This is a genomic window from Fibrella forsythiae (assembly GCF_017353175.1).
Taxonomy (GTDB): Bacteria; Bacteroidota; Bacteroidia; order Cytophagales; family Spirosomataceae; genus Fibrella; species Fibrella forsythiae.
On sequence record NZ_JAFMYW010000013.1, the window covers coordinates 1 to 57,671 of the forward strand.

Sequence of the window (57,671 nt, forward strand, 5' to 3'; positions counted from 1 at the left end):
CTGGTATTGTGGTACAGCGAACGACCGACAGGGTGCACCATCACCCGAGTATTGTGGAATGGAAATGCGGTATGAGAGGCTATCGCCATCTGGGTCATAGGCCGCCGGGTTATGGCAGTATTTCTGGCCAATACGGGCCGAGTCGACCGGTGGGTTGAGCAGAATCGGATTGGTATTGAAGCCCAGCGCTGCGTTGGCCGAGATAGTGGTTGTGACGAAAAAGCTAACATTCTGCGACGCGCCATTCTGTATGTTTCGCGTGCCGTCATTCCGGTTTACAACCCTGGCCGAGATTGAATACACACCCGGACCCGGGTATGTATACGTTGTCCGGTATATGTTGATCGACGTACCCCTGTTCAAGGATCGAATGGGTAAAATACGCGGAACTTCCCGACTGGTTCCATCACCAAAACAAAACAAGGCGTTGTCGGCAGCCTGTGCTGCTCCCGCTCCACCTATAATATCGTAATAGGCAGTGAGGGTAATCTCATATGTAATGCCATTAGCACTCGGTATACGCCTCGTGGTAATCTCACCAGCCCGTACGTGGGTAGCCTGTACCACATTAGGCAGCAACAGGCCAATACCCAGCAACATGGCCAGCAGCCAGCCAGTATAACTCGATCTCATATATATGGGTAGTCGTTTTACTAATGAACGATTTTGACCGTCAAAAAGATATGACTCTAAAAGGGAGTTTACTGTTTGCCGTTTACCGTCTTCTGTTGCGCTGCTATATAACGATGCTGTAACTAAGCAAAGCAACAGAAGACAGTAAACAGCAAACAGTAAACTCCTTACAGCGGTATATTTCCGTGCTTTTTGCGCGGTAGCGTGGCCACTTTGTTTTCCAGCATTTGAAACGCCCGCATCAACTTTTGTCGGGTCTCTTCGGGGTAAATTACCTCGTCGACGTAGCCACGGTGGGCGGCCCGATACGGATTGGCGAACTTCTCAGTGTACTCCTGCACTTTCTCCTGAAGTTTAGCCTGTGGGTCAGCGGCTTCAGCAATTTCCCGCTTGAAAATAATTTCGGCCGCCCCACTGGCGCCCATTACGGCAATCTCAGCCGATGGCCAGGCGTAGTTCAGATCAGCCCCAATATGCTTTGAATTCATGACGTCGTAGGCTCCTCCGTAGGCTTTACGCGTAATGACTGTTACGCGTGGCACGGTGGCTTCGCAGAAGGCATACAATAGTTTAGCGCCGTTGGTAATGATGCCGTTCCACTCCTGATCGGTGCCGGGCAAAAAGCCAGGTACGTCTTCCAGCACAAGAATAGGTACGTTGAAGCAGTCGCAAAAGCGGACAAATCGAGCGGCTTTGGTGCTCGCCTGAATATCGAGTACCCCCGCCAGAACGGCTGGCTGGTTGCCCACCACCCCAATACTCCGCCCGCCGATACGGGCAAAACCTACCACAATATTTTCGGCGAAGTTCTTGTGCACCTCCATGAACGAATCAGCATCCACCAGCGCGTCAATCACTTCGCGCATGTCGTACGGCTGATTCGGGTTTTCGGGAATAATGGTGTTCAGCTCCGGCCGACTTTCGCTCTCCGAGGCCTCATACGGCAGCATGGGCGGCTGGTCTTCGCAGTTCTGTGGAATATAGCTCAGCAACTGCTTGATATGTTGAATACAGGCCAGTTCGTTGGCGCACGAAAAATGCGTTACGCCCGACTTGGTGCTGTGCGTACTGGCACCACCCAACTCTTCGGCCGTCACCTCTTCGTGGGTCACGGTTTTCACGACGTTGGGCCCGGTCACGAACATATAGCTTGTGTTCTCGACCATGAAAATAAAATCCGTGATTGCCGGGCTATACACGGCTCCACCCGCACACGGCCCCATAATGGCCGATAACTGCGGAATAACGCCCGATGCACGTGTATTCCGGTAGAAAATATCAGCATAGCCAGCCAGCGACAATACACCTTCCTGGATACGGGCCCCGCCTGAATCATTAAGCCCAATAACCGGTGCTCCATTTTGCAGGGCAAGGTCCATCAACTTACATATCTTCTCTGCATGCGTTTCCGAGAGGGCACCGCCAAACACGGTAAAATCCTGCGCAAACACGTAGACCAATCGGCCATTTACGGTGCCGTAGCCCGTGACCACACCATCGCCCAGATAGTATTCTTTATCGAGTCCAAAATCTTTGGTACGGTGCATTACAAACTTCCCGATCTCTTCAAATGAACCTTCGTCGACCAGGAGCGCAATGCGTTCGCGGGCGGTTAGCTTTCCTTTCGCGTGCTGAGCGTCGATACGTTTCTGGCCTCCCCCTAGCAGGGCTTCGGCATTTTTCCGGTCAAGGGTGTCCGTGTTTTTGGGCTTGGTTACTGAATTCATGTACGCGGCTTAGGTAAAGTATGTGCTGAAAGCAAAAGTAGAGTAGAAGCATAACAAAAAATAGACTCAGCCAGCCTGATTCAGGTACGTTAAGGTGCCGAACGAATGGCTTTTTTCAGGGCTTACTGCGATACTGAAGTGAATTTGCTGCTTTGGTCAGGTAAGGGAATGGCGTTTGCGCCTTTACTGATTGTGTTCACTAATTGATATCAACAACACGGATTCATGAGTCAGACCAACCAACCGAACGACGCGTCGCGCCGGAAGTTTCTACAAACCGGCGCCCTGGCCGCTGGTTCGTTCTTCATTGTACCCCGCCACGTATTGGGGAAAGGCTTCATTGCTCCTTCTGATAAACTAAACATTGCCAGCGTAGGCTTCGGCGGCAAGGGCGCCAGCGACCTCAACAACTCGTTTAATAACGGCGCCAATAACGTGGTTGCTCTTTGCGACGTAGACTGGGGGTTACAACGGGTGAAAGAGAATTTTACCAAATTCCCGAACGCCAAACGGTACAAGGATTTTCGCGAAATGCTCGATAAGGAAGGCAAAACCATTGATGCCGTAACGGTATCGACCGCCGACCATACGCACGCCGTTGTGGCCATGGCCGCCATGCAGCGCGGAAAGCACGTATATGTACAGAAACCCCTGACACACAACATCCATGAAGCCCGGATGCTGACCGAAGCTGCCCGTAAATACAAGGTTGTTACGCAGATGGGCAACCAGGGGTCGTCGAACCCGCAACAGAAGGAAATGGTTGACTGGTTTGATAAAGGGCTGGTTGGCAACGTGCATACGGTGTACCTCTGGACCAACCGCCCTGTGTGGCCCCAGGGCATTCCGGTACCACAGCCAGCGTCTGAAACACCCGTCGACCTCGACTGGGATCTCTGGCTCGGGCCAGCGCAGAAGGTGGGTTACACGCCTGCTTACCATCCGTTCAAATGGCGGGGCTGGTGGAACTTCGGTGCCGGCGCACTGGGCGACATCGGCTGTCACATCATGGACGTTCCATTCCGGGTATTAGGACTGGGTTACCCCACTCAGGTAGAAAGCAGCATTGGCTCGGTATTCCTGAAAGACTGGACCCCCGAATACATTCCGGAAGGATGCCCCCCCTCATCGCATGTCGAGTTGCAATTCCCCCAGTCGAGCAAGAACAAGTCGGCGGTGAAGATGGTCTGGCTCGACGGCGGGCTACGTCCATTCCGGCCAGAAATGTTGCCAGCCGGTGAGCCCTTCCCCGAAAACGGCGAGAACGGCGTTTTCCTGATTGGCGATAAAGGCATGATTGCCTGCGGTATGTACGGCGACAATCCAAAACTGTACACCAAAAGCGGCGATAAGCGGGAAGCGGCTCCCAAACCAAAAGCAGGAACGGCAGGCACGGTATCGCTCGCCGAAAATGGCCATCAGGTGTTCTGGACAGAAGCGTGCAAAGCGGGTTTCAACAGCAAAGAGCACAAGGCGCTTACCTCATCATTCGACTTTGCCGGTCCGCTGACCGAGTCGGTACTGATGGGCAATCTGGCTATTCGCAGCTACACACTCCGCACGCCCAAAGCCGATGGCAAAGGCTTTAATTACCCAGGCCGCAAGCAGTTGACCTGGGATGGTAAGAATATGAAAATCACCAACTTCGACGAAGCTAATCAGTTTGTCTCACGCGACTACCGCGACGGCTGGAAGCTGGTGTAGTGCAATCATTCCGTCAATACAAAGCCCCCTCTTGCCATGTACTGAGCTGAGGGGGCTTTTGTTAGTTACCCCGTCAGGTACGGTTGATGACAAACCGGCACAACTAACGAACCCCCAAAAGGCACGCTACACGCTGGTCGATTTCTGGTTTAGCCGCTGTGGTGCCTGTATCGATCAGTTTCCAACCCTTAAAACGCTGTTTAGCCAGTACCGACGAACTGATTTTAACGTCGTCCAAATCTCGATTGATAAGAAAGCGGAGGTGCCCTTGTGGAAAAAGACGATTCAGCAGCATGCACTTCCCTGGCTACAATACCTCGACGAGTCGGGCAAATTCACGTCCGGCACACTGGCAATCAATGCATTCCCCAGCAATTTTCTGCTCGATCAGCAAGGAAAAATAATTCGCCGGGATGTTCGGATGGACGAGTTGACGAAGTTCCTTGCTGGCAACGTACCCACGTCAGTGCGATAACGAGAGACTACTACGTTGGCTGAATTAGTTTGCGGTTTCTGATCTCTTATTTTCGGATTGATTAGACATAACTCGGTTAGCTCTACATTTATATAACCAACCAGTTTACCGATTAAGCAATGTACCTTGATAGTAATCTTCACGGTCTGTTTCATATCCAGCACATGCGATATTCCCTATTTCAATCACTCCTGCTTATTTCGTTGCTATCAACAGGCGCATATGCTCAGAAAATCTTCGCGCATAATGACTACGAAAAGCCGCAACCATTGACGAAGGCGATTGAAGCGCGTGCCGATTTCATTGAAGCCGACATTTATCTCCGCAATGGGCAGTTGATTGTGGCGCACATGCCCAAAGAGGCTGATACCGCCACCCGTACGCTGGAAAACTTGTACCTGAAGCCAATTATCGCCCTGTTCGAACAAAATAAGGGACGCATCAGCTCTGATCGAAAATATGCCCCTTCGCTGGTATTCGACGTAAAAGACAAAGTAGAAGACGTACTGCCCAAGTTACTGCCGCTCCTCGAAAATAACCTGGCTGCGTTCAGCCGGTCAGTTTCGCCGATGGCCGTTCGGATCGTTATCACCGGCAATCGCCCCCGCCCCGAATTCTACCTCGATCAGCCGACGTACCTGTTCTTCGACGGGCGGCCCAGCGAACTGTATGACGACGAAACAGCCAAACGCGTAGCATTGATCTCCGATAACTTCCGATCATATGCCCGCTGGGACGGTACCGGCGATGTACCTGAAGATGATAAGGCGAAGCTAAAGCGAATCATCAAACGCGCCCACGACACGGGTTGCCCCATCCGTTTCTGGAATGCCCCCGACACCCCCGACGCCTGGAAAAAACTTTATAAACTCGGCATTGACGTTATCAACACCGATAAAGTAGCCGAGTGCGCCCAGGTGATGAAATAGCTACAGCGAATACGCCACTGAGATATTTGAAAGTGTAGTGGCAGTTGCCTGCACATTGTAGTATGAATAGCCAGGATCAAGGACAGTATCAAGAGCCCAGAAATACTGACCAGCAAGAGAGCCCAACGTTGTTTGAATGATAAATCGGTCTCCAGCCATATACGCCAGGCCTGCGCTAATGCCTGCTCGAACGTTACGCTGATAAACAGGAGAATCACTCGTTTTATTAAAGCCGTAACCTACACTGCCCTGAATGAATGGCCGTAGACGCGACGTACCCATATAAGACCGTACAAATGCCTGGGCCGAGGGCGAATACTCGACATATTCGTTACCACTTTGTGGACGGTTGGCTGAATAGTCCAGCGCTATTCCTAACAGTAGATTGTTTTTGATGAATCGACCTACAGAAATACCCGCCGTTGCCACTTTTTGATTCTGCTCTGTACCACTACTGCTCTGGCGTGTTGAGGATACATTAGCCAAAGCACCCAGTAACCAACGCCCCGCCCGTGTTTGTGGTGCGTCGAAGCCACCGTCGGCAGGCTGCGACTGGTTTCCGTTGCCAGTTAGAATGGCAACACCAAAACTGGCATTACTCAAGGCTGTCGGGAAACTATTGCTGATGGAGGCTTCCACGGCAATCCGGTTTGATAGCGTGTACAGTGCCCCCACCTGACCTACAGCTGTTAATTGCCAGTTTAAACCAGAGGTTGAATACAAATTATTATAAAACGATTGATTGTTATACGCCTGACGGCCAGCACCCAGCCCACCACCCGCGTAAACAAAAAGCCGATCTAGAACAGGCCAGTAGCGGCGCAGGATCAAGCCTGCCGATAGATCCATCCCTTCCCCGATGAATGTGGTTAACTGTGTGGCCGTTTTACTATCCGTACGCTGGTAATTCGCGCCTACACTGTAGCCCAGCAGCCAATTATCCTTAACAAATACCCCTCTATTTAGCTGGAGGCCAGCTGAATAACTGGTGTATTTAGAGTCATCAAACGAAGTCAGTGTCCTATTAAGCGACAAGTTAACGCTGCCCGACGTAATGGATTGGCCTTTCTGCGTTTGGGCCAATGAGGGGATTGCGAGGGAACTGGCTAAAAGGAGGGCGTAAAGCTTTTTCATGACGGGTAAGTTTAGTTGTGTTCTAACGCAACCAAACCTACCCTTTATTTGACAAATTATGAATTAATATACGTTAATTATAGCAAAAATTATAAAAACACGTAGGTCATCGTCAGGGCCGGGCGTAATGACAAACTGACATCCGTGTTGGTGTGCGCGTCACCAGTTTGCTGGTCGTTGCTCCAGTCATGGCCTAGTCCGGCTAATTCTCCTTCAACAATAAAGCGCGTACCCAACAGGTAAGCCAGCCCAGCGCTGATTCGCCAATTGTAGGCTGCCGCGTGCGACTGTAGCACTCCATCACCCGACACGCGCTCATCGCTCCAGCCAACGCGCCCCGCCACGTAGGGTCCAAACTGACTTTTCGACAGGTATTTTTTGGCAAACGGTTCAACACCTATCGACTTGGTCAGGACTGTACCCGTCTGCACCTCTGTAGATGACCGATCGAATTGATTGGTTAATTGCTGCTGCCGAATAGGAACAGCCACGCCTATAACCCACCGCTTACCGGGAATATACCCGATCGACGGACTAATAGCGTACTGTTGCGTCACCTGCCGCTGAATGGTTGTAATTTTCTCTGAGCCAGAAATAGATTGCTGCTGATTACTTCCCAGTTCAAACGTGCCGCCAAATACCCAGTTGCCTGTCAGCAATTGAGCAGGTGTTTGTTTCGAAGTAAGCACAGATCGCTTTCCTTTAACATCAGTTAACACAACCAGTCCCAGATTCAGATTAGTGAACGAAACAGGGAACAGGCCAGAGCGGGCACTCAGATCAAGTCCCCAGTGGGTGTCAATGGCATAAAACAATCCTGCCTGAAACTCCGGTGTTAGTCGCCACTGCGACGACTCCTGTTCAGATACGCTTTGCTGTGTGTTGGTAGTCAATAGGCGGTTTCGCCCGTATGATACCGCCAGTCCGCCACCAACGTACCCACGCAACGCATTTTTCCCCCAGAAACGGCGTATAAACGGTGTAGCGCCAAAGATGGTTTGGCGGGAGTCACTGACAGCATCAAAGTTGAATCCTTGCCGCGTCAGGGTACGTACCCGGCTCAGGCGGAGATCGGCACCAACCAGCACATTGTCGCGCAGGAAAGTCCCTTGCGTTAGGGAAATGGTAAGTGTAGACAGGTCTTCGTTATTCTGGAATAGGCTCGTATTTCCTTTCTGCCAGCCCGCATTCCCTGATAGCCAACTAACGCCTCTTTCTGTTTGAGCCTGCACAGACTGGAACGTACCCAGGTAGCTTGTTACCAGTAAAAAACCGGCGAAATGTATAGCGTGTTTCATTTTTCACATTCGTTGGGTAAATAAAAAGCGTACCCTTACAACGAAAAACCCCGGATGGTAATGCACCATCCGGGGTTTTGTTTATGAAACGGGAATCCGATTACTCGGTTACAGCTTCAGGCTTTTTCACCGTAATCGTCAGCGCTTCGCCTTCGCCACTGTAGTCGGCCAGGATCACATCACCTTCTTTCAGCTCGCCTTTCAGAATCTCTTCTGCCACGGGATCTTCAAGATAACGCTGAATGGCACGGGCCAACGGACGGGCACCATACTGCGGATCGTATCCTTTCTCGGCCAGGAAGTCTTTCGCCTTCTCGGTGAGTTCTACGTTATAACCCAAGTTCAGTACGCGACCCAGCAGTTTACCCAGCATCAGGTCAATAATGTGGTGAATGTCTTCGCGTTGCAGCGAGTTAAACACGATCACATCATCCAAACGGTTCAGGAACTCAGGCGAGAACGCCTTCCGAAGGGCCGACTGGATGGTCGACTTCATCAGGTCGTCCTGATTCTCAGCACTGCGCTTCGACGCAAAACCGATACCGGCACCGAAATCTTTCAGGTCACGTACCCCGATGTTCGAGGTCATGATAATGATCGTATTCCGGAAGTCAACACGGCGACCCAGACCATCGGTCAGGATACCATCGTCGAGCACCTGCAGCAGGATGTTGAACACATCCGGGTGGGCTTTCTCGATCTCGTCAAGCAACACAACTGAGTACGGCTTCCGACGAATCTTCTCAGTCAACTGACCGCCTTCTTCGTAACCTACGTAGCCCGGAGGTGCACCAACCAGCCGCGATACGCTGAATTTCTCCATGTACTCCGACATGTCGATACGAACCAGCGCATCGTCTTTGTCGAACAGGTACGTTGCCAGCACCTTCGCCAGTTCGGTCTTCCCTACACCCGTTGGGCCGAGGAAAATAAACGAACCGATTGGCTTCTTGGGATCTTTCAGACCAACGCGGGTACGTTGAATGGCTTTCACGAGTTTGTCGATGGCCGACTGCTGCCCGATCACTTTGCCTTTCAGTTCATCGCCCATCCTGACGAGTTTTTTACCCTCGTCGTTGGATACGCTCGTTACGGGAATACCGGTCATCATGGCCACTACTTCGGCCACGTTTTCTTCGGTCACCGTATAACGGCGCTTCTTGGTATCTTCTTCCCAAGCCTGCTTGGCACGATCCAGCTGATCGATCAGGCGCTTCTCTTTATCACGGAGTTGAGCAGCCTCTTCGTATTTCTGGCTTTTCACCACCTGATTCTTTTCCTTCTTAATATTCTCGATCGACTCTTCGAGCTTCAGAATATCCTCGGGAACGGTGATGTTACTGATGTGTACGCGGGCACCTACTTCGTCCATTACGTCGATGGCTTTATCGGGCAGGAAGCGGTCAGAGATATAACGCTCCGACAGTTTCACCGATGCCTCGATTGCCTCCGGCGTGTAGTTCACGTGGTGGTGATCTTCGTACTTGTCCTTGATGTTGTTCAGGATCTCGATGGTTTCGTCAATCGACGTAGCATCGACCATCACCATCTGGAAACGACGGGCCAGGGCACCATCTTTCTCAATGTACTGACGGTATTCATCAAGCGTGGTGGCCCCGATGCATTGAATATCGCCGCGAGCCAGGGCTGGCTTGAACATATTCGAGGCATCGAGCGAGCCAGAGGCACCACCCGCACCCACGATCGTGTGCAGCTCATCAATGAACAGAATCACTTCGGGCGATTTTTCCAGCTCGTTCATCACGGCCTTCATCCGCTCCTCGAACTGACCACGGTATTTGGTACCAGCCACCAGCGAGGCAAGATCAAGGGTAACAACGCGCTTGCCAAACAGCACCCGCGACACTTTTTTCTGTACGATCCGCAGGGCAAGCCCTTCGGCGATGGCTGTCTTACCAACACCAGGTTCACCGATCAGGATCGGGTTATTTTTCTTACGGCGGCTCAGAATCTGGGCTACCCGTTCGATCTCTTTCTCACGACCAACAATCGGGTCGAGCTTGCCAACTTCGGCAAGTTTGGTCAGGTCACGGCCGAAATTATCGAGTACGGGTGTACGCGATTTTTCAGAGCCTTTGTCTTTGCCCTGCCCGGTGCCGCTACCACTGCCGCCGAACATACCGCGCGAGGCGTCGTCGTCGTCGTCGGTATCATGCGCCATATTGGGCTGAGTTCCGGTTGATTGATATTCCAGCATCTCCTTAATCACTTCGTAGTTGACGTTGAATTTGTGCAGAATCTGCGTGGCAACGTTGTCTTCGTCGCGCAGAATCGACAGTAACAAGTGTTCTGTGCCGATCAGCGGGCTCTTGAAAATCTTCGCTTCTAAATACGTAATCTTCAGGGTTTTCTCCGACTGACGGGTCAGGGGGATATTGGCCAGATTTTTAACGTTATTGGTTGCGGTTCCTTTCGTGGCTTGTTCGATGGTGATGCGCAGTTCGTCGAGTGAAATCGACAGTTTTTTAAGCAGTCCCACCGCCACGCCTTCGCCCTCGCGAATCATGCCCAGCAGCAAGTGTTCGGTGCCGATGTAATCGTGACCGAGCCGCAAAGCCTCTTCCCGGCTGAGGGAAATGACTTCTTTTACGCGGTTTGAGAATTTTGCTTCCATTCGCTTGGGGTTCCTAATCGTATTAGCGTCTTACTGAAATAACGTATTTTAATTTGGGTTTGTTCGGCCTAACGTTCTCATATCCTCTCCCGCAAATAATAGGTCGATAACACTGAGGTTAGACACAAATTCAGCACCAAAGTTTTGCTGATAACCCGGTATTGGACCAAACAGTCCAATTTCGGCATATTGACCCGGTTCAATTCGGGAACGGGCGTCAAAAACGCCGGTTCCGGGCGTCTTCTCATACCATTCTGTCAGGCGAATCGGGTTACTTAGTCGCAGCCATTTCCGACATAATGTCAGCACTGACCAGTTCAGATCGAATAAAAAAGGCGGATGCTGGTTCAGAATAACTTCTATCTCCGGCATTAAGTACTCAAAATACGGTGATTTAGCGTAGGCCGATTGCAAACAACGAAGATGTCGGTCAATCCAGTTTTGGCTATAGTCAATCTGTACATCACGTACGGGTTGCCGACGGGTGCTGTTCAGAACCGGGACAGTCAGACAGTCGACTTTATTACTGGTCAGTACGTAACAACGGTTGCGGTAACTCTGCTTCTGATAGTTCTCGTGGGCCTCGATCAATACCTCATCGGCGAGAGCCATGCCACGCATCACATCAAGGCAAGGAAAGTAGTGCAGGTCGATTAGTAAGGTATACGGCGGGGTTATCAAGTGGTTTGAACTGGTTCGATTTACCAACTAACGAAAAAATTGGATTCACTCAAGTATGTAGACCATTTTTTAATTCGTTTCGTCACCCGCTTTGCATATTTCTCTGATTTAACAGGATAGTTTTCAGGGTTTAGATACAAGCTATTCCTTGTAGTTTTGCTCCCGCAACATACGCTCATCACATGACTATCCGCTTACTTACCGGGTTGGCACTTTGTCTGCTTACCCAATCAACGTTTGCTCAAACCCCTATCGATACCGCCTTTGTGCGAACGAATTACACGAAGATTGACCGGCAGATTCCGATGCGCGACGGCACCAAACTCTATACGGTTATTTACGTGCCAAAGGATGCGTCAGCGACAAACCGATACCCGTTCCTGATGGAACGTACCCCCTACTCGGCCAGCCCATACGGCGAAACGAATTACCCGAAGCAGGGCCCCGGCCCGTCGGTCGAACTCTCACGGGAGAAGTTCATCTTCGTGAATCAGGACGTACGTGGCCGCTACATGAGCGAAGGACAGTTCGAGGAAATGACGCCCGGCCTTAAATCAGTTGGTCCATCGCCTCACCAGATGCCCCGCCCAGCTCGCTCGGCCAAAAAATCGGCAACCGCAGCGAACGTACCTACAGTCTCTACCGACGAGAGTACAGATACCTACGATACGGTGGAATGGCTGCTCAAGAACGTACCTGGCAACAATGGGCGTGTGGGCATCATGGGTATTTCGTATCCCGGTTTCTACGCCACGGCGGCGCTGCCCAACGCGCACCCGGCCATCAAGGCCGTATCGCCCCAGGCACCGGTCACCGACGAGTTTATGGGCGATGATGCCCGCCACAACGGCGCATTCTTCCTGCTCGACAATTTCTCGTTCATGAATTACTTCGACGCGCCCCGCAAAGGCCCCGTTGACGATTACCCGGAAATGTTCAGCTATAAGGCTAAAGATGCTTATCAGTTCTTTCTGGACCTTGGTCCGTTGAAAAACGCGAACGGGCCGGCGTATTATAACAACAAGGGTAAGATATGGAATGAGTACCTGGCCCATGAAACATACGATGCTTACTGGCAAAGCCGCGACATCAGGCGGCATCTGGGTCAGGTACGTTCCGGCGCAACGCCACCGGCAACGCTGGTCGTGGGCGGCTGGTACGACGCCGAAGATCTGTTTGGTGCCCTGAACACCTACAAGACGCTGGAAAAGAACGCCAACAACCAAAACCAGCTGGTAATGGGGCCGTGGACACACGGGGCCTGGGCCCGCCGCGACTGGTCGGTTTTTGGTGATTTTCAGTTTGGCAGCAACACGGCTCAGGCATACCGCGACTCAGTGGAAACACCTTTCTTTCTGTATCACCTGAAAGATAAAGGCCGATACGTACCTACCGAAGCCCGCCTGTTCAATACGGGCACTAACCAATGGCAATCGTTTGCTGCCTGGCCCCCCAAAGCAGCTACGGAACAGACCTTTTTTCTGGCGGCGGGCAACCAATTGGCCGCCGCTCCGGCTGGCAACGTACCTACAGAATACGTTAGCGATCCGGCGAAACCAGTGCCTTATACGGATGGTACCTGGGCGCGGCGCAACAATGCTTACATGATTGAAGACCAACGATTTGCCGCCCGCCGCCCCGACGTACTGGTGTTTCAGACAGAACCGATACAAAACGACCTGACGCTGGCCGGTCCGATTACCGTTGATCTTCGTGTAGCTATGACAGGCAGCGACGCTGACTTCATTGTTAAACTCATCGACGTATTGCCCGATACATCGAGTTCTCCTCGTCCAAATCCGAAAAACATAACGCTGGGTGGCTATCAGCGGCTGGTACGCGGTGATGTAATGCGGGGAAAATTCCGGAAGTCGATGGAAAATCCGGAAGCCTTTGTGCCGGGACAACCAACGCCGGTTTCCTTCACCCTCAATGATGCGCTGCACACGTTCAGAAAAGGGCATCGGCTTATGATTCAGGTACAGTCGTCGTGGTTCCCGCTGGTCGATCGTAACCCGCAAACGTTCGTGACTATCAGCACCGCCTCCGAAACCGATTTCCAGAAAAACACGATCCGTATCGGCACTGATTCATCGGTGAAATTGACGGTGTTAAAGTAGATTAATGGCGTAGCCTACCTCCTTGAAGGGGACTTCACCACCACAACAGAAAGAGGGTCATCACCACGCGGCAATGACCCTCTTTCTGTATCAATTTCAGCTAGTTATGCTTCTTTTTCTTTCAACGGTCCATCAGAAACCGGAAGGGGCTGATCGGCCTGTTCGGGCTCATTTTGTTCCGGTTTAATCAACTCTGATTCCGGGGTATTTCTCTTTTCGGATGGCATTTCCGTTTCGGAAATACCAAGCTCTTCAGCTGCTTCCGACATTGGCAAAACGGCAGCGTTAGTTGCGTCGGGATCGTCGGGGAGCAACCCCTCCCGTTCGGCTTGCAGTTGGTAAAAACGGCGCTGGAAGAACAGGATCAAACAGACACCGACGAAAATGCACGAGTCAGCGAAGTTGAAAATCGGCATGGAAAAATAGCTTCCTCCCCAGATCGGTATCCATCGGGGCAGAATTCCTTCCCACAAATCAAAGAAGATAAAATCAATGACCTGCCCGTGAAACCAGGGCGTGGGTGCACCGTAAGGTGAATTGTGCAGATAAACGCCATAAAATGTACTATCGATGACATTGCCGATAGCACCTGCTAAGATCAAGGCCATTGCATACAGCAATCCGTTTGGGGCTCCGTGTTTGGCCAGATAAACCAGATACCAGCCGATGCCAACCATGGCAAACAAACGGAATATGCTCAGCACCAACTTACCATACTGATGATTCAGTTCCATCCCGAATGCCATGCCGGGGTTCAAGACATATTGAAACTTGAACCAGTCACCAATAACGTTGATCGGCATGTACAGATGTTCCTGCATATACTGCAGGATCCAAAGTTTCGACGCCTGATCAATACCTATCAGCAACAACGCCAGCAAAAAAAAACGGATCGGGTTTTTCTGAATCATAAGAAAATAAGGAGAAAGGAAGAGGGAGGAATGGAAGAAAGGGGCGCTGCGCTGTTCAAAATTGATATAGCAAAGCCCCTTTCTTCCATTCCTCCCTCCTCCTTTCTCCTTTTATTTGTTGCAGCCTTTACGGCGTTCCAGCTCGCTTTTGACAAGGGTAAATTCACGGCTGCTCTGGCCGGCGATTGATTTATTCTCTTCGGCACGCCGGAATAAATAAGGCATTACTGCCTCTACGGGGCCATAAGGCACATACTTAGCTACATTGAAGCCCGAATTGGCCAGGTTATACGAGATATTATCGCTCATACCGAGCAACTGCGCAAAGTAAATATGCGGATCATTTGGCGCAATGCCCATCCGTTTCATCTGCGCAATCGTGTACTGGCAGCTATACTCGTTGTGTGTTCCTAAGCAGATCGATACCTCGTCGCGATTCGACAGGCAGAAATCGATAGCCCGGTTGAAATCACGGTCGGTATCTTCTTTGGTAGCCTGGATCGGATCCTGATACTCTTCTTCGTGTGAACGGATGCGTTCTTTTTCCAGATACGCTCCCCGAACCAGTTTTGCACCCAGGAAATAGTGCTTTTCACGGGCTGATTCTGTAGCACTGACCAGGTGATCATACATTTCCCAGCGATACATCTGATATGTATTATAAACCACGCAGCGTTCATGATTGTAACGATCCATCATCTCGTACGCCAGCGCATCAATCGCATCCTGAATCCAGCTTTCTTCGGCGTCGATGAAGATACGGACGTTACGCTCGTAGGCGCGGCGGCAAAGGGTGTTTACCCGCTCCCGAACGCGCTCAAAGGCGGCCTGTTCAGACTCTGTCAGCGCATCGCCGTTTTGTACGGCTTCGAGCAGCTCCGTCTCGCCTAAACCAGTTACTTTAAATACAGAGAACGGTATATCAGCCGATTCGCTGGCCCGTTCGATGGTACGGAGGATTTCCAGTACAGTACTGTCAAAGCACTTTTCATTCTCTTCACCCTCAATCGAATAATCGAGGATTGTGCCCACCTGAGCAGTGTGAAGATGAAGGATGGTACTCTCGCAATCGCGGATTGATTCGCCACCGCAGAACTGCTCGAAAACAGTCTTTTTGATGAGCTTTTTAATGGGAAGCTGTAGCTTCAGGGCCAGTTTTATAAAAAAAGTCCCTACTTTTACGAGCCAACCTTGGTTCATCAACGCAAAAAGCCAGTACGTTTTTCGAAGTTTGAAATTCGACTGGGAAGAGAAGGCAATCGATGTGTCCTCGAATGATACCGGTTTCGTAGCAGAAATCGGTTGGACAGGGGATGTGATTAGATTACTTCGGTTCGACATAGTCAATGCGCCGTTTCCGGTGCGTTCGCCATACGGTCGTTCAGTAGCTTGAGATTGACGGCCTAAAGATAAACGTATTTTTGGCCAAAAAAGGTTTTTCAAGCTATCCTCTACTTTTTCAACAGACTAATAATCGTACAAGACTTGGGTGAGAATGAGCCCCGTGAGAGGCTTTTGCTCCAGCAAATATACTATAAATTTGCACCCGGAAATTTTACAAGCGAAATAGTCAACCTTACAACTAGCGTACACGTAACCTCATGAAACCAGATTTAGCCGTAGAGCCGCTCGATTCGTGGATACAGACCGACGGCAAACCCCTCATTATTGCAGGGCCTTGCAGTGCAGAAACAGAAGAACAACTCGTTGAAACCGCCCGCCAGTTAGCTGCGCTGGGCCAGGTTCACGCCATTCGTGCCGGTGTTTGGAAACCCCGGACTCGCCCGGGCAGCTTTGAAGGAATGGGCGAACCCGCTCTTGCCTGGATTCAGCGCGCCAAGGCTGAAACAGGTCTTCCATTCGCCGTTGAAGTAGCCACACCGCAACATATTGAATTAGCCCTGAAATATGGTGTTGATATTCTTTGGGTAGGGGCCCGTACCACAGTTAACCCGTTCAATGTACAGGAGATTGCCGATGCCCTGAAAGGTGTTGACGTACCTGTGCTGGTGAAAAACCCAGTCAACCCGGATTTGGCCCTTTGGGTAGGTGCCTTTGAGCGTATTGCCGGAGCCGGTATCACCAAGCTTGGTGCCATTCACCGCGGTTTCTCAACGGGTGAAGCCAGCAAATACCGCAACATCCCGATGTGGCAGATGGCGATCGAACTGCGGACCATGTTCCCTCAGTTGCCCATCATTGGCGACCCAAGCCACATGGCCGGCAAGCGTGCATACCTGAACGAACTGGCTCAAATGGCCATGGACCTCAATTACGACGGTCTGATCGTTGAGTCGCACATCGATCCGGATAAAGCGTGGAGCGATGCTGCCCAGCAGTTGACTCCTGCCGCGTTTGGCGAAATGCTGGAGCACCTGCACATCCGTCAGCTCGAGTCGAGCGATCGGGAGTTCCAGAGTGCGATGGAGCAGATTCGCGTGAAGATCGACAGTGTTGACCGTCAGTTGGTTGAACACCTGGCTGCCCGTATGTCGCTGGTTGAAAAACTGGCCGAATACAAGCGCGACAACAACGTGTCGATGTTCCAGCCTGACCGTTGGAAAGAGATTCTGGAGTCACGGAAGCAGTTGGGCGCCAAGCTAAACCTGTACCCTGAGCTCGTGGAAGAGATCTACAAAATCATCCACATGGAATCGATCCGGAAGCAAACCGAAGTGATCAACAGCGCACCGGTGGCATAAGCGAAAGAATAAATGAGTGAAAGAGCGAAGGGCTCTGCTACGCGACTTATTTGTCTGTAGCAGAGCCCTTCGCTCTTTCACTCTATCGCACTTTCACTCTTTATTTTACCTTAACGGTCAGCGTTGATTGATTATAGGCACCGAAGCAGCCGTAACCACCCTGAATGTTACTGGGCACAAGTACCGGTTCTGCAAATGGATTTTCATCGGCGTCTCCCTGACGGTCAACAGTTTCGCGGTAGCGATAATAGTTCTCATCGATGTTGCTGAGCGTCATAGTGAATACCAGGCCAATAGTGCGTTCAAGAGAATTGTAATTAAATTCTCTTGCCTCACCCCGCGCCGAGATAAGTCGCTGTCCATCAACGTTCTGGTCAGTAATCAAGTTTACCCCATTAAATGATAATGGGTACATGTTTGTGAGCGTTGTATCTCGTGTAGGTACGTTCGGAGTCGTGTAGATCGGACGCGTCACAGTTTTTATCAAATTACCACTTACCTGATAATAATTTGCCTCTCCGGCTGCGTCTTGCCACACCAGTCGGCCATAGTAGGTTGTTCCCGGCAGTCCATTTGCACGTCCACTGAGTGAGTCTGCGCGAATTTCAGTAGGCTTTACCGCTTTCGGAACCGTACATTGAGCTGTTACGGTAGGAAAATATGCATTAGATACGGTTAGTGTGTAGGTACGTCCCGCTACGATCGGGAACTGTCGGGTATCAATGCCATAATAAAGCGGAATAGTGCCACCAACGCCAGGCAGTTGAACCGTTCGGGTGCCATCTGACAGCGTGACAACCGACCCCTGGAGGGAGTAGGTAAGGTAAAACCCACCATTATCAGTAAACTTTGTTCCTAAAACAGCACGCGGAGCCTGTACATAAACAGCCAGAAGGGTATCCTGCGGTGATATGAAACAGTGCACAACCATCTTGGGCGTCGCTGTTGGCAGATTTCCCGGATCTACTTCCTGCACCAGGCTGCCACATCCGAGCAAAGTCAGAAGAGTAACGACGAGTGTACTATATGAAATCGTTTTCATCAGAATTTGAAGTTGTAGCTAACAGAAGGCACGATCGGAAACACAGAGTAGCGTTTCAGGATAGTGCGTGGCAGATCGGGCTGAGGGTTCGTGGAGGACTGAGGTAGCGTAGCCAACTGATAAAAGAATGGGTTTCGGCGGTTGTAGGCATTGTAGGCGCTAAACTCCCAGGTACGTTCATGGCGTTTCATTTTTTTATGAAACTGAACAGCTACGTCGAAGCGGTGATAGGGCTCGGCCCGGAAGCTGTTCTTTTCGCCATACTCAGTTGCCGTTTGCGCATTACCATATGGCAGTAGCATTTGGACTCCGTTCTGACCGTAAGAGTAAGCAGGACTTCCCGGACTGTAAGCGACGTAGGTAGCCTGTGGCAAGGTCAGCGCCTGACCAGTTCCATAGACCCACGTACCTGATAGGGAAATGCGCGGGCTTACCTCGTAAATACCTACTACCGAAGCATCGTGGCGGCGATCGTACCGGGGAAAGAAGGGTTTACCGCCGTTGAGTTCGGCAAACTGCCATTGTGTCCATGACAGCGTATAGCCGACCCAGCCACTGAACCGGCCGACCTTCTTCTGAAGCAACACTTCGGCCCCGTAACTCCAGCCCCGGCCCGAGGTCACGTTATCCTCCCAACGTACCCGCTGCGCCGACGTTGGGTCTTCAATCAACAGAAAGCTCGCGCCTTCCTTGTAGTTGATGATATTGTCCATCCGTTTGTAGTACCCTTCCACCGTCAGTGTAAGGCCGTTGGTGAAGGAACCACCGTTTGTAAAATCCTTGGCCATGCCCAACGCCACCTGCTGCGATTGCTGGGGACGTACCCGATCAGTAGTAGGTACCCACAGGTCGGTTGGCAAACCAATGCCAGTGTTGCTTAGCAGGTGAACGTACTGATTCATCAGGGCATACGACGCCTTCACCGACAAATCAGGTTTGATCATGTATGCCGCTGCCAAACGTGGTTCGGGACGAACATAGGTGACCGCATCATGGAGAAACGTGCTGAATCGCAGACCGCCGTTTACCCGCCAATGTACGTTGGGCTTCCAGGTATCTTCGGCGTAAATGCCCGATTCGAGCACATCGATTTTATCCACCTCCAGGCGGCTTTCATTCAGTTCGGTATTTTTTAATACCACGGCGCTGGGCGTGAATCGATGTGCCGTAGCCTGCACGCCAACTTTCAGTGAATGCTGTGGATTGGGGTAAATATCCAGATCGTATTTGATGCCAAAATCGCGTATTCCCGAGGTGTAGCGCAGATTAAATTCAGTGGTCCGGTCATTGAATGTATCTTTATTGTCAGCTGAAATGGAGAAGTCATAGTTGCTGAAAATCAGCGACGCGTTCCCAAATACTTTGTCGGAGAAAAGGTGATTCCAACGCAACGTACCTGTGGCGTTGCCCCAGCCAATACCAACCTTGGTTGTTTGCGTTTCTGACGAATTATCGTCGGCAAAGAACCGGTCGCGCCCGAAGTAGCCGCTTAGATAGAGTTTGTCTTTGGGCCCCAACTCGGTGTTGACTTTTGCGTTCAGGTCGTAGAAATAGTAGCCAGCACTGGTTTTCCCATCAGTTTCGGCGGCAATCAACGGCGCAGCCAGCACATCCAGGTACGTACGTCGACCACTCAATAGAAACGAAGTAGCCCCCGGCCCCGATTTCTTTTTGGTCAATGGTCCCTCCAGCGTCAGACGGCTGGCAATAAGCCCGATACCGCCTTCACCGTGGAGTTTTTCCTTGTTGCCGTCTTTCATGTTCAGGTCGATCACCGATGACAGACGACCACCAAAGCGGGCCGGAAAACCACCTTTCGTCAACTCGACACTTTTGAGGGCATCGCCGTTGAAGACCGAGAAGAAACCAAACAAATGGCTGGCGTTGTAAACCACCGCATCGTCGAGCACGATCAGGTTCTGGTCGGGGCCGCCCCCACGCACGTACAGCCCGCTTTGCCCTTCCGAACCTTTCTGCACACCGGGCATCAATTGCAGCACTTTCAGCACGTCTTTCTCCCCCAGCAGGGCCGGTATCTTCTTGATCTGCGAGATTGGCAGGTCGATCTGGCTCATCTGAGGGCTATCACTCACCTTTTCGTCGGCCCGTGACCGGACCACAACTTCGTTGAGCAGTTTTCCCGCCATCAACGCCACATTAATCGACCCGCTTTTTTGCGCCGCAATGGTCAGTTGCTGGCTCTCATAACCGACAATTGAATAAGTAAGCTGGAGGCTATCCTGCGCAGGAAGCGTCAGCGAATAGAATCCGTAAGTGTTTGTGGTAGTCCCAACTGACGTCCCGGTCCGGTATACATTCACGCCGATCAGGGCCTCCTGAGACCCCGCTTCACGAACGTACCCACTGATGGTAATTGGTAAGGCTGTGCCCAGCGGCTTTGGCTGACTATAAGCCGCATGGAGCTTCAGCCAGCTCAGCAGAGCTACCAGTAAGAAGTGTTTCATATACGTTTTTTGATTAGGAGCAAATTCCAGTCACAAAGGTTGTAAATGGAATCAAAAACATACAAAAGTATACATAAGCATACTGGCACGTCCCTGGTGGAGGCAACTAACGTAACGGAAACACTTTCTCAGTACGGTTGTAAGCAGCAAAACAACCTAAGCCACCCTTTATGTTGGTAGGAATCAGTACAGGCTCGGCGAAGGGGTTACTCCGATTCTCACGCTGACGAATAATGGCATCTGTGTAGCGGTAGTAGAGTTCTTCAGCACTCAACAGTCGCAGAATTACCTGAGGGTTTGGCAGTACTCTGCCCATCGTTAATTTCTTCAATGCTTCTACCGCATTGGGTGTCGTTGCATTCACCTCAACTAATCCAACTTCAGCAGCCAGAGATGTTAGCAGCGTGCCATCCTGCCGGTCATCGGTTAAGAGGTTACCCGTTCTATTCTCACGGGCAAACGATAACGACCGCAGACTGTTACTCTGCTGATTCACCTGTCCGTAGGGATCATTATTATATCCCCATCTGAAGTAAGCGGCGTATTCATAGAAATTAGGCTCGTTAGGCGGGTCCTGCCAATCAAACCGGACTGAATAAATTTTCTGTAGCCGATTGCCCAGGGTAACGATAGTCGAATCAAGAATACCCTGATTAACAGGCACTGGCTTAGGAACAATAGCACTTGCTGTTACCTGTTTACCATCGGGCGTACTCACTGTCAGCGTGTACGTTTTCCCAGTGACAATGGGCAGAAGATTGGCTTTTGCCTGATACCATTGCTTATCAGATAGATACCGAAGTACAACTACCCGGTTACCGTCTGTTAAGGACACGATCGCATTATCTACCGTGTAGGGAAGGGCGTCGGTCTGCTCACCCAATACCGGTTTCGACCGTGATACTTTTACCGAGAGCAATGTGTCCTGGGGTGAGATGTAACTGTTGACGACCAGCTTTTCGCCCTCAGTCGACAGTAACGATGGACTCACCTCATTGCGTAAACTTCCGCAAGCGGCCAGCAAAAGAAGAATCAGGAGATGAAGTATTAGTTTCATGCTGGCTTGCATGTGCACCAAGGTTAGAACTTGTAGGAATAACTAAATGCCGGTACAATCGGGAATACCGAATACTTGTATAAAACGGTAATGTCGGGCTGCCCAACGGCCTGACGCTTGCTTTCGATATTGTAGAAGAACGGGTTCCGACGGTTGTACGCGTTATAAGCGCTAAACTCCCAGGTGCTTTCATGCGTCTTGCGTTTACGATGAAACTGAACGCCCAGATCAAGCCGGTGATAAGGTTCGGCACGAAACGCATTCTTATCCTGCCCGTAATCGCGCACTCCCGTTCCACCATTGAACACAATGGGGCTAACACCGGTAACAGCGCCACTGGCATCTTTCACGTAATCGATGCCGTTATTCAGACCAAACGAACGATAGCGGGCATTAGGCACTGTCAGCGCCTGACCTGTTCCGTAAACCCAGGTTGCAGACAGCGTAATACGTGGGCTAAGGTCATACATCCCCACCACCGAGATGTCGTGGCGACGGTCGTACCGGGGAAAGAACGGTCGGCCACCGTTCAGTTCATTAAACTGCCATTGTGTCCAGGAAAGTGTGTAGCCAACCCAACCGCTGAACCGGCCCTCTTTTTTATGTAACAGAACCTCGGCGCCATAGCTCCAGCCCCGGCCCGCCGTAACGTTATCTTCCCAACGTACCCGGTTAGCCGATGTTGGATCATCGACCAGCAGGAAACTCGCCCCTTCCTTGTAATTGATGATGTTATCCATCCGTTTGTAGTAGCCCTCCACGGTCAAAGCAAGCCCTTTTTCAGGAAAGTCTTTGGCCAGCCCTACGGCCCATTGCTGCGACTGTTGAGGACGTACCCGGTCGGTGGTAGGTACCCACAGATCGGTGGGCAAACCGATGCCCGTGTTGCTCAGCAGATGAACATACTGGTTCATAAGCGCATACGATGCCTTAACGGAGAGATCAGGTTTAATGATGTAAGCTACCGATAGCCGTGGCTCGGGCCGAACGTAGCCAATCCCGGTACCTGTAAATGAGCTGATGCGCAACCCGCCATTCAACCGCCAGTGATCGGTAGGCCGCCAGGTATCTTCGGCGTAAATCCCCGATTCCAACACATCGATCTGATCAACTTCCCGACGGAGCCCGGCCAGGCTGTTGTTCTGCAGCACAATGGCTGAGGGCGTAAACCGGTGGGCGGTTACCTGCCCCCCAAAGCGCAACGCGTGATTGGGTACAGGATAAAAATCAAGATCGTGCTTTAGCGAAAAATCCCGGATACCGGATGTGTAATCGAGAACGAACCGGTTCTGGGAATCAATGAGTTGGTTGGCACTAATGATAAATTGGTAATCGCTGAAAATCAGCGAAGTGTTGGCAAATAGTTTCTGATTGAACTGGTGATTCCAGCGCAACGTACCTGTAGCATTGCCCCAGCCCATGCCAATACCGGTGTTGTCGGTATTATCATTGGCATAGAATTTATCGCGCCCGAAATACCCACTCAGATAAATCCGGTCGCGGGGGCCAAGATCATAATTCGCCTTGGCGTTGAGGTCGTAGAAATAATAACCGGCCGAGGTTTCGCCGTTGGTCTGCGCTCTCACGATTGGTGCAGAGATCACGTCCAGGTACGTTCGCCGCCCCGAAATCACGAATGAACCGGCAGGCTGACCCGTCTTTTTATTTTTGATCAACGGGCCTTCCAGCATGATCCGGCTGGCAATCAGACCGATGCCAATTTCCCCGTGAAGCTTGTCGCGGGCGCCATCTTTCATGGTCAGGTCAAGCACCGATGAGAGGCGACCACCAAAGCGGGCCGGGAAACCACCTTTCGTCAACTCGACACTTTTGAGGGCATCGCCGTTGAAGACCGAAAAGAAACCAAACAAATGACTGGCATTGTAGACCACCGCATCGTCGAGCACGATCAGGTTCTGGTCGGGGCCGCCACCGCGCACGTACAGCCCGCTTTGCCCTTCCGAACCTTTCTGCACACCAGGCATCAATTGCAGCACTTTCAGCACATCTTTCTCCCCCAGCAGGGCCGGTATCTTCCTGATCTGCGAGATTGGCAGGTCAATCTGACTCATCTGTGGGTTGTCACTGACACGGCGTTGCTCACGCTTTTCACTTACCACAACTTCGTTAAGTAGTTCACCCGCCGCCAAATCAACCCCCAATACCTGATTCTGATGAAGCGCCAGCGTACGCGTCTGCGACTGGTAGCCGATCAGTGAAAATGTCAGGGAGATCGAATCGGCTTCAGGCAACGTGATCGAGTAAAACCCAAACGTATTGGTTTGTGTACCCACCGGGCGACCATTTAGCCGGATGGTGGCTCCCAGTAACGCCTCACGACTACCCACCTCATGTACGTATCCGCTGACGGTATACCGGACGGGCACTTGAGCAGTAGCAAGGCAAAAAGAGACGAAGTAGAGAATACAGGTTACGAATAAAGCGCGCATCATGTTGGCTTAATCCTACAAACCTACTCAAAATGTCGTGCATCCCCATAGAGGATACCTACCGCTTGGTCAGCCGATCATCCGTTGCCTCAACAACGTACCCAGCCCTACAAAGGTCATTACCACTTTTGACTGCATAATCGCACTAAACAGAACTCTGTATGAAAATCCGCACACTTTCATTTTCGGTTGTCACAGCTATTGCCCTTCTGGTAGGCTGTAAAAAAAGCAGTGACACCCTAACACCCGGTGGCTGCGACAACGCTTCAGCTCTCGGCGATAAATTCACCGCTGCCGCCAGCGCCTTCTCGTCAGATCCAACGAATAAAACGAAGTGTAATGCTTACGTAGACGCGTACAAGGCCTATGCCGACGCTGTCATTGCCTGTACTTCATTATACACCGCGCAACAGCGAAGTGACATTCAGGCTAGCTACACAAAAGCCAAAGACGACTGCAAATAAGCCACGCTTTCACAGCGAATAGCCATTGGCGTACTCTCGTTTAACGAACTGATTGGCGTAATCGAAGTTGGTGATTTTCATGGCGTCACCGTCCCACAGCAATTTCTTGCGACCGGGAAACTGGCCATTCTCGCGGGCCAGATAGCTGCGGGTGGCCAGATTCCCCATCAGCACCATTTCAGTTAACGGCCCGGCCTGATCGAAGGATGAAGACGTGTAGGCCCCAAAACCCTGTTTACAGGCTTTGACCCACTGTTGCTGGTGTCCTTCTGTCTTTCCTTCAACCAGCGGGCGTATGGGTTCTGGTTGTTTGTGATGTTTGAATTTTTCGGCGGGTAACAATCTATAGCCATCCCCGAAAAGACCGGCCGCGAGCATGCCTTTTGTACCGATGAACAGCATGCCGCCGTCCTCATTGAAAAAGATCTGATCGTAGGAAACGTCTTCGGGAAGTGGTGGCCGAATACCGCCATCAAACCACGACAGTTTGATTTCCTTCACCTTCTTATCCCCAGACGGGAAGGTCATGTGGATGCTTGACGAAGGGGGGCAAACGTCATCGAAATACGCTTCACGGAAGAAATCGGCGTAGACAGAGCCAACGCTGCACTCAACCGAGGTTGGGTAGTTGAGGTTCAGCGCCCGGAATGGAACGTCCATGAAGTGACAACCCATATCACCGAGCGCGCCGGTTCCGAAATCCCAGTAACCGCGCCACCGGAACGGCATGTAAGCCGGGTGATAATCGCGGTAGGGCGCTGTGCCAAGCCACTTGTTCCAGTCAACTTCGGGGGGTATCGGCTGCGATTCTTTCTTGTCTTTCGGCGACTGAACGCCCTGCGGCCAAACCGGACGGTTGGTCCAGCAGTAGACGGTGTGAACATGCCCGATTGCCCCTTCCTTAATCAGGGCCTCAACGTACCGGGTTGAGTCACCGCTGCTCCCCTGATTACCCATTTGGGTGACGACTTTGTTGCGGCGGGCTGCTTCGGTGAGCATGCGGGCTTCGTAGATATCGTGGGTCAGGGGTTTCTCAACGTACACGTGCTTGCCAAGGTTCATAGCCGCCATAGCAATTGGCGCGTGCATATGGTCGGGCGTGGAAATGATCACCGCATCGATGGATGCGCCCACCTTGGCCAGCATTTCCCGATAATCATGAAAATAAGGCGCTTTGGGAAACTGGGCCCGGTATTTGACGGCCTGCCGGTCGTCTACGTCGCACAGCGCCACAATATTATCGGTGCCGCCGTTGAAAGCTAATCGGATGTTTACATCTGCCTTTCCGCCACATCCCACTGCGGCAATGTTGAGCTTATCAGAGGGCGCAATAAACCCCCGCCCCAACACATGCCGGGGAACAATAGTAAACGCCGCACTGCCAAGGGCTGCCAGCGTACCGGTTTTGATAAAGCGTCTGCGAGAAGTCACGATAGTTAACTGAGTGAATTAGCGGATGAGTGAATCAGCGAATGTCTGGAAGAGACAAGTTTTATTAAAAGCCGTTCCAAGCTATTCACTAATTTATTCATTCGCTAATTCACTCATTAAACCTAGCCCATCACCTGGCCCATCTTCATGGCCACGCCCATGTCGCCTTTCACCTTCAGTTTACCCGTCATGAACGCCATCATTGGGTTCAGATCGCCAGAGGCCATGCGCTCTAAATCAGCTACTTTAACGTGCAACTCCGTATCGGCAGGCTGATCGTCATTTGACACAACGGCGGGCGATTGTTTAGCGTCAATAAAGACAACACCCAGATCGGTAACGAGTTTAGCGCTGGCATCGAGGCTGTCAGCGTGCGTTACGCGGGTGCGGATATTGTCTGTGAGTTCCTGAAGTGTCATGATTCTGGTTGAAATATGGTTTTTTTGTACTCGTTTACGGGGTAAAACTATTCCTGTAACCAGAAGTTCACAACTAAAAGTAGTTTCAGGTTTCTGGTTTCTGGTTTCAAGTAGCTTCGCTAAGACAGGATTGCCATATGAGCGAAGCCACTTGAAACCAGAAACCTGAAACCTGAAACTCCCCCTTATGCGCTCTCAGTTTCTTACTATTCTTTGCATTTTCTCGTTCCTCAGCTGTACCTGGGGCGTAATCGAAAGTAGCGTTGCCCTCTACAATCCCGAAGCGGTAGCCGAAACGCCCTTTACCGGTCATAAGCCCAGCAACGAAACCCCCGACCGCCGCGATCCGCGCACGTTCTATGAAGACAGCGGCGCCAACAGCGATAACCCAATGCCGGAAGACCCGCGCGTAGTTCGTCAATTGAGCCTTGCCCAACTGGTTTATTCGCTGGTTGCGTTGGCTGGCGTGGTGCTGATGTTCTTTCTCCGGCGAATTGGCTTTTACATCTATGTCATCGGGGTTATACTCGGTTTCGCTCTGCCTCTCTATTTTGTTGGCCTGGCCGGTCTGGGTACGTCGTTCACAGTGTTTTTTAGCGTCCTGTTCGCAGTCATGTATGGCTTTTGCCTGCGGGAAATGAAGTGATGGCGAAATGCTGGATGCCAGATGCTGGCTATCGACTGTTGGATCTATGCCTGGGTCTTATCGTCAAAAAGCCAGCATCCGACGTCCCCACAATCAGTTTCGTTAAACCCGTCGCTCCTGTATGAGTTGGATACGTATCACCTACGGACCCTCGAATGCAACCGACTTACCGCAACTTTAACGCCACAGAGAGCCTGCCGACATCGGCCGTTTCTCCTGACCCTATTAACCCACTTCCCCGCGCTGTTCTTCGTTCAAATACGTACCTGCTGCTCGATGGCGACTGGAAATTCACCCACGACATTGCCGACGAAGGGTTAGCCCAAAACTGGCAATCAGGTCACGATTTTGCCTACACCGCTCATTGGCCGGGCTCCGTAGAAGACCATATTGCCCAGGCTCACCAGTTGAATGACGGGCCTGGCTGGCAGGATAAAGTAGTAGTCTGGTATGAACGCGAGTTTGAGTTACCGGAACGCGAACCAGCCAGCGATGCCCACCCGCAGCCTATGTTCCAGCTTACGTTTGGGGCGTGCGGCTATGAAACGCAGGTCTGGCTGAATGGCAAACAGTTGCAGACCATTGAGGGCGAGTCGATTCACTACGGCGAATACACATCGTTTTCGTATGAGTTGGGCGAAAAACTCCTTCAACCCACCAACCGCCTCACCGTACGTATTGCCGATACGATGGACGCCGATATTCCGCGAGGCAAGCAGGAATCGCTGGTGTATAAACGTGGCGGTATCTGGTATCAGACCTACACCGGGCCTGTCAGAAGCGTCTGGATCGAGCCCGTCGAGCGTAACCGCCTCCGGTCGCGGGTAGGCGTGGTGAGTGTTATCGAAGACAATCTGGTCCGCTTCAACCTGACAACGCGTATTCATGATCCCGGACAGTACGTTATTCACCTCCAGATCGACGATCAGTCGAACCCCGAAGCGGGTACACTGGCAACGGGCGAGTTTCCGCTATTCCTCGATTTCGGACAAAAGAATCAGCGGGTAGTCGTTGAACTGCCAAACGCCAAACTGTGGTCGCCGGATGACCCACATCTGTACCGGCTGACCGCTCAACTCATTGATGAAAAGGGCAATAAGGCGCAGATTGAAGCGCATTTCGGGCTGCGTAAAGTTGAGGCGCGGGGTTGCTGCGTGTACCTCAATGGTCAAGCAACGTACCTGGACGGTATCCTCTACCAACCCGGCCGGGCAACGTATGAGGAGATGCAGCGGCATTTCTACGCCATGCAAAAGCTAGGCTGCAATCTGGTCCGCGTACACATTGCCGGGATAGACCCGCGTATCTACAACCTGGCCGACGAACTGGGTTTACTTTTATGGGTTGAAGTACCAAGTCCGCACCAGTCGAATAACCGCAGCCGGGAAAATCACCGCGCCGAACTCGACCGGATGCTCGCCCTGATTGAAACACATCCCTCGGTGATTATCTGGAGCTTATACAACGAAGACTGGGGTGCCGAAGACATTGCCAATAATGCCGAAACCCGGCAGTACATCACTGATACCTACCATTATATGCAGATTTACCATCCGCAGTTTTTGGTGGTGGATAACGACGGCTGGCACCACATTTCGCAGGAAGGCCGCCTGAAATCAGACATGCTGACGGCTCATTTGTACACCCCCGACCTCAACCATTGGCGCCACGTGCTCGATCGGCTTGTGGCGGGCGACCTAAATGGTGTTGCCGCTTTTCCACTTGTGGTTGGCGATCCGTTTTTCTACCGGAAGCAAGTGCCGCTCATTGTCAGCGAGTGGGGTGGATTCGGCTTTGCCAATTACGGAGGCCCTCAGGATGCAGAAGACCGTACTGAGCGCATTCGTCAGTTTAAACAAGAGCTTCGCGCCCGCCCGATTGGCGGCGATGTGTACACGCAGGCTACCAACATCGAAGAGGAACGCAACGGCCTGATCGATCCACAAACTGGTGAACTTAGCGTACCGGAAGGCTTATTACGTTCAGTGTCGAAGTAATACAGGCGGTGCGTAGGGATTAGATTTGCAACCATTCGGTGCATTATCTTTGACCTATGCGCCACCTACTCATACCCATATTCGTTACTTTCTGCATCTCGCTTAAGGCCCAGACCGTTTATCAGCCACCTCAGGCCGAGCCGCTGTCAAAATGGCAAACCACGACCTGGGACGCCAAATGGCTGGTTCATCCTACCGCGCCGGCCCGGCAATACGGCGTTTATCACTTCCGGAAAAGCATCAGTCTGCAGCAGAAGCCAGGTACGTTCATCGTACACGTATCGGCCGATAACCGGTATCGGCTGTTCGTCAATGGTAGGTCGGTGGCGATGGGTCCGGCGCGTAGCGATCCGCAACACTGGAATTACGAAACCATTGATCTGGCCCCTTTTCTGAGCGCGGGAAATAATGTGCTGGCAGCGCAGGTCTGGTACATGGGTGAGTCGGCGCCTGTTTCGCAGATGAGTTATCAGTTGGGTTTTGTGATGCAGGGCGATGGTGAGGCCGAGAAGATTGTGAACACCAACGGTACCTGGAAGGTGTTCCAGAACCCGGCCTATGTACCGGTGAAGAATGACATCGCCAAACTACGTACCTACATTGTAGTGGGCGATGGCGACCGGGTCGATGCCAGCCTTTTTCCCTGGGGTTGGGAGCAGCCCGACTTCAACGATACTGCCTGGCCCGCCGCTAAACCAGCTTGGTTCTCAGCAAAACCACGCGGATTGGGCTCTGATGGAAACTGGGGATTGGAACCCCGAACGATTCCGCAGATGACCAGTAAACCGGTACAGCTAGCCGCCATTCGGCGCGCTGAAGGGGTAACGGTACCACCCGATTTCCTAGCTGGAAAAACCACCTTTGTTGTGCCGGCCAAAACCAAAGCCACGATTCTTTTCGATCAGGCTACCCTGACCAACGCGTATCCTGAGCTGACCGTTTCGGCTGGTAAAGGAGCTTCCATGACGCTCACCTACGCCGAAAGTTTAGTCGATGCAAAAGACCAGAAAGGTAATCGGAATGAGATCGACGGGAAGCAGATCAGAGGGTTCGAAGACCAGTTTATTGCCGATGGTGGTCAGCAACGCACTTTTAGGCCGCTCTGGTTTCGCACATATCGGTATCTACAGCTGGCGATTCAGACTGCCGATGAACCATTGACGGTCAACCGGTTGCAGGGCGACTACTCCGCGTATCCGTTCGAGCAGAAGGCGCGTTTTTCGTCGCCCGACAGTAGCCTGGCCCGCGTGTGGAACGTAGGTTGGCGTACGGCTCAACTCTGCGCAGGTGAAACCTATTTCGACTGTCCATACTACGAACAGTTGCAGTACGTTGGCGACACCCGCATTCAGTCGTTGATCTCGCTCTACGTGACTGGCGACGACCGATTGATGCGGAAAGCAATTCTTGAATACGACAACAGCCGCTTGCCGGAGGGTCTGACCCAAAGCCGCTACCCTTCGGCCGACCAGCAGGTTATTCCAACGTTCTCGCTGTTCTGGGTCACGATGGTGCACGATTACTGGATGCACCGCCGCGACGATGCCTTTGTCAGTGCCCGCCTCGACGGCATTGAACGCGTACTGAACTGGCACGAAACCCGCCTCGACCGGCAAACGGGTCTGAACGGCGCACTCAGCTGGTGGAACTTCGTCGACTGGGCATGGCCCTGGAATGCGGCCGATAATATTGGTGGCGTTCCTGCCGGATCGCACGGTGGCGGATCAAGTATCCTGACATTACAACAAGCCTATACGTACCTGCGGGCCGCCGATTTGTTTGCTCACTACGGCCAGAACCAGAAAGCCGAACACTACCGTGAATTGGCCCGGCGCATCAACAAATCAGTGATGGAACGGTGCTGGGTACCCGCCCGTGGTCTGGTGGCCGACACGCCCGACAAAAAGCAGTTCAGCCAGCATGCCAATATCCTGGCCATACTGACCAATGCAGTACCGGCAGCCCAGCAGCGGGCTGTTCTGACAACGATCATGCGCCCTACGCCCGCCGATAGCCTGCGCCCTGCTACATATTACTTCAAGTTTTACTTGTTTCAGGCGCTGAAAAAAACCGGAATGGGCGATGAGTTCCTGCCGCAGTTACAGCCCTGGCACACGATGATCGCCAATGGCCTAACCACTTTTGCCGAACAGCCCGAGCCAACCCGGTCTGACTGTCACGCCTGGAGTGCCGCGCCTGTCTACGAATTCCTGTCAACCGTGTGTGGAATCAACCCCGCCGAGCCGGGCTTTCGATCGGTCAACATCACGCCCTACCTGGGTACGTTGCCCCGTGTGGAAGGAAGCCTCCCCCACCCCGCCGGTACCATTTCCGTTCAGTTTGATAAAGGCCCCGGCAATACGCTGAAAGGCGAAATCACGTTACCTACCGGCGTTCCCGGCACACTCCGCTGGCAGGGACGTACCCAGCAGCTAAAACCGGGTAAGCAAGTAGTGAACTTGTGAGTGTGATTTGGTTTGTTTCTTTTGCACCAGGCTCTTCGACAAGCTCAGGGTGACAATCCTACCCAAATTGGTCATTCACCTGCTGGATGTGTATTGTCACCCTGAGCTTGCTGAGGAGCCTGGTGCAAAAGAAACAAACCAAATCATAAAAAAGGGCGCTCCTGTGAACAGGAGCGCCCTTTTTATATATAACTCAGGTACGTTACAGTGCAGCAATTACCTGACGAACTTTCTCGGCAGCTTCTTTCAACTCAACGGCTGATTGAACTTTCAGGCCCGACTCGTCGATGATGCGCGCACCTTCGGCAGCGTTGGTACCCTGCAGACGAACGATGATCGGAACCGGAATGTCGCCGATGGCTTTGTAGGCCTCAACAACACCCGTGGCCACACGGTCGCAACGAACGATACCGCCGAAGATATTGATCAGAATGGCTTTCACGTTCGGGTCTTTCAGGATGATCCGGAAACCGGCTTCTACCGTTTTGGCGTTTGCTCCACCCCCAACATCCAGGAAGTTGGCCGGCTCACCACCCGACAGTTTGATGATGTCCATCGTAGCCATGGCCAGACCAGCACCATTCACCATACAACCCACGTTACCGTCGAGTTTTACGTAGTTTAGGTCGTTGGCAGAGGCCTCTACTTCGAGCGGGTCTTCTTCCGACACGTCGCGGTAGTTGGCCAGATCAGGATGACGATACAGCGCATTGTCGTCAATGTCTACTTTCGCGTCGACGGCAAGAATTTTATTGTCCGACGTTTTCAAAACGGGGTTAATCTCGAACATCGAGGCATCCGTATCTACATAGGCTTTGTACAGAGCCGTCACAAATTTGACCATCTCCTTAAAGGCCTCGCCGGTCATACCCAATCCGAAGGCCACTTTGCGCGCCTGGAAGGGCTGCAAACCGACAGCCGGATCGATCCACTCTTTCACGATTTTCTCGGGCGAGTGCTCGGCAACTTCTTCGATGTCCATGCCCCCTTCGGTGCTGGCCATAATGACGTTGCAGCCCTTCGCCCGGTCGAGCAGGATACCGATATACATTTCTTTGGTGTCGCTTTCGCCAGGGTAGTACACGTCCTGAGCCACCAATACTTTGTTTACTTTTTTGCCTTCGGGGCCAGTCTGGATAGTCACCAGTACATTGCCAATCAGGTTCTTAGCGATTTCTCGCACGTCATCAACCGACTTGGCAAGGGCCACGCCGCGCTGCGTGCCGCCTTTTACCTGGCCTTTGCCACGCCCACCGGCATGGATTTGTGATTTCACAACGACAAACTTTGAGTTTGTCTGTGCCATGATCAGTTTAGCGGCCTCAACCGCTTTTTCGGGCGATTCGGCAACGATGCCTTCCTGAATCCGAACGCCGTAGCGTTTCAATATTTCTTTACCCTGATATTCGTGGATGTTCATACGGACAGCAACACGCGATGATTAATGCCCGCAAGTTAGTGGTAAAATGGGTTTTGTACGTCTATAAGCTATCTTGCCAATATGTTTCTTTCCATATCAACAACCGGACTTCCGAACAATCCTGCTACTGATTTGGGGTGGTTATTGCATAAACGTCCCGACAAAGTACAGTCATTTGCCGTGGCTGCCGGAAAAGCACACGTGTTTTACTCCGAAGCCAGCCCTAAGCGTTGTACGGCGGCCATGATGCTTACCATTGATCCGGTGGCGCTGGTTCGTGGCGATTCTGCTCTTCAGGATCAGTATGTGAATGACCGTCCGTACGTGGCCTCGTCGTTGGTAAGCACTGCCATTGCGAACGTATATTCATCGGCCCTGAACGGTCGTTGCAACGATCGGCCCGAACTTGTCAACGTAGCGTTACCACTTACGGCTACCATTGCCGTCGTTAAAGTGAAAGGCGACACAAACACCATCCAGCGTTTGTTTCAGCCCCTAGGCTATACGGTTGACGTGGTCAGGCATTATGTAGATGACCGGTTTCCTGACTGGGGATACGGCCCTTATTACACGTTGACGCTGACACACACTCTACCAGTAAAAAACCTGCTGACACACCTGTATGTTCTGCTGCCTATTCTCGACAACGAGAAGCATTACTTTGTCAACCAGCAGGAAATAGATGTTTTGCTCAAAAAAGGAGAGGGCTGGCTGTCAGCACATCCCGAACGGGACTTTATCACCTGGCGTTTCCTGCGCCGTAAGGCCAGCCTGACGCGCGAAGCCCTTGACCGGCTAACAGCCATTGACCCCGAAGTGGATGTCGATGATCTGGTGCAGGAGGAAGCCCCGCCAACCACTACTGCCGAGCAGGAGCCGGAAGCAACGCGCACCTTTATTTCTCTTCACGAACAGCGGCTAAAAGCGGCATTCGAGGTGCTCAAACGGAGCGGGGTTAACTCAGTGCTTGATCTGGGTTGCGGTGAAGGCAAGCTGCTGCGAATGCTACATACCGATCCGCAATTTCGGCGAATCGCGGGCATGGATGTTGCCTACCGCGACCTGCTTCGGGCTAAAGACCGGCTTCATTACGACCAGTTCAACGAATCACAGCGCGAGCGGCTCTCCATTTTCCAAGGGTCTTTACTCTACCGCGACAGTCGCCTCAACGGCTTCGATTCTGCTACGCTGATAGAAGTTATCGAGCATGTAGAACCTGAACGACTCCCCAACTTAGAGCGCGTTGTATTTGAATTCGCCCAGCCGGCATTAGTCATCGTTACTACGCCCAATAAAGAGTACAATCAGAAATACGGCATGACCGACGACCAGAGCCGCCACACAGATCACCGATTCGAGTGGAGCCGGGCTGAGTTTTCGGCCTGGTGCGCCAGCGTAAGTCAGCGGTTTGGCTATAAGGTACGTATCGTTGGTGTGGGCGAGGCCGATCCGCTAGTAGGGGCTTCATCACAAATGGCAGTTTTTGACTTCAATAAATCATGACTTTAGATATTCCGGATATGTCGCTGGTGGTGCTGATTGGCCCCACTAGTTCGGGCAAATCCACGTTTGCCCGCCAACATTTCTCACCTACAGAAATTATCTCGTCTGACCAGTGCCGTGGGTACGTATCAGACGATGATAGCGATCAGTCGGCCACTGGCGATGCTTTCGAGTTGTTACACCACTGGGCTAGCCTGCGCCTGAAACGGGGCAGAGTTACGGTTATTGATGCTACAAATGTGCAACAACATGCCCGCAAGCAGTTAATTGAGTTGGCGAGGGAACACCATGTGCTGCCTGTTGCCATTGTGTTTAATCTACCAGAGAGCGTACTAAAGGCACGTCACGAGCAACGAACTGACCGGTCGTTTGGCGATCATGTAATCGGTAGCCATCAGCGGGAGTTGCGCAGGTCGTTGAAATTTCTTGCAAAAGAGGGATTTCGAAACGTCTACGTGTTCAATTCACCCGAAGAAGTTGCCGCCGTAACGGGTCTCCAACGAACCCGTCTCTGGAATAACCGGACGGATGAACATGGTCCGTTCGATATCATTGGCGACGTACACGGTTGCCTGACTGAATTACACGAGCTACTAACGAAGCTCGGGTACGTGATGAAAAAAGATGACGCAGGCATAAACCGTGTAACGCATCCGGAAGGACGCAAGGCCTTATTTGTTGGGGACCTTATCGACCGGGGGCCTGACTCGGTAAGCGTTTTAAAACTGGTGATGCAGATGGTGGCCGATCAAACGGGCCTATGTGTGCCAGGTAACCATGACGCTAAACTGGGCAAGTACCTGGCCGGTAAAAAAGTACAGCTAACTCACGGTCTTGCCGAGACCGTGAAGCAGTTGGAAGCAGAGCCAATCGAGTTCAGGCAATCGGTAAATGCGTTCATCTATAAATTGGTGAGCCATTTCGTTCTAGATGATGGCAAGTTGGTTGTCGCTCATGCCGGCCTTAAAGAAAGCATGCAGGGACGGGGCTCCGGCACTGTCCGATCGTTTTGTCTTTACGGTGACACTACCGGGGAGATCGACGAGTTTGGCCTGCCGGTACGCCTCGACTGGGCTACCAATTATAAGGGTAAAGCAATGGTAGTTTACGGTCATACGCCATTTCCTGAGGCAGAGTGGGTAAATAATACTATTGACATTGACACCGGCTGTGTATTCGGCGGTAAGCTGACGGCTCTCCGTTACCCTGAACGGGAACTGGTATCTGTGCCCGCCCACCAGTTGTACAGCGAACCAAGCCGACCATTTCTGACAGGTACGTCGATCGTCGGAGAGTTACCGATCTCCGTTGAGCACCAGCCAGATACGTTGCCCCGCCGGGCGGCACAACACCAAGCCGATGATGTGCTCGATATGTCCGACGTGTTGGGTAAACGAGTAATCCAGCCCCGCATCGGGCCACTCGTAACCATTCGCGAAGAAAACGCCATTGCCGCGCTGGAGATCATGAGCCGCTTCGCCGTGAATCCAAAATGGCTATTGTACCTGCCTCCCACTATGTCGCCTTCTGAAACTAGTACGCTGCCAGGCTATCTTGAACACCCCGCCGAGGCATTTGCCTACTATCGAAATCAGGGCATTACAAAGGTCGTATGCGAAGAAAAACATATGGGATCGCGAGCCGTGGTGATCGTTTGCCGGGAAGCGACAGTGGCCCAGACCCGGTTTGGCCTTGCCGATTCTGCCGAGGGTGTAGTTTACACTCGCACAGGGCGGCGGTTTTTTTTGAAACTAGAAATAGAGACCGCTTTTTTGCAGAAAGTAAATCGTGCATTAACGGCGACCAACTTTTGGGCAGATCATAACACAGACTGGGTTGCACTCGACTGTGAACTGATGCCTTGGTCGGCTAAGGCAACTGATCTTATACGGCACCAATATGCAGCCGTAGGTACGTCGGGACTAAACGCGCTGACTGCTGCACAGGAGGCTCTAAAACAGGCGGCGTTGAACGACCAGGCAGTGGCATCATTACAGTCTCAAACCATAGAGCGACTAAGTAACATTCAGAAGTACCGAACAGCCTACGCCACATATTGCCACGAAGTGGATGGGCTGGAAGGGCTTGTATTGGCTCCATTTCACGTATTGGCCACAGAAGGGAATGTTTATGCCAATCGGCCACATACCTGGCACATGGAAACAATTGCCACCCTCTGCGCTGCCGATCCAGGTTTTCTACTGGCAACGCCTTATCATGTAGTAGACTTGAACAACGGTGCGAGCGTGGAAGCGGTAACCGATTGGTGGGTACGTCTAACGGCAGCCGGCGGTGAGGGCATGGTGGTAAAACCGTTCGATTTTATCGCTAAAACCGATAAGGGTAAACTAATTCAGCCAGCAATCAAGTGCCGGGGGAGCGAATACCTACGCATCATATATGGACCTGATTATGACACGCCCGACTATCTGACCGAACTTCGGCAACGCGGGCTGACAACCAAGCGCACCATGGCTTTGCGCGAATTTACTCTGGGTCTGGAAGCGATGGAACGGTTCATTGATCGGGAACCCCTGCGGCGTACTCACGAATGTGTATTTGGCGTGCTGGCTTTGGAAAGTGAACCTGTTGATCCGCGGTTATAAACTTTTCATAAACAGATCAAAAAACTCCGCAAACTCGTTAAAACAAGTAATGAAACACACATCACTCTCCGGGCCTTTAGCTCTGGCCCTGATGGCCAGCCTCGGTCTGCCTATCTGCGGGGCGGCACAATCGCTCAATCCTCCCACGAAGTTTAACCAGTGGTCGTATAAAGACCCTGCTACCGACTCGATTCCGGGTATTAGTCTCGATAAAGCGTACCAACTCCTGAAGGGCCGCAAATCGGTTCCCGTCGTGGTTGGCGTAGTGGATTCAGGCATTGACATTGCCCACGAAGATTTGCGCGATGTGGTCTGGAAAAACCCCAAAGAAACACCCGGTAACAATGCCGACGATGACAAGAACGGGTACGTTGACGACGTGAACGGCTGGAACTTCATGGGTGCCAAAGACGGCACTACCTACGAAGCCGACCTCGACGAAGTTGGCCAGATCACAAACGACTGGAAAGCTAAATTTGAAAAGGCTGATCCAGCCAAGCTCTCGGCTACTGAAAAGAAACAATACGACATTTACCTGAAGGCCAAAGCGCAATACGCCAAGTCGAACGCCCGCACCAATTCATTGCGCGTATTGGTGCGCGACGAAGCGACCTACAAACGCGGTATGGATGCGATGGCTACGCTCCTGACAGGCAAGGCATTCGAGCGCGAGAGCATCACCGCTGTTGAAACCGGCAGTGATACGGCCGCCCTGGGTGCCAAAAATCTGTTAACCGAAATATTTGCCCCCCAGGCCGGCTCATTCGATAACCTGATCACCCGCGTGAAACAGGTTTACGATCGTCTGAAGCCGCTTGTACTATCTGACATTGGTGGCGAAACACCGCCCGACAATGCCCGGAAGGCCGTCGGCGACGACCCTACCAACCCTAACGAACGCTATTACGGTAGTCCGAAACTGATCATCGGCAAGTCGGAAGAACTGGCCATGCACGGTAGCCACGTAGCGGGCATTATCGGGGCCAAACGGGGTAACGGTGTTGGCGTTGACGGTATTGCCGACAATGTTCGGCTGATGATGGTCGGTGTAGTACCGAGCGGCGGCGACGAACGTGATAAAGACGTAGCCAACGGTATCCGCTATGCGGTTGATAACGGTGCCAAAGTAATCAACATGAGTTTCGGTAAACGGTTTTCGCCTTACAAGGATGCTGTGGATGCGGCCATCAGATATGCCGAAGAAAAAGACGTATTGCTGGTACATGCGGCGGGCAACAACGGCGAAAACGTAGACTCGCTGCCAACGTACCCACGGCCCGAGTACGAAGACGGGACGATTGCGAAGAACTACATGACGGTCGGTAACTCAACCCGTCGGTTAGGCTCTGCCTTGCCCGCTTCATCATCGAACTACGGAATGCGCGTTGACCTGTTTGCCCCCGGCACTGACATTGATGCTACGACGCCCCACAACGGCTACCAGAGCTTGACGGGCACCAGCATGGCGTCTCCCTGCGTGGCGGGTGTTGCGGCTCTCCTCCGGTCCTATTTTCCGAACCTGACGGCCGTCCAGGTAAAAGATATCCTGCTGAAAAGCGTGTACAAACCCGATGTAATGGTACGTATGCCAGGCCGCGCAGGTGGCTCGATGGTCCCGTTCAGCACCCTCAGCAAATCGGGCGGTATCGTGAACGCCTATGAAGCCGTTAAACTGGCTATGGCGGTGAAGTAAACATAAGTTTCATGTTACAAGTGTCAAGGGGCGCTGCTCAATCAAATGGTTTGATTGAGCAGCGCCCCTTGACACTTGTAACATGAAACTTAACCCCCTACTCTTCTACATCGCCTACCAGCAACGCCGCTTCGTGCAACAATTCCGTGGCACAGATCTCGTCTGTAAACGCTTCGATGGTGGCATCCACAACGTCCAGATCGACCAGCGCCCGTGGCGATTGCTCATCGGCAACGAAGCCTGCCAGCGCCCGGCCAACATACAGCATGTGCAGGGCAGAAAGTAGCGTCGGTAACCGTTGGCTATGGCGGGTTTGCGGCTCTTCGGAGTTCATAAATTCATAAGGTTATCCAGGCTCGATAGGTTTCAATTCAATTTCCTATCTTCACTAGCCTAATCCCATCAAAATGGTCTTCCATGAACCTATTCGTCTACGGCACCCTACGAAATACGTACGATAACCCGATGGCTCAATTGCTTCGGCAGCAGGCTGTGTTGATTGGCCACGGCTACGTACCTGGCCGCCTCTTCGACTTGGGCTGGTATCCCGGTGCAACGTACGAGCCCGACAGCCCCTACCGCGTTTGGGGCGATGTATTTGAGTTGACGGACGAATCGGTCCTGAACCAATTGGATGAGTATGAAGGCATTGAAGATCACCCGGACGATGAGTATGCGCGCCGCAACGTACCTGTACAGATGAACAACGAAGTGGTGGCGTGTCAGATGTATGTGTTCCTCAAAGCAGACGGCCAGCAAACGCTGCTCGAGTCTGGTAATTACTTAAGCAAGCACTGATCCGTCAGAATCAAGTACATCATCATGGCGACGACAAACAAGACGATCGAAACGTCGGCAAGCGTTACTGATTTTATCAGCTCGGTTGCAGACGACACCAAAAGAGCCGATTGTTTCCAACTCATCGAGTTGATTGAGAAAAGAACTGGTTTACCAGCCAGAATGTGGGGATCAGCCATTGTGGGTTTCGGCACCTATCACTACAGGTACGAGACTGGACGCGAAGGAGATATGCCTCTTGTTGGCTTCTCGCCTCGCTCGAATGCTATCGTGTTTTATCTCTCCCTGAATGCCGAAGCTAAAGCTGACTGGCTACAACGGCTGGGTAAACACAAAACCGGTAAAAGCTGCATTTATATCAAAAAGCTTTCCGACGTTGATCTGACTGTTCTGACAGACATGATCACTGCTTCAGCTAATCAGAGCCAGGCGCCACGGTAAACTACCCGAACGATCTGCCCGGATACTTTTTAGTTCTCTATCGAGTCAAGCCCTTGTTCCCGGAGTTTAGCCAGGCCATCTTTCATTGCCTTAAGCTGTTCTGGTGAATGACCCTGCCAGCGGGTAACCTCGCCTACCACTTTAAAGGGATGCGTTGAGCGATAAGCCATTGTTGGATTACCCGGAAATTTCTTGTTTGTCAGATTTGGGTCATCCTCAATTTCACCTGTCGGCTCTACCAGATAAATCCGTTCGCGGCCTTCGCCAGCTGCAAGTTCGGCTCCCCAAACGGCTGCGTCCAGCGTGGCTGTCAGATAGATGTGATTCAACGCATTGTCTTGCGTGTAATTTGAGTTGAAACCAACCTGTATAAACTCCCCGATCGTCAAATCAGCCTTTGTGCCATGAAAGTATGTCTGAGCAAAAGGGCTGTAGAAAGGTGTATTACTTTTAGTGGCGCTTTGGTCTTTTTCCATTGGTGTGAACTGAGGTTGACCTGTTATAAGGTGGCGAACACTGGCGAAACAACCACTGCTACCCTAGTGCTTCATCAGCGCAATCGTAATGTTAATTTTCCCGTAGTCGTAACGGCCTTCAAGGTGATCGAAGACGGGTTTAGTGCGATTTTCCTCAATACCCACTATGGCAATGGCGGCTTCGATCTCGCGGCGTTCGGCAGGAGTAATCAGGCTCTCCAACTCAACGTCATAACCGCCCTGACTAAGCTGAATCAGGTGGTTGGCAATGCTGGATGGGCCAAGCTCACGGGCCTGCGCGATCTGCTGAATGGTCATTCCCTGCTGGTAAAGTTCCAGCGTCATCTGCTGCGTCGATCCTTTTGGCTTTGCTGCTTCGCGAGGCCTGCTCGGTGCTTCACTACGTACCTGCCGCTGGCTTTCGCCAACCTGTACGCCAACATAGTCGGCAATTTCGGTCAGAAACGCCGTACCGAACATTTCCAGTTTGCGTTCGCCCACCCCCGATACATTGCGGAACGCGTCGGGCGTGGTGGGGCGCTGGCGGGCCATATCTTCCAGCGTCGAGTCGGTAAAGACCACGTAGGGCGGCACGTTCTGCGCGTCGGCAATGCGTTTGCGGAGGGTACGTAGCCGCTCGAACAGCTCGTCGCGGTTGCTTTCAGTACGGGTACGGGTTGCTTTTTCTACCACCGGCTTGGGTACGTCGTCGGGGCGAACAAGGCTGATCGTTTTGCCGTTGAACAGCACATCGTCGGCCAGCAGCCCCTTGCGCAGGGCGTAATGATTTTCGTAGGCCACCTCAATCACGCCGATATTGATGAGCTGGTGCAGGTAACTCCGCCACTCCTCAAATTTCAGATCGGCGCCAGCCCCATAGGTCTTGATTTTATCGAACCCCTGCGACACGATAGAATAATTCCTCGAGCCACGCAGCACATCGATCAGCACATTCATCGGCACTCGTTCGCCGAGCCTGATAATGGCCGAGAGAGCTTTCTGCGCAACGGTTGTGGCGTCGAAGGTGATCCGGGGGCTACGGCAAACGTCGCAGTTACCGCAGGGTTCGGGTAGCTGTTCCGAGAAGTATGAGAGCAGAATCTGGCGGCGGCAGGTGTTGGCTTCGGCATATTGCTTCATCCGTTCCAGCTTCGCCAGTTGTAATTCCAGATTGGCGGGCTTGTTCTCGGTGAGCATCTGCGTGTAGGTGGCTACGTCGGCAAAGCTATAGAACAGGACCGTTTGCGAGGGCAACCCATCACGACCGGCGCGGCCGATTTCCTGGTAATAGCCCTCGATGTTTTTGGGCATGTTATAATGCATCACCCAGCGCACGTTGCTCTTGTCGATACCCATCCCGAAAGCGATGGTCGCGCACATGATCTTCACATCGTCGCGCAGGAATGCCTCCTGAATACGAGCGCGCTCACTGGATTCCATACCGGCATGATAAAAAGCGGCGGAGTACCCCTTTTCCATCAGCTTCGTCGCCAGCGTTTCGCACGATTTTCGGCTCAGGCAGTAAATAATACCCGACGTATTGGGCTTCAGGCTGATCAATTTGGTGATCTGCCCAATGCGGTTGGTTCCGGGCAGCACCTGAAGGCTCAGATTGGTGCGGTTGAACGAGGCGATAAACACGGCCGGGTCGCGCATGTCGAGCCGGTCGGAGATATCCTGCCGGGTGAGGCGATCTGCGGTGGCGGTCAGCGCAATGATAGGTACGTTCGGAAACCACTTTCTGAGCGTATTGAGCTGGGTATATTCTGGCCGGAAATCGTGCCCCCACGACGAAATACAGTGCGCTTCGTCGATGGCGAACATGGATATCTTCATCCGGTTCAGGAACACATAAAACGATTCAGACAGCAGTTTTTCGGGCGATACGTAGAGCAGTTTTATTTTGCCACTGACGCAGTTAGCTTCCACATCGCGCATCTCTTTCACCCCCTGCGAACTGTTGATATACGCCGCCGCAATGCCGTTCAGGTGCAGGGCCTCGACCTGATCTTTCATCAGCGCGATCAGCGGCGAGACCACTACGCACAGACCGGGCATCATCAGGGCCGGAATCTGGAAACAAACCGATTTGCCGCCACCCGTTGGCATCAAGACCACCGTATCACGCCCACTCACAATTGACCGGATAATAGCCTCCTGCATGGGCCGGAAGCGATCATACCCGTAGTACCGTTTGAGGTAGACAACAGGGTCCTGACCAGTGGGTTCGTATACGGTTGAAAGGGGCGATTCGTCTGTTAACATACGGTGGCAAAGCGGAAATTTAGTATAGTAAAGATACGAAATTTACCCCATTTGGCCAGTCGCCAACCGCCACGAACTACCCGTTCCAGCCAGCCAAAATGGGGTCTTAACTGGTTGTTAGCTATATTAACCCGGTCTTGTGTTCCCACAAACACACCCTATCATGAAAATTCTGGTCATCGAGGATGAGGTCAAAACGGTTCAAAGCATTAAACAGGGACTCGAAGAGCACCAGTGGGAAGTCGACATAGCCTACGACGGCACGATGGGTTTCCGGCTGGCCACCCAGTCAGATTACGCCCTGATTATTTCCGACATTATTCTGCCCGGCATGAATGGGCTCGACCTTTGCCGGAAGCTGCGAGACGCCAACGTGACAGCGCCCATTTTAATGCTGACCGCCCTCGGAACAACCGACGACAAAATCGTTGGGCTCGATGCCGGCGCTGACGATTACCTCGTCAAACCATTTGAATTTCGTGAACTGATGGCCCATGTCAGAGCCCTCACGCGGCGCAACCATCATACCGCTCAACCAGCAAACGTGCTGAAAATTGCCGATCTTGAACTGAACCCAGACACCAAAAGCGTGGTGCGGGCGGGCAAAGAAATAACGCTGACAGCCAAGGAGTTTCAGTTGCTCGAATATTTTCTGCGCCACCAGGGGCGAGTCATTTCGAAAGTGGAACTGGCCGAACGATTCTGGGATGTAACCTTCGACACCGGCACCAACGTGATCGAAGTGTACATCAATTTTCTCAGAAAAAAGATTGATCGGGATTTTGAGCCGAAACTGCTCCACACCCAGATTGGCATGGGGTACGTTGTCAAAATGCTATCGTGATGATCAACATACGTACCCGGCTCACGTACCAGTTTGCCATACTGGTCACGCTGATTCTCCTGTTCTTCTCGCTCGGCGTTTACTTTTTCAGTAAGCTCTATCTGGAAAAACGCTTCTACAAACGCCTTCAGGATCGGGCCATTACCACCACAACTCTCCTCTTCGATTTACAGCAAACCGACAGTACCGTGCTTCGGATGATTGAATCGGCCGAAAAAAAGCTGCTCCTCAACGAGAGTATCTCGGTCTACAACGAGCGCACAAAAGAGATCCTCTTTTCGACCAACCCGGCCAATACCCAATTCCACGAGCAGTTTATTCCCCGCCTCGATTCAACCATTCAGACGTTGTATCTCCACCACGACGACTACCAGCTTGTGGCTATTCGGCTAACCGGCGGCAACAGCAGCAACTGGGTCATTGCCAGCGGCATAGACGAGGTTGGCCAGGAGGCGCTGGCCGACCTCAAAAAGATTCTGCTGATCATGATCCTGGCGGCTATCCTGTTGCTGGGCATGTCGGGCTGGCTCTTCGCCGGACGGGCGCTGGCACCGATGTCGGGCATCATCAGGCAGGTCAATACCATCTTTCCGGCGAACGTTGCGAAACGGGTGACCCACGCAAACCGGTCGGATGAAATCGGGCTGCTGGTAGCCACCTTCAACCAACTGCTCGACCGGATTGAGCAGGCGTTGAACACCCAGAAAATGTTTATCGCCAACGTGTCGCATGAGTTAAAGAACCCGCTGACCAAGATTAATTCGCAGATCGATGTGGCCCTCATTCAGAAACGAGACCCTGACGCCTATGAACGCACTCTGCGCTCGTTGCAGGAAGATACCCGAACCCTGACCCAACTGACCAACGCCCTGCTCGAACTGGCCAATTCATCGATTCAGCCCCAGGCCATGAAGTTTGAACCCGTGCGTATGGATGAACTGCTTTGGGAGACCAAAACCCAGTTGCAGGCCTGGCACGATGACTATATCATTCAGCTAACCTTCACGGATTTCCCGGATGACGAAGACGCGCTCATTACACTGGGGAACCGGGCGGCCCTTCAGGTATTACTGATGAATCTGATCGACAACGCCTGTAAGTTCTCCCCCGCCCAAACGGCCAACGTTGACTTCAGGGCCGATTACCAAACAATCAGCATCACCGTCTTTAACAGGGGCCCACAGATAGCCGACACTGATCTGGCCAACATTTTTCAACCGTTCTTTCGGGGAGACTCAACGGCTCAATCGAGCAAAGGACATGGTGTTGGGCTGGCCGTTGTGGCGCAGGTAGCGCAGCTTCATAACGGCAGGGTTACCGTACAGTCGACGCCCAACGGCACCACATTCACGTTGGAACTTGCCAATAAACAGCAATTTTAAGGTGGTTTTAAAGTGGGCTTAAGTCTGGGTTAAGTTGGGTGTTGTTGTTTTGCAACGTACCTAAACTACTGGTGTATGGAAGCCGACACAATGAACACGAAGCAGGGAGCAATCAATATGACCATCGGGTCATTGGTAGGTATTCTCTCCTTGCTGGCCTATCTGTTCATCGGCTCCCGTAATGAAACGCTGGAGGTTCAGAAACAACTGACAACCAAAGTAGAGCAGTTTGCCACTGTTCAGGTTAAGCTCGATTCCATTTCCACCGTTCTTAATCAGAAGATCGTTGAGGTACGGCAGCTTGGCGGGAGCCTGAGCGGACTACAACGCATCAAGCAGCAGTTGGAGAACGATAAGAAAAAGCTGAAATATGATCTTAGCTTTTCTCTCCAGCAATATGATCTGAAAATCAAGGATTATACCAGCTTTCTGGCACAGAACGAATTGGATATTAATAAGTTAAAATCAGAAAACGGCTCATTACTTACCCGCGCCCGTACCCTGGAACAAGAAAAGCAGAGTATACTTACTGAAAACGAAGGCCTGAAATACGAACGAGCGGCGCTAGCCAAAACGGTGGTCGATTATTCCCTTCAGAATGCTGACCTGAAGGAAAAAGTAACACGCGCTTCGGCCATTAAGGCGGTAAACGTAGAAGTGGCGGCCGTGGCTACCAACGGAAAAGAACGCAGAGTCGGACCCTATAAATCGTCGCGCATTGATCGGCTGAAAATTGCCTTCATCATTCCGTTCAATCCAGTTTCGCAGGTACGTTCCACCGACATTTATCTGCGCATTCTGGACCCTAATGGTGCCGTTGTTGGCGACAATTCCGGGGCGGGCGTCTTATCAATCGACGGGCGCGAACTGGGGTACAGCACCCGGCAACCAGTTGATCTCGAAACGAAAGACCAATTGGTATCCATGCTCTTTCATCGTGACACGGACTATAAGCCAGGCACCTACACGGTAGAACTGTATGCGGAAGGCTTCCGAATCGGCGAGGGTCGATTCGATGTAAAATAACGTCGCAAAGCTGGCGAACTCTATCACCCAACGGTCAAACCGATGTCGACTTTTCGAAAAATCACTGACGTAATATCGTCATTCCTGCCCTTTTTCTGGAGAACGCTGACCGACGCGATCCGGCTATTTTTTACCCGTTACCGGCAGTTTCCTCTCGCCTACAGTGCTATTCTGTACCTCTTTTTCACCGTATCTTTCTGCTATTATCCCGTTGCCGACCACTGGGCTACGGGTTTTGTGATGATGAGCCTGCCCCTGGCCATTCCCAGCGGTGTTGTGGCCTGCGTTTACCTGCTCTGCAAACGGCAGCAGGCTATCGCAATGGCCGGTCTGGTCTGGGTGATGTTTTCGTTTGTATTGGTTAAACGGGTTGTTGGCACGAATACGGGCGAGTTAGACATGAATCAGGTTCAGGCACTCAAGGTACTGAGCTTCAACAGCGAAACCTTTCCCCTGGGAACTACCACCGAATTCGACAAATCTCTGAGCGCAGATATTGCCTGTTTTCAGGAGTATTCCCCCAACGCGCAGATCGAACGGCAGTATACTGCCAGGATCGAGAAACTGACCTGTTTTGGAAACGATCGGCAAATTGGGCTGGCTGTATTTTCGAAATACCCGGTAGTGAAACAGTATGGCCGCATCTGGACCAGAACTGACGGACCCGATATTAATGGGTTTCTGTGTGCCGATATTGCCTACGGAGCCGATACCATCCGGGTTGTCAATGTACACTTATTGTCGATGGGCGTACGAACCAGCAAGGCAGTTACGGCATTGAAATCCGGCGATCTACTTTGGTTCTTTGCCGAAGTTGGCGACACCTTTCACCGGTTGAAAGAAGGATTCAAAAACCGAAACGAACAGGTTCAGGAGGTGGAATCATACGTAACGGGTAGCCGGTATCCGGTCATTATCTGCGGCGATTTCAACGAAACACCGATGGGGTATTCATACGGCAAACTGAGTCGGAACTTTAGAAACGCCTTTGAAGAGGTGGGGCAGGGCATGGGGTTCACGCTCAATCGCCACCCCTACTGTGTACGCATCGATCAGCAGTTCGTTAGCCAGGATTGGCACATCAAAACCTGCCAGACCTTATCTGCCATCTCGTTCTCCGATCACTTTCCGGTTCTGGCTCAGTATGTACTAAAAAAATCGCTCGTTGCACCTGCACCGGTACTGGCTCAACACTAAGGTAGTAATCCTGCATGGCCATTCAGATTTTCTCTTAAGGAAACTACCTTAAAATTCGCTTAAGGCATTGCTTTTGGGCAACTTTTCCCTCACATTTCCGTCCAATTAGCGAGTTTAACCTTAATCAATTTGAACAAATGAAAAAATCTGCCATGTGGCTGACCTTTCTGCTCGGCCTGTTGATCACCTTCTGCGCCCCGGCTCAGGACGCGAAGCCTAAAAAAGAGAAAGCCAAGAAAGAAAAGTCAGAAGCCAAAGCGGACAAGAAAGAGGCTAAGGAGGATAAGAAAGAAGCTAAAGCCGATAAGAAGGCCGCAAAGACTGACGCCGAGAAAGAAGCCGCAAAAGCCGATAAAGCAGCGGCCAAGGCTGAAAAGAAAGCAGCGAAAGAGGCAAAAAAAGAAGCCACTGACAAGCCAGATGCTACAAGCAAGGCAGATAAGAAGGCTGCCAAAGCAGACAAAAAAGCAGCTGAGGCGGCCGATGCAGTTAAAAAAGCAGACAAGCCGGAGAAAGTAGCTAAGGCCAGCGCTAAAGAGACTAAAGCCAGCCCCGCCGATTATAAAGCACCGGTTGACCGGTCGATGAAAGGCCCCAACGGCGAGCAGGTTATGACCGGCCCACGCGGTGGCAAGTATTACATCAACAAGAACGGCAACAAGACGTACCTGAGCAGCCTGAAAGACTGATCAAGGAGTTTTCTACAAAAAAGGCTAGGTACGTATGAACGTACCTAGCCTTTTTTGTGCCGATTAGGTACGTGGCTGGTCTGGGCAGACAATTACTGCATCCCGCCTTTCACTGATTCATAGTCTGATTTCAACCGGCCCACCTCGCGGGCTAGAAACGTCTGCAACTGCTGATTGAACGCTTCTTTTTCGGTATCGGGCAGGCTGTTGTACAATTCTTTTAACTCCTGATTGATAGCCGCCCGTTCGTCTGCGGTTGCCGCATTGATTGATCGGGTATGGTAACTTCTAAAATCGTAGGTTGTCATATAGCCAAAACCCAGACCCGATTGGGCAAGTTCGCTTAACATTTTCGACACAGACTAAACTTTTAGGGTAAAAAACGGTCATATACCTGTTACACGGGTAATAAGTCGTGGTTGAATTGGATTCAGCACCGGTCAACGTTTACCTTTGTCTCCCCAGAATACTACAATACAACTTAGTCAACCCAATTGCCAATCAAGTTTTTACGATGAAAAAAGCGTTCGGCTTCCTCCTTGCTACCGCCGGTCTATTGTCGGCATCATTTTCGGCCCAGGCGCAGGATAACATTCCTGACGATATGAAAGCCCTCATGACCAAATATACCTGCATTGCCTGCCACCGGGTAGATGTAAAATTGGTTGGACCGGCTTACAAAGATGTGGCTAAACGCAACTACACTAACGATCAGATCGTGGAGTTGATTTATAACCCCAAGCCAGCCAACTGGCCCGGCTTTATTGCCATGGCTCCGATGAAACAGGTGCCTAAAGAAGACGCGCTGAAACTGGCTACCTGGATTAATACACTCGATGGTACCCCTGCCAAAAAAGGCGGTGCCAAGAAAGGTAAGAAAGCCTAGTTGATTCGTTCTGTTTTAGCATAAAAAAGCCGCTCTGGATGTCCAGAGCGGCTTTTTTATGCTAAAACATCTATTTCTTACCCATCGCCGATTTGATGGCCTGCTCTTCGGCCGGGTCATAGAACGTGCCGTCGCTTTTCAGGATTTCGTGGAACCAAATGCTCGGTTCCCGCCCGTTTACGTAGGGTTTCTGCCAGCTATCCCAGGGCAGAAATGTCTGCGATTTCCCGGCTACAAATCCCCAGCAGATCATACCCACCTTCTCGCGTTTGGCAATGGGCAGGTGCGTCTGGAACTTACTGTTTACGCCCCGCGCCATGAACTCAGTACAGATGAGTGGCCGACCTAATTTCTTCAGTCCGGCAATCAGTTTCTCCAGCGAAGGCGCATCACTGTACTGGTGAAACGTAATGACGTCAGAATTCTCCAGTTGCATCCGGTTAAAGGCAGGAATAGCCGACGCGTTGGTCCAGTCATCGACAAACGATTTCCAGATGCCTGACGACAATGGCTGAGTTGGATTCACGGAACGCCCCCACTGGAACACCTGCGGTAGCAATTTGCCGATGATGGCAATCTTGCGGTCTTTGGGCAGCTCTGTTTTTATCGTATGCCGATCACCGTAGCTGTTGTCGTTGGTATTATCGGGCTCATTCCACATATCCCACATCAACACCCGGTTATCATTTCTGAAGGCACCGATCACACCTTTCACGTAGGCTTCCAACCGTGGATACTGCGATACGTCGGTCAGCGCATCGGCTCCCGGCGACTGCACCCAGCCAGAGTTGTGAATGCCTGGAACCGGATCATGCTGTTTGCCCAGTTTCGGGTATGGGTCCCAGCACGAGTCGAACAGCACCAGCATGGGCCTGATCTTGTGTTTCTGGCAGATGTTAAGGAAGGTGTCGATGCGCTTGATGAACCCTTTGGCGTCCTGCTGATAGGGTAGATCGTGTAAAAAAACACGCATGGTATTGACGCCCATTTGCTCAGCCCAGCCTAATTCCTTATCAATCGTGGCCGGATCAAAGGTTTCGGCTTGCCAGAACTCCAGTTCGTTGATGGCATTGGCCGGATTATAATTGCCGCCGAACAGAAACGGTTCTTTGGCATACCAGGCATTGGCTTTTGTTGCCGACCAGCGGCCGGGTGCCGACGGGACATCGGCAGATTTGGGTTGAGCAAAACTCAGAAAGGCTGAAAGCCACAAGACGCTCAGCAGGGTAAGGCGTTGACGCATAGATGATACGAGAAAGTTGGTCAGAACGAGACAGACGACCAATTCCCCGCCTGTTGCCGGGTACGTTCATCTGCCTCACTGGTAAAAGCAGAAAAATGCTATTTTTGGGTGCTATCTGCCAAAAAAACAGTAATCGACCAGACTAACCTCCGACTCAGGCAGTCCCAACAACAGGCATTGGAAACTGAACGGTTACCGTTGTCCCCTCTCCTTCAACAGACTCAACCGTGATCGTTCCGTTATGCAGCAGTACGATCCGGTGCGTAAGGGCCAGCCCGATACCGTGCCCCGGAGCCACACTCGTTGTTGACGGCGACCGGTAGAAGGGCTCGAAAAGGTGAGGGAGCGCATTGGCCGAAATACCATATCCTTTGTCGGTAAACGCGATCTGAATCTGATTCGGCGCAAACGTGATTCGAACCGCCACGCTACCATTGGCCGAGTATTTACAGCCATTCTCCATGAGATTCTGGAAGGCCGTACGCAACAGCGCTTCTTCTCCCTGAATAGTCAGTTCATCGTCCTGATCGGGCAGGTTCTCGAAATCGATATCAACGATATAGGAAGGATTCTTCGTCAACAGCTTACTGCGGGCCTGCCAGAGCAACTCATCCAGCCGGGTAGGCCGGAATGAAATGGCTGTTGATTCAGAACTGGCCCGGGCCAGATCGAGCAGCCCGTTGGCCAGATCAATCATGGTCTGTACTTCATCGAGTACGTCGGCCAGCGTTTGCTGATAATACGGCACATCGCGCGCCTGCATCAGCGCCACGTCGATATTACCACGCATGATAGCCAGCGGTGTTCGCAGTTCGTGTGAGGCATGCGACACGAAACTACGCTGGGTGACGAAAGCCTCTTCCAGCCGATTCAGCATATCGTTGAAGGTCCGGGCCAGTTCAGCCAGTTCGTCGCGTTTCCGGCTAACGTGCAGCCGCTCATGAATGTTGGTTGCCGAGATGTCGTTTACCTGATCAATAATTTCAGAAACGGGCCGGATGGCATCAGATGCAAACAGCCAACCCGCCACGCCGACCATAACAAAGCTGGCCAGCCAACCAAAAATAAGGATTTCGCGGAGGCGGCGCAGCTTGTTGAACCCATACTGGTCATAAGCTGTAGCCACCACAACCAGCGTTTTGTACCGAATACCGATCGTCTCAATTTCACCGTGCGTCAATCGGATTTCATGCCCCTCGCGGATATGGCGAAACTGCCTGCTCGTTAACGGTGGGTTATATCCTTTTCCCGCAGAGAAAACAACCTGATTCAGTGAGTCGTAGATCATAACGCGTTCACCAACCATGACGGGCAGATCATTACGGGCTACGTCACCGGCATCTTCACGTACCCGAACGGTTGTGGTGGCTTTTTCATGCAGACGATCATAGAAATCCAGTTCCCTGTACTGATTATACAGCAGGTAAATAGAGACAGAGAACAGCAACAGAATAGAGCCAACCAACAACGAGAAAAGTAAGGTCAGCCGGGCGCGGATCGTCACTCTTCCTTCATGATGTAGCCCATACCAATAACGGTGTGAATGAGCTTGGTCGGGAATTCTTTATCGACCTTTTTCCGCAGAAAATTCACGTACACATCAATCACGTTGGTACCCGTGTCGAAGTGAATATCCCATACTTTTTCGGCAATATCTACGCGGGAGACCACCCGGCCCCGGTTACGCATCAGGTATTCGAGCAACCCGAATTCTTTGGCTGTCAGCTCAATCCGTTTGCCGCCCCGGCGAGCAATTTTCTCATTCAGATCAAGTTCCAGATCGGCAACGCGCAGCACACTTACGGCGCTTCCGCCTTCGGCGCCACGTTTGTGAAGGGCACGAATACGAGCCATCAGTTCGCGAAACTCAAATGGTTTCACCAGATAATCATCGGCACCGGCTTCAAAACCGGCCAATTTATCATCTACTGACCCCATCGCCGTAAGCATCAGAATGGGAGTCTGTACCTGTTCGTGTCTGATCGTCTGGGCCAGATCGAACCCGTTGATCTTGGGCAGATTCACATCCAGCACAATGACGTCATAACTATTGCTCAAGGCCATTGTCCGGCCGATTTGCCCATCATAGGCCAAATCAACTTCGCACTTTTGCTCTTCCAACCCTTTCTTAACGAAAGAGGCCAGCTTGGGCTCATCTTCTACCACTAGGACTTTCATATCCGAAACATACATAGTATCCATCAATAGTTGAAAGAGTGAAAAACACGAATTATCCAATGAACCGCCGTAGATGTTTAGTTTATGCGCCGGAATAGTGGCAACGAAGCTCCCATTTGTATATTAAAACGCCGCCAAACCCCTGTTAAAAAGGCGTTAAGGGCCGGAACCGGCCGTTCAGGCCCATTTATAACCAAGCCAGAGTTTTACCAGTTGAAAGAAATAAATGCCAATAATATTTTCTCAACGGTATGCAAATGCAGGAATCTCGTCCTTCTTCTGACGAAATAAAAGGCGAAAAATTGCCCTACCCAGCGCGGCAGTCAGACATGAAACGCCAGCCCGACAGCGATTTATCGAACTATAAGGCGGCAAATAAATTAACTGGCAAGGTAGCGCTGATCACCGGGGCCGATTCGGGAATTGGGCGGGCGGTGGCCATTGCCTTTGGAAAAGAAGGGGCCGATGTGGCCATTCTTTACAACGAAAACACCGACGACGCCGCTGAAACCAAACGGATGGTGGAGGCCAACGGCGGACGCTGTTTGGTTATTCAGGCAGACGTTCGGGAGTCGAACGCCTGCCGCGACGCTGTTCAACAAACGGTAGACGAATATGGTAAGCTGAACATTCTGGTGAACAATGCAGCGTATCAGATGGCGCAGGAAAAGTTTGAAGACATTACCGAAGAGCAGCTTCGCCGCACCTTCGAGACCAATATTTTCGGCTACTTTTTCATGGCACAGGCGGCCCTGCCGCACCTGCACGAAGGTGATGCCATCGTGAACACAGGTAGCATTGTCGGTATCGTAGGTAACCCATTACTGATCGATTACACAGCAACGAAAGGGGCCATCCACGCCTTCACCAAGTCGCTGGCCATTCAACTGGGCGAACGGGGAATCCGGGTCAATGCCGTGGTTCCCGGCCCCGTCTGGACACCCAATATTCCGGGTACGATGCCAATGGACGAAGTTGAGCATTTTGGCCATGAGGTGGCACTGGCCCGGCCCGGCCAGCCCGAAGAATTGGCACCCGCTTACGTTATGCTGGCGTCGAGTGATGGTAGTTTCATGACAGGTAGCCTGGTAGAAGTAACCGGCGGAAAATTAGGATGAGCCACCCCACCCACTACCCCTCTGGCACCGTACGTGAGTTACTGGCCACCAACCATGTTAGCGACAAGACCCGCGAGGTATTAACCGAACGACTCAACCAGCAACCTGGTCCGCTCCGTTTTTTCACTCAGGAAGAAGCCACTACCCTGCGTCATATTGCCAGCCGCCTGTTACCACAGCCTGGCGAAGCCGGGTACGTCATTGACCTGGTTGACCCGGTAGATAAACGGCTGGCAAATAACGAAAGCGATGGCTGGCGGTATGACGTACTTCCTGCCGATACTGACGCGTACCGATTAGGGTTACAGGGCTTTCAGGAGTCAGCTCAGGCAGCCTACGGCCAGTCATTCGATCGGTTAACCAGTGGCGAGAAGGATGACCTCATTGGGCAGATACAGGCCGGAACAGCTCCGGGTGAGATCTGGCAACAGCTGCCGTCTACACGTTTTTTTGACGATCTGCTGGCCGAACTCGTCGTTATTTATTACAGCAATCCGCTGGTTCAGGAAGCGTTTGGGTACGTTGGTATGGCCGACAGACCCAGTTGGGAACTGATTGGGTTGAATGAACTGGAAGCGCGCGAACCAAGAGAGCTATAATTTTTTGTTGGCGTAGCCCCCGCCCTGCAGGGAGGCTACGCCGAAACCATATACACATGCCGACTTTATCGAGCAATGAGACGTCTTCGCAAGGACGTACCTATAGTACCAATGACACCGTCGATGCCGTCGTGATTGGCACTGGCGCAGGAGGCGCCCCCCTTCTGGCTCGCCTGGCACAGGCAGGCCTACGCGTAGTGGCACTGGAGGCCGGACCGGAAAAGAACCCGAAGACCGACTACGCCACTGACGAACGGGCGCAAAACTTTCTCTTCTGGAACGACGAACGGCTCAGTGCGGGTCAGGATCCACTCGCTTTTGGGTCTAATAATTCCGGAACGGGCGTTGGTGGATCAACGCTCCATTTCACGGCCTATACGCCCCGCGCCCAGCCCGACGATTTGCGCCTACAGACCGAGTTCGGCGTGGCTGCCGACTGGCCCGTTGATTTTAACGAAGACATTGTTCCGTATTACAACGAGATCGAGCAGTTCCTGGGCGTTTCGGGTCCGGCCAGTTACCCGTGGGGGCCGGCACGTACCCAGTCATATCCCCTGCCCCCGCTTCCCCTGAACGGTGCTGCTCAACTGATGCAGCGTGGGTGTGCCGATCTGGGCATTCGTACCTCGCCAGCGGCCAATGCAGCGCTATCAGGGCGTTATTTTCAGCCGGGGGTTGGCTGGCGCGAGGCGTGTACCAACCGTGGCTTTTGTCAGGCGGGTTGTAGCATAGGAGCGAAAGCCAGCATGGACGTAACGTACCTGGCGCTGGCCAGAGCACATGGAGCCGAAATTCGACCCGATTCATTCGTCACCAGCTTTGACCGTGATACACAGGGACGCATAACGACGGTTATCTACATCCGGGACGGGCAAACATACCGACAACCTTGCAAGGCCGTTTTTCTGTGCGCGGGTGCCGTTGAAACGCCTCGTCTGCTACTGCTGAATGGTCTGGCAAATAGTAGCGGGCAGGTAGGTCGGAATCTAATGGCTCATACCGGCTTGCAGATTTGGGGCGAATTCGATGAGGATGTTCGGCCTTACAAGGGGATTCCGGGCGGCCTTATTTCGGAAGATATGCACCGACCGTTTTCCAACAAATCAGCCGATTTTGCGGGGGGGTACCTGCTTCAGTCAATCGGTGTAATGCCAGTTACCTACGTGAAGCAACGGGTACGCGGCACCGGCCTTTGGGGGCAGGCCCTGCACGACGCGATGAGCCGGTACAATCATGTGGCAGGCATCAACATTCTGGGCGACTGTCTGCCTTATGATCATAACTACCTTGAATTATCGGACGAAAAAGACGTTCGGGGGCTGCCTAAACCACGGGTATACTTTACTAATGGCGAGAACGAAAAGCAAATGAATGCGCACGCCGACCGGATTATGCGCGAGATTTGGGCGGCAGCAGGGGCTAAAAACGTGTGGGCATTCCCCCGCTCGGCCCATGTAATTGGTACGTGCCGAATGGGTCATTCGCCCGACGATTCGGTGGTTGATGCCAACGGCCGATCGTTCGACGTACCCAACCTGTATATCAGCGACAATTCCACGTTCCCATCGGCACTGAGCGTAAATCCGGCGCTGACAATCATGGCGCTGTCACTCCGAACAGCCGATAAATTTTTGCAGCAGGCTGGATGATAAACCTGGAGGCCCGTGCGCCTCTCTGCCATTACTCATCATGCACATAAATCGAGTTAAACATTATGGATTTTTTAAAACATATTGAAAAACACTTCGGTACCGGAGCCTACGACGGCGACCAGTATGGAGGGTCAACGGCTTCCAACGGCAACGGCCTTCCCGACGGTTCACCATCGAACTTTATGTTCGCAACCGGAATCGAATGCTCGTATCCAACGATCAAAAAAGGAAAAGTCAGGCGGGATCAGCTTCGGGAATGTGGTCATTATGATCGCTACAAAGAAGACATTGGGCTGGTGAAAGAGCTCGGGTTGAAAGTGTTACGGTATGGCCTCCCCTACTACAGCATCCATCTGGGACCTGGCAAGTTCGACTGGGAATTTGCCGACCTTGCCATGAACGAGATCAAGCGACAGGGCATCACGCCTATTCTCGATCTGATGCACTTCGGCGTGCCCGACTGGGTTGGTAATTTCCAGAATCCCGAACTACCGGTACTTTTCGCCGAATACTGCGCCGCCGTGGCCGAACGCTATCCGTGGGTACGTTTCTACACGCCTGTGAATGAGATCTACGTAACAGCGAGGCATAGCGCCAAAGACGGTCTCTGGAACGAGCAGCTAAAGACGGACAAGGCGTTTGTAACGGCCCTAAAACACACTGTAGCGGCCAGCATCATGGGTACCCAGCAGATTGCCAAACGGCGGCCCGACGTAGTGATTGTACAGAGCGAAAGCGCCGAATTCGTTCATGAAGTGTGCACCATTCCTACCCCGGAAATAGAGCTGCACAATGAACTCCGATTCCTCTCGCTCGATCTGTTGTACGCGCATCCGCCCACAGCCGATGTTGCGCTCTATTTGCTCGACAACGGCATGACCCGGAAAGAATACGACTGGTTTATGGCTGGCCAACCTCCTGGTTATCAGGTAATGGGCAATGATTATTACGGCCGTAATGAGCAGATCAAACTCCCCAATGGTGAGATCATGAATTCGATGGACGTGCTGGGCTGGTACCAGATCACCAAGCAGTATTATAGTCGGTATCATAAGCCGGTAATGCACACGGAAACGAATGTATTCGAGGCCGACAACGCCCCGACCTGGCTATATAAGCAGTGGATCAATGTTATGCAAATGCGCCGCGATGGCGTGCCCGTCTTGGGTTTCACCTGGTATAGTTTGATTGATCAGATCGACTGGGATACGGGCCTTGCCGAGCAGAATAATCGGGTCAATGCCTGTGGCCTGTACGACCTCGATCGCAAGCCCCGCCCGGTAGCCGACGCCTACAAAACGATCCTTCAGGAATTTGGCCAGATCACGATTGTTCCCTACGGCCAGATGCTGGAAATCACCGATCAGCCGGCGAAATTGAAAGTGGAATTCTAACTATATTATGCTTCACACCCTCACCCGAACACCGCAAAGCGCTACCGGACCGGCGTTGGTATTCCTGCATTATTATGGCGGCTCAATTCAGTCCTGGAGCACCGTAGTGGATCGATTGGCAGCTGATTTTTACTGTCTGGTTATTGACCTTCCGGGTTTTGGCGATTCACCGCCAATCTCTGACCACCAGACCGTTGATGATGTAACCGAAGCAGTTACTGACGCCATTAAGGTGCAATTAGGTGATCGGCCATTTGTGCTGGTTGGTCATTCGATGGGTGGAAAACTGGCGCTGGCCGTTGCGTCAGGTACATTATCCTCGCCAGCATCGGCCGCGCTGCAAGGGTTGGTGCTGCTGGCACCATCACCCCCCGTTCCCGAACCGATACCAGACAAGGATCGACAGGCCATGCTTGATCAACCCAGCTTACCACCCGACGAACAGCAGAAGGCCGCCGAAAAAACAGCCAACAACATTACAAACAGGCCTCTTTCTGAACTAACCCGGCAGCTCATCGTTACTGACAACCTACGCAGCTCTACTGAAGGCTGGATTGCCTGGCTAACAACGGGAAGTCGCGAGGATATTAGTGCGCGTATGGTGCCTATCAACGTACCTATAACCATTCTGGCGGGCGACCACGACAATGCGCTACCCCATTCGGTACAGACCGACATGGTGCTTCCCTATTTACCACAGGCGGCATTAACCATTGTTGCCGGGGCTGGCCATTTGTTGCCCATAGAAGAACCCGATCTGGTTGCAAACGCTATCAGTACATTCTGTCGGCAACTTAAGCAACAGACAACGTAGTCACACGTCAGGCATGTAGGTACGTTGCTAATGACTCCTTTACGCAACCACTTTATCGCTCT

Annotated in this window: 46 protein-coding genes and 1 pseudogene; 25 read left to right on the forward strand and 22 right to left on the reverse strand. The window is 52.1% G+C overall.

The window, feature by feature from the left end; genetic code table 11:
• Both J2I46_RS29305 and J2I46_RS29310 read right to left on the reverse strand, forming a co-directional pair.
• Positions 1–633 (reverse strand): annotated as a pseudogene (locus J2I46_RS29305) (gliding motility-associated C-terminal domain-containing protein); the annotation flags it as partial.
• A gap of 167 nt (positions 634–800) precedes the next feature.
• Complete coding sequence (locus J2I46_RS29310) at positions 801–2,360, reverse strand: acyl-CoA carboxylase subunit beta (protein WP_207332668.1); 1,560 nt, start codon at positions 2,358–2,360, stop codon at positions 801–803.
• 225 nt (positions 2,361–2,585) lie between these two features.
• On the opposite strand from J2I46_RS29310, the gene J2I46_RS29315 reads away from it, so the two are divergent.
• The 3 genes from J2I46_RS29315 (at position 2,586) to J2I46_RS29325 (ending at position 5,468) form a co-directional block, all read left to right on the forward strand.
• Positions 2,586–4,064, forward strand: coding sequence for a Gfo/Idh/MocA family protein (locus tag J2I46_RS29315; RefSeq protein WP_207332669.1), 1,479 nt, complete (start codon positions 2,586–2,588; stop codon positions 4,062–4,064).
• A 58-nt stretch (positions 4,065–4,122) separates the two neighbouring features.
• Entirely contained in the window at positions 4,123–4,539 is a 417-nt protein-coding gene (locus tag J2I46_RS29320; RefSeq protein ID WP_207332670.1) for a TlpA family protein disulfide reductase, read from the forward strand.
• Between the two features lie 164 nt (positions 4,540–4,703).
• Positions 4,704–5,468, forward strand: coding sequence for a phosphatidylinositol-specific phospholipase C/glycerophosphodiester phosphodiesterase family protein (locus J2I46_RS29325; protein ID WP_207332671.1), 765 nt, complete (start codon positions 4,704–4,706; stop codon positions 5,466–5,468).
• Here the strand turns inward: J2I46_RS29325 and J2I46_RS29330 are convergent, their stop codons facing one another.
• The 4 genes from J2I46_RS29330 to J2I46_RS29345 all read right to left on the reverse strand — a co-directional run bounded on the left by J2I46_RS29330 (position 5,469) and on the right by J2I46_RS29345 (position 11,216).
• The gene (locus J2I46_RS29330; RefSeq protein ID WP_207332672.1) at positions 5,469–6,602 is read right to left on the reverse strand and encodes an outer membrane beta-barrel protein; all 1,134 of its coding nucleotides are present in this window, start codon (positions 6,600–6,602) and stop codon (positions 5,469–5,471) included. It abuts the gene before it with no gap.
• Positions 6,603–6,691: 89 nt separating this feature from the next.
• Positions 6,692–7,900, reverse strand: coding sequence for a hypothetical protein (locus J2I46_RS29335; RefSeq protein ID WP_207332673.1), 1,209 nt, complete (start codon positions 7,898–7,900; stop codon positions 6,692–6,694).
• Between the two features lie 100 nt (positions 7,901–8,000).
• Positions 8,001–10,535 (reverse strand): ATP-dependent Clp protease ATP-binding subunit, encoded by a 2,535-nt coding sequence (locus J2I46_RS29340; protein WP_207332674.1) that lies wholly within the window; start codon positions 10,533–10,535, stop codon positions 8,001–8,003.
• Positions 10,536–10,583: 48 nt separating this feature from the next.
• Positions 10,584–11,216 carry a WbqC family protein gene (locus J2I46_RS29345; protein WP_229380014.1) on the reverse strand — a complete coding sequence of 211 codons (633 nt, stop codon included), beginning with the start codon at positions 11,214–11,216 and terminating at the stop codon, positions 10,584–10,586.
• Positions 11,217–11,398: 182 nt separating this feature from the next.
• Between J2I46_RS29345 and J2I46_RS29350 the strand changes: the two genes are divergently transcribed.
• Positions 11,399–13,336, forward strand: a complete 1,938-nt coding sequence (locus J2I46_RS29350; RefSeq protein WP_207332675.1) for a CocE/NonD family hydrolase — start codon at positions 11,399–11,401, stop codon at positions 13,334–13,336.
• 104 nt (positions 13,337–13,440) lie between these two features.
• On the opposite strand, the gene J2I46_RS29355 is transcribed toward J2I46_RS29350, so the two are convergent.
• Together J2I46_RS29355 and J2I46_RS29360 are read right to left on the reverse strand one after the other, a co-directional pair.
• Positions 13,441–14,247, reverse strand: coding sequence for a lipoprotein signal peptidase (locus tag J2I46_RS29355; RefSeq protein WP_207332676.1), 807 nt, complete (start codon positions 14,245–14,247; stop codon positions 13,441–13,443).
• Positions 14,248–14,358: 111 nt separating this feature from the next.
• Positions 14,359–15,588: a proline dehydrogenase family protein gene (locus J2I46_RS29360; protein ID WP_207332677.1), complete on the reverse strand. Its 1,230-nt coding sequence runs from the start codon at positions 15,586–15,588 to the stop codon at positions 14,359–14,361.
• A 260-nt stretch (positions 15,589–15,848) separates the two neighbouring features.
• On the opposite strand from J2I46_RS29360, the gene J2I46_RS29365 reads away from it, so the two are divergent.
• Positions 15,849–16,949 carry a chorismate mutase gene (locus tag J2I46_RS29365; protein ID WP_207332678.1) on the forward strand — a complete coding sequence of 367 codons (1,101 nt, stop codon included), beginning with the start codon at positions 15,849–15,851 and terminating at the stop codon, positions 16,947–16,949.
• A gap of 100 nt (positions 16,950–17,049) precedes the next feature.
• Here the strand turns inward: J2I46_RS29365 and J2I46_RS29370 are convergent, their stop codons facing one another.
• From J2I46_RS29370 to J2I46_RS29385, 4 genes are all read right to left on the reverse strand, one after another.
• Positions 17,050–17,991 (reverse strand): DUF4249 domain-containing protein, encoded by a 942-nt coding sequence (locus J2I46_RS29370; protein ID WP_207332679.1) that lies wholly within the window; start codon positions 17,989–17,991, stop codon positions 17,050–17,052.
• Positions 17,991–20,456: a TonB-dependent receptor gene (locus J2I46_RS29375; protein ID WP_207332680.1), complete on the reverse strand. Its 2,466-nt coding sequence runs from the start codon at positions 20,454–20,456 to the stop codon at positions 17,991–17,993. Before J2I46_RS29375 ends, J2I46_RS29370 begins: the two co-directional genes overlap by 1 nt.
• A gap of 106 nt (positions 20,457–20,562) precedes the next feature.
• Complete coding sequence (locus tag J2I46_RS29380) at positions 20,563–21,513, reverse strand: DUF4249 domain-containing protein (RefSeq protein ID WP_207332681.1); 951 nt, start codon at positions 21,511–21,513, stop codon at positions 20,563–20,565.
• Between the two features lie 23 nt (positions 21,514–21,536).
• The gene (locus J2I46_RS29385) at positions 21,537–23,963 is read right to left on the reverse strand and encodes a TonB-dependent receptor (RefSeq protein ID WP_207332778.1); all 2,427 of its coding nucleotides are present in this window, start codon (positions 23,961–23,963) and stop codon (positions 21,537–21,539) included.
• A 161-nt stretch (positions 23,964–24,124) separates the two neighbouring features.
• Between J2I46_RS29385 and J2I46_RS29390 the strand changes: the two genes are divergently transcribed.
• The gene (locus J2I46_RS29390; protein WP_207332682.1) at positions 24,125–24,427 is read left to right on the forward strand and encodes a hypothetical protein; all 303 of its coding nucleotides are present in this window, start codon (positions 24,125–24,127) and stop codon (positions 24,425–24,427) included.
• 9 nt (positions 24,428–24,436) lie between these two features.
• Here the strand turns inward: J2I46_RS29390 and J2I46_RS29395 are convergent, their stop codons facing one another.
• On the reverse strand, positions 24,437–25,858 hold the full coding sequence (locus J2I46_RS29395) for a Gfo/Idh/MocA family protein (protein ID WP_207332683.1): 1,422 nt from the start codon (positions 25,856–25,858) through the stop codon (positions 24,437–24,439).
• 122 nt (positions 25,859–25,980) lie between these two features.
• Positions 25,981–26,277 carry an SCP2 sterol-binding domain-containing protein gene (locus tag J2I46_RS29400; protein ID WP_207332684.1) on the reverse strand — a complete coding sequence of 99 codons (297 nt, stop codon included), beginning with the start codon at positions 26,275–26,277 and terminating at the stop codon, positions 25,981–25,983.
• A gap of 187 nt (positions 26,278–26,464) precedes the next feature.
• Between J2I46_RS29400 and J2I46_RS29405 the strand changes: the two genes are divergently transcribed.
• The 3 genes from J2I46_RS29405 (at position 26,465) to J2I46_RS29415 (ending at position 31,385) form a co-directional block, all read left to right on the forward strand.
• On the forward strand, positions 26,465–26,923 hold the full coding sequence (locus J2I46_RS29405) for a hypothetical protein (protein ID WP_207332685.1): 459 nt from the start codon (positions 26,465–26,467) through the stop codon (positions 26,921–26,923).
• Positions 26,924–27,078: 155 nt separating this feature from the next.
• Positions 27,079–28,920 carry a glycoside hydrolase family 2 protein gene (locus tag J2I46_RS29410; protein WP_207332686.1) on the forward strand — a complete coding sequence of 614 codons (1,842 nt, stop codon included), beginning with the start codon at positions 27,079–27,081 and terminating at the stop codon, positions 28,918–28,920.
• Positions 28,921–28,976: 56 nt separating this feature from the next.
• Positions 28,977–31,385: a family 78 glycoside hydrolase catalytic domain gene (locus tag J2I46_RS29415; RefSeq protein ID WP_207332687.1), complete on the forward strand. Its 2,409-nt coding sequence runs from the start codon at positions 28,977–28,979 to the stop codon at positions 31,383–31,385.
• A gap of 202 nt (positions 31,386–31,587) precedes the next feature.
• Here the strand turns inward: J2I46_RS29415 and sucC are convergent, their stop codons facing one another.
• A complete protein-coding gene (gene sucC, locus J2I46_RS29420) occupies positions 31,588–32,805 on the reverse strand; it encodes an ADP-forming succinate--CoA ligase subunit beta (protein WP_207332688.1) in 1,218 nt (405 codons plus the stop codon).
• An 81-nt stretch (positions 32,806–32,886) separates the two neighbouring features.
• On the opposite strand from sucC, the gene J2I46_RS29425 reads away from it, so the two are divergent.
• Genes J2I46_RS29425 through J2I46_RS29435 form a run of 3 tightly spaced genes read left to right on the forward strand, consistent with a single transcriptional unit; the run spans position 32,887 to position 38,607 of the window.
• Positions 32,887–34,308, forward strand: coding sequence for a 3' terminal RNA ribose 2'-O-methyltransferase Hen1 (locus J2I46_RS29425; RefSeq protein WP_207332689.1), 1,422 nt, complete (start codon positions 32,887–32,889; stop codon positions 34,306–34,308).
• Positions 34,305–36,914, forward strand: coding sequence for a polynucleotide kinase-phosphatase (locus tag J2I46_RS29430; protein WP_207332690.1), 2,610 nt, complete (start codon positions 34,305–34,307; stop codon positions 36,912–36,914). Before J2I46_RS29425 ends, J2I46_RS29430 begins: the two co-directional genes overlap by 4 nt.
• A gap of 49 nt (positions 36,915–36,963) precedes the next feature.
• Positions 36,964–38,607, forward strand: a complete 1,644-nt coding sequence (locus tag J2I46_RS29435; RefSeq protein ID WP_207332691.1) for a S8 family serine peptidase — start codon at positions 36,964–36,966, stop codon at positions 38,605–38,607.
• A gap of 97 nt (positions 38,608–38,704) precedes the next feature.
• On the opposite strand, the gene J2I46_RS29440 is transcribed toward J2I46_RS29435, so the two are convergent.
• Positions 38,705–38,941, reverse strand: coding sequence for a hypothetical protein (locus J2I46_RS29440; protein ID WP_207332692.1), 237 nt, complete (start codon positions 38,939–38,941; stop codon positions 38,705–38,707).
• An 83-nt stretch (positions 38,942–39,024) separates the two neighbouring features.
• Here J2I46_RS29440 and J2I46_RS29445 point away from each other — a divergent pair, with 83 nt between their 5' ends.
• Both J2I46_RS29445 and J2I46_RS29450 read left to right on the forward strand, forming a co-directional pair.
• Positions 39,025–39,405: a gamma-glutamylcyclotransferase family protein gene (locus J2I46_RS29445; protein ID WP_207332693.1), complete on the forward strand. Its 381-nt coding sequence runs from the start codon at positions 39,025–39,027 to the stop codon at positions 39,403–39,405.
• A gap of 24 nt (positions 39,406–39,429) precedes the next feature.
• Positions 39,430–39,846, forward strand: coding sequence for a DUF1801 domain-containing protein (locus tag J2I46_RS29450; RefSeq protein ID WP_207332694.1), 417 nt, complete (start codon positions 39,430–39,432; stop codon positions 39,844–39,846).
• 29 nt (positions 39,847–39,875) lie between these two features.
• Here J2I46_RS29450 and arr read toward each other — a convergent pair whose 3' ends face one another.
• Positions 39,876–40,322, reverse strand: a complete 447-nt coding sequence (gene arr, locus J2I46_RS29455) for an NAD(+)--rifampin ADP-ribosyltransferase (RefSeq protein WP_207332695.1) — start codon at positions 40,320–40,322, stop codon at positions 39,876–39,878.
• A gap of 63 nt (positions 40,323–40,385) precedes the next feature.
• Entirely contained in the window at positions 40,386–42,587 is a 2,202-nt protein-coding gene (gene recQ, locus J2I46_RS29460) for a DNA helicase RecQ (RefSeq protein WP_207332696.1), read from the reverse strand.
• Between the two features lie 163 nt (positions 42,588–42,750).
• Between recQ and J2I46_RS29465 the strand changes: the two genes are divergently transcribed.
• The 5 genes from J2I46_RS29465 (at position 42,751) to J2I46_RS29485 (ending at position 47,725) form a co-directional block, all read left to right on the forward strand.
• Positions 42,751–43,431, forward strand: coding sequence for a response regulator (locus J2I46_RS29465; protein WP_207332697.1), 681 nt, complete (start codon positions 42,751–42,753; stop codon positions 43,429–43,431).
• Complete coding sequence (locus J2I46_RS29470) at positions 43,431–44,813, forward strand: sensor histidine kinase (RefSeq protein WP_207332698.1); 1,383 nt, start codon at positions 43,431–43,433, stop codon at positions 44,811–44,813. Before J2I46_RS29465 ends, J2I46_RS29470 begins: the two co-directional genes overlap by 1 nt.
• Before the next feature lie 75 nt (positions 44,814–44,888).
• Positions 44,889–45,839: a DUF8428 domain-containing protein gene (locus tag J2I46_RS29475; protein WP_207332699.1), complete on the forward strand. Its 951-nt coding sequence runs from the start codon at positions 44,889–44,891 to the stop codon at positions 45,837–45,839.
• 42 nt (positions 45,840–45,881) lie between these two features.
• Positions 45,882–47,036, forward strand: coding sequence for an endonuclease/exonuclease/phosphatase family protein (locus J2I46_RS29480; RefSeq protein WP_207332700.1), 1,155 nt, complete (start codon positions 45,882–45,884; stop codon positions 47,034–47,036).
• A 137-nt stretch (positions 47,037–47,173) separates the two neighbouring features.
• A complete protein-coding gene (locus tag J2I46_RS29485) occupies positions 47,174–47,725 on the forward strand; it encodes a hypothetical protein (RefSeq protein ID WP_207332701.1) in 552 nt (183 codons plus the stop codon).
• Positions 47,726–47,817: 92 nt separating this feature from the next.
• Here the strand turns inward: J2I46_RS29485 and J2I46_RS29490 are convergent, their stop codons facing one another.
• Positions 47,818–48,033, reverse strand: a complete 216-nt coding sequence (locus tag J2I46_RS29490; RefSeq protein WP_207332779.1) for a hypothetical protein — start codon at positions 48,031–48,033, stop codon at positions 47,818–47,820.
• 206 nt (positions 48,034–48,239) lie between these two features.
• On the opposite strand from J2I46_RS29490, the gene J2I46_RS29495 reads away from it, so the two are divergent.
• Positions 48,240–48,611, forward strand: coding sequence for a c-type cytochrome (locus J2I46_RS29495; protein ID WP_207332702.1), 372 nt, complete (start codon positions 48,240–48,242; stop codon positions 48,609–48,611).
• Positions 48,612–48,681: 70 nt separating this feature from the next.
• Here the strand turns inward: J2I46_RS29495 and J2I46_RS29500 are convergent, their stop codons facing one another.
• The 3 genes from J2I46_RS29500 to J2I46_RS29510 form a co-directional block, all read right to left on the reverse strand.
• On the reverse strand, positions 48,682–49,854 hold the full coding sequence (locus J2I46_RS29500; RefSeq protein WP_207332703.1) for a cellulase family glycosylhydrolase: 1,173 nt from the start codon (positions 49,852–49,854) through the stop codon (positions 48,682–48,684).
• 154 nt (positions 49,855–50,008) lie between these two features.
• Positions 50,009–51,358, reverse strand: coding sequence for a sensor histidine kinase (locus J2I46_RS29505; protein ID WP_207332704.1), 1,350 nt, complete (start codon positions 51,356–51,358; stop codon positions 50,009–50,011).
• Positions 51,355–52,032: a response regulator gene (locus J2I46_RS29510; RefSeq protein ID WP_207332705.1), complete on the reverse strand. Its 678-nt coding sequence runs from the start codon at positions 52,030–52,032 to the stop codon at positions 51,355–51,357. Before J2I46_RS29510 ends, J2I46_RS29505 begins: the two co-directional genes overlap by 4 nt.
• 251 nt (positions 52,033–52,283) lie before the next feature.
• On the opposite strand from J2I46_RS29510, the gene J2I46_RS29515 reads away from it, so the two are divergent.
• The 5 genes from J2I46_RS29515 to J2I46_RS29535 all read left to right on the forward strand — a co-directional run bounded on the left by J2I46_RS29515 (position 52,284) and on the right by J2I46_RS29535 (position 57,609).
• Positions 52,284–53,150, forward strand: coding sequence for an SDR family oxidoreductase (locus J2I46_RS29515; protein WP_207332706.1), 867 nt, complete (start codon positions 52,284–52,286; stop codon positions 53,148–53,150).
• The gene (locus tag J2I46_RS29520) at positions 53,147–53,749 is read left to right on the forward strand and encodes a gluconate 2-dehydrogenase subunit 3 family protein (RefSeq protein ID WP_207332707.1); all 603 of its coding nucleotides are present in this window, start codon (positions 53,147–53,149) and stop codon (positions 53,747–53,749) included. Before J2I46_RS29515 ends, J2I46_RS29520 begins: the two co-directional genes overlap by 4 nt.
• A gap of 56 nt (positions 53,750–53,805) precedes the next feature.
• Complete coding sequence (locus tag J2I46_RS29525) at positions 53,806–55,398, forward strand: GMC family oxidoreductase (RefSeq protein WP_207332708.1); 1,593 nt, start codon at positions 53,806–53,808, stop codon at positions 55,396–55,398.
• A gap of 65 nt (positions 55,399–55,463) precedes the next feature.
• Entirely contained in the window at positions 55,464–56,795 is a 1,332-nt protein-coding gene (locus J2I46_RS29530; RefSeq protein WP_207332709.1) for a family 1 glycosylhydrolase, read from the forward strand.
• 7 nt (positions 56,796–56,802) lie between these two features.
• Positions 56,803–57,609, forward strand: coding sequence for an alpha/beta fold hydrolase (locus J2I46_RS29535; RefSeq protein WP_207332710.1), 807 nt, complete (start codon positions 56,803–56,805; stop codon positions 57,607–57,609).
• The last annotated feature ends 62 nt before the right edge of the window (positions 57,610–57,671 follow it).

Excerpts from the sequence above, each read along its gene's own strand:
- J2I46_RS29430 (WP_207332690.1), top strand. The coding sequence starts at position 34,305 with ATGACTTTAGATATTCCGGATATGTCGCTGGTGGTGCTGATTGGCCCC.
- J2I46_RS29325 (WP_207332671.1), top strand. The coding sequence starts at position 4,704 with ATGCGATATTCCCTATTTCAATCACTCCTGCTTATTTCGTTGCTATCA.
- J2I46_RS29330 (WP_207332672.1), bottom strand. The coding sequence starts at position 6,602 with ATGAAAAAGCTTTACGCCCTCCTTTTAGCCAGTTCCCTCGCAATCCCC.
- J2I46_RS29425 (WP_207332689.1), top strand. The coding sequence starts at position 32,887 with ATGTTTCTTTCCATATCAACAACCGGACTTCCGAACAATCCTGCTACT.
- J2I46_RS29405 (WP_207332685.1), top strand. The coding sequence starts at position 26,465 with ATGCGCTCTCAGTTTCTTACTATTCTTTGCATTTTCTCGTTCCTCAGC.
- J2I46_RS29500 (WP_207332703.1), bottom strand. The coding sequence starts at position 49,854 with ATGCGTCAACGCCTTACCCTGCTGAGCGTCTTGTGGCTTTCAGCCTTT.
- J2I46_RS29475 (WP_207332699.1), top strand. The coding sequence starts at position 44,889 with ATGGAAGCCGACACAATGAACACGAAGCAGGGAGCAATCAATATGACC.
- J2I46_RS29415 (WP_207332687.1), top strand. The coding sequence starts at position 28,977 with ATGCGCCACCTACTCATACCCATATTCGTTACTTTCTGCATCTCGCTT.
- J2I46_RS29335 (WP_207332673.1), bottom strand. The coding sequence starts at position 7,900 with ATGAAACACGCTATACATTTCGCCGGTTTTTTACTGGTAACAAGCTAC.
- J2I46_RS29435 (WP_207332691.1), top strand. The coding sequence starts at position 36,964 with ATGAAACACACATCACTCTCCGGGCCTTTAGCTCTGGCCCTGATGGCC.
- J2I46_RS29490 (WP_207332779.1), bottom strand. The coding sequence starts at position 48,033 with ATGACAACCTACGATTTTAGAAGTTACCATACCCGATCAATCAATGCG.
- J2I46_RS29375 (WP_207332680.1), bottom strand. The coding sequence starts at position 20,456 with ATGAAACACTTCTTACTGGTAGCTCTGCTGAGCTGGCTGAAGCTCCAT.
- J2I46_RS29385 (WP_207332778.1), bottom strand. The coding sequence starts at position 23,963 with ATGCGCGCTTTATTCGTAACCTGTATTCTCTACTTCGTCTCTTTTTGC.
- J2I46_RS29390 (WP_207332682.1), top strand. The coding sequence starts at position 24,125 with ATGAAAATCCGCACACTTTCATTTTCGGTTGTCACAGCTATTGCCCTT.
- J2I46_RS29440 (WP_207332692.1), bottom strand. The coding sequence starts at position 38,941 with ATGAACTCCGAAGAGCCGCAAACCCGCCATAGCCAACGGTTACCGACG.
- J2I46_RS29340 (WP_207332674.1), bottom strand. The coding sequence starts at position 10,535 with ATGGAAGCAAAATTCTCAAACCGCGTAAAAGAAGTCATTTCCCTCAGC.
- J2I46_RS29380 (WP_207332681.1), bottom strand. The coding sequence starts at position 21,513 with ATGAAACTAATACTTCATCTCCTGATTCTTCTTTTGCTGGCCGCTTGC.
- J2I46_RS29365 (WP_207332678.1), top strand. The coding sequence starts at position 15,849 with ATGAAACCAGATTTAGCCGTAGAGCCGCTCGATTCGTGGATACAGACC.
- J2I46_RS29515 (WP_207332706.1), top strand. The coding sequence starts at position 52,284 with ATGCAAATGCAGGAATCTCGTCCTTCTTCTGACGAAATAAAAGGCGAA.
- sucC (WP_207332688.1), bottom strand. The coding sequence starts at position 32,805 with ATGAACATCCACGAATATCAGGGTAAAGAAATATTGAAACGCTACGGC.
- J2I46_RS29445 (WP_207332693.1), top strand. The coding sequence starts at position 39,025 with ATGAACCTATTCGTCTACGGCACCCTACGAAATACGTACGATAACCCG.
- J2I46_RS29480 (WP_207332700.1), top strand. The coding sequence starts at position 45,882 with ATGTCGACTTTTCGAAAAATCACTGACGTAATATCGTCATTCCTGCCC.
- J2I46_RS29495 (WP_207332702.1), top strand. The coding sequence starts at position 48,240 with ATGAAAAAAGCGTTCGGCTTCCTCCTTGCTACCGCCGGTCTATTGTCG.
- J2I46_RS29485 (WP_207332701.1), top strand. The coding sequence starts at position 47,174 with ATGAAAAAATCTGCCATGTGGCTGACCTTTCTGCTCGGCCTGTTGATC.
- J2I46_RS29450 (WP_207332694.1), top strand. The coding sequence starts at position 39,430 with ATGGCGACGACAAACAAGACGATCGAAACGTCGGCAAGCGTTACTGAT.
- J2I46_RS29510 (WP_207332705.1), bottom strand. The coding sequence starts at position 52,032 with ATGAAAGTCCTAGTGGTAGAAGATGAGCCCAAGCTGGCCTCTTTCGTT.
- J2I46_RS29370 (WP_207332679.1), bottom strand. The coding sequence starts at position 17,991 with ATGAAAACGATTTCATATAGTACACTCGTCGTTACTCTTCTGACTTTG.
- J2I46_RS29410 (WP_207332686.1), top strand. The coding sequence starts at position 27,079 with ATGCAACCGACTTACCGCAACTTTAACGCCACAGAGAGCCTGCCGACA.
- J2I46_RS29465 (WP_207332697.1), top strand. The coding sequence starts at position 42,751 with ATGAAAATTCTGGTCATCGAGGATGAGGTCAAAACGGTTCAAAGCATT.
- J2I46_RS29315 (WP_207332669.1), top strand. The coding sequence starts at position 2,586 with ATGAGTCAGACCAACCAACCGAACGACGCGTCGCGCCGGAAGTTTCTA.
- J2I46_RS29355 (WP_207332676.1), bottom strand. The coding sequence starts at position 14,247 with ATGATTCAGAAAAACCCGATCCGTTTTTTTTTGCTGGCGTTGTTGCTG.
- J2I46_RS29470 (WP_207332698.1), top strand. The coding sequence starts at position 43,431 with ATGATCAACATACGTACCCGGCTCACGTACCAGTTTGCCATACTGGTC.
- J2I46_RS29360 (WP_207332677.1), bottom strand. The coding sequence starts at position 15,588 with ATGTCGAACCGAAGTAATCTAATCACATCCCCTGTCCAACCGATTTCT.
- recQ (WP_207332696.1), bottom strand. The coding sequence starts at position 42,587 with ATGTTAACAGACGAATCGCCCCTTTCAACCGTATACGAACCCACTGGT.
- J2I46_RS29400 (WP_207332684.1), bottom strand. The coding sequence starts at position 26,277 with ATGACACTTCAGGAACTCACAGACAATATCCGCACCCGCGTAACGCAC.
- J2I46_RS29310 (WP_207332668.1), bottom strand. The coding sequence starts at position 2,360 with ATGAATTCAGTAACCAAGCCCAAAAACACGGACACCCTTGACCGGAAA.
- J2I46_RS29525 (WP_207332708.1), top strand. The coding sequence starts at position 53,806 with ATGCCGACTTTATCGAGCAATGAGACGTCTTCGCAAGGACGTACCTAT.
- arr (WP_207332695.1), bottom strand. The coding sequence starts at position 40,322 with ATGGAAAAAGACCAAAGCGCCACTAAAAGTAATACACCTTTCTACAGC.
- J2I46_RS29530 (WP_207332709.1), top strand. The coding sequence starts at position 55,464 with ATGGATTTTTTAAAACATATTGAAAAACACTTCGGTACCGGAGCCTAC.
- J2I46_RS29350 (WP_207332675.1), top strand. The coding sequence starts at position 11,399 with ATGACTATCCGCTTACTTACCGGGTTGGCACTTTGTCTGCTTACCCAA.
- J2I46_RS29520 (WP_207332707.1), top strand. The coding sequence starts at position 53,147 with ATGAGCCACCCCACCCACTACCCCTCTGGCACCGTACGTGAGTTACTG.
- J2I46_RS29535 (WP_207332710.1), top strand. The coding sequence starts at position 56,803 with ATGCTTCACACCCTCACCCGAACACCGCAAAGCGCTACCGGACCGGCG.